The following is a 57,671-nucleotide window of genomic DNA, read 5'->3' on the forward strand; positions in this document are numbered from 1 at the left end:
ACTTCGGGAGAAGGGGTGCTTTCTTAACGGAAAGCCGCAGTGAATAGGCCCAAGCGACTGTTTAGCAAAAACACAGGTCTCTGCGAAGCCGTAAGGCGAAGTATAGGGGCTGACACCTGCCCGGTGCTGGAAGGTTAAGGAGAGGGGTTAGCGTAAGCGAAGCTCTGAACTGAAGCCCCAGTAAACGGCGGCCGTAACTATAACGGTCCTAAGGTAGCGAAATTCCTTGTCGGGTAAGTTCCGACCCGCACGAAAGGTGTAACGATTTGGGCACTGTCTCAACCAGAGACTCGGTGAAATTATAGTACCTGTGAAGATGCAGGTTACCCGCGACAGGACGGAAAGACCCCGTGGAGCTTTACTGTAGCCTGATATTGAATTTTGGTACAGTTTGTACAGGATAGGCGGGAGCCATTGAAACCGGAGCGCTAGCTTCGGTGGAGGCGCTGGTGGGATACCGCCCTGACTGTATTGAAATTCTAACCTACGGGTCTTATCGACCCGGGAGACAGTGTCAGGTGGGCAGTTTGACTGGGGCGGTCGCCTCCTAAAGTGTAACGGAGGCGCCCAAAGGTTCCCTCAGAATGGTTGGAAATCATTCGTAGAGTGCAAAGGCATAAGGGAGCTTGACTGCGAGACCTACAAGTCGAGCAGGGACGAAAGTCGGGCTTAGTGATCCGGTGGTTCCGCATGGAAGGGCCATCGCTCAACGGATAAAAGCTACCCCGGGGATAACAGGCTTATCTCCCCCAAGAGTCCACATCGACGGGGAGGTTTGGCACCTCGATGTCGGCTCATCGCATCCTGGGGCTGTAGTCGGTCCCAAGGGTTGGGCTGTTCGCCCATTAAAGCGGTACGCGAGCTGGGTTCAGAACGTCGTGAGACAGTTCGGTCCCTATCCGTCGTGGGCGTAGGAAATTTGAGAGGAGCTGTCCTTAGTACGAGAGGACCGGGATGGACGCACCGCTGGTGTACCAGTTGTTCTGCCAAGGGCATAGCTGGGTAGCTATGTGCGGAAGGGATAAGTGCTGAAAGCATCTAAGCATGAAGCCCCCCTCAAGATGAGATTTCCCATAGCGTAAGCTAGTAAGATCCCTGAAAGATGATCAGGTTGATAGGTTCGAGGTGGAAGCATGGTGACATGTGGAGCTGACGAATACTAATAGATCGAGGACTTAACCATATAATATGAAGCAATGTTATCTAGTTTTGAAAGAATATAAAAAACTTGTTGACTTTAAAGGTTAAATAAGTTACAATAATTCTTGTCTTAAATGAATAAAGTCTGGTAATGATGGCAGAGAGGTCACACCCGTTCCCATACCGAACACGGAAGTTAAGCTCTCTAGCGCCGATGGTAGTTGGGACCTTGTCCCTGTGAGAGTAGGACGTTGCCAGGCAAATGGAGGATTAGCTCAGCTGGGAGAGCACCTGCCTTACAAGCAGGGGGTCGGCGGTTCGATCCCGTCATCCTCCACCATTTAGCCGACTTAGCTCAATTGGTAGAGCAACTGACTTGTAATCAGTAGGTTGGGGGTTCAAGTCCTCTAGTCGGCACCAGAAAATCATGGCGGTTGTGGCGAAGTGGTTAACGCACCGGATTGTGGCTCCGGCATTCGTGGGTTCGATTCCCATCAGTCGCCCCATTTTTTCTTGAAATAATTAATATGCGGGTGTGGCGGAATTGGCAGACGCACTAGACTTAGGATCTAGCGCCTTTGGCGTGGGGGTTCGACTCCCTTCACCCGCACTTTTAATAAAATAACTCAAACATGTCTTGCGGAAGTAGTTCAGTGGTAGAATACAACCTTGCCAAGGTTGGGGTCGCGGGTTCGAATCCCGTCTTCCGCTCCAATTTTCAATATGACATGCCGGGGTGGCGGAACAGGCAGACGCACAGGACTTAAAATCCTGCGGTGGGTGACCACCGTGCGGGTTCGACCCCCGCCCTCGGCACCATATGCGCCCGTAGCTCAATTGGATAGAGCGTTTGACTACGGATCAAGAGGTTAGGGGTTCGACTCCTCTCGGGCGCGCTTTTATTAACGGGAAGTGGCTCAGCTTGGTAGAGCACCTGGTTTGGGACCAGGGGGTCGCAGGTTCAAATCCTGTCTTCCCGATTTTCCAAAAAACACGGGGCCTTAGCTCAGCTGGGAGAGCGCCTGCCTTGCACGCAGGAGGTCAGCGGTTCGATCCCGCTAGGCTCCACTTTTTTTAATATCATTTATGGCGGTGTAGCTCAGCTGGCTAGAGCGTACGGTTCATACCCGTGAGGTCGGGGGTTCGATCCCCTCCGCCGCTACCATAAAGGACCTTTAGCTCAGCTGGTTAGAGCAGACGGCTCATAACCGTCCGGTCGTAGGTTCGAGTCCTACAAGGTCCACCACTAAAGGTTTATATCTCGGAGGTATACCCAAGTTCGGCTGAAGGGATCGGTCTTGAAAACCGACAGGCGGCGAGAGTCGCGCGGGGGTTCGAATCCCTCTACCTCCTCCATTTTTTCTAAATTAAATATTTTATCATCGCGGGGTGGAGCAGCACGGTAGCTCGTCGGGCTCATAACCCGAAGGTCGCAGGTTCAAATCCTGTCCCCGCAACCAAATGGTCCCGTGGTGTAGTGGTTAACATGCCTGCCTGTCACGCAGGAGATCGCCGGTTCGACCCCGGTCGGGACCGCCATTTTTTACATAAAGGCTCGGTAGCTCAGTCGGTAGAGCAGAGGACTGAAAATCCTCGTGTCGGCGGTTCGATTCCGTCCCGAGCCACCATTTTGAAGTCGCAAGCCGACTTAGCTCAATTGGTAGAGCAACTGACTTGTAATCAGTAGGTTGGGGGTTCAAGTCCTCTAGTCGGCACCACTTTCAAAATGAGCCATTAGCTCAGTTGGTAGAGCATCTGACTTTTAATCAGAGGGTCGAAGGTTCGAATCCTTCATGGCTCACCATTTATAATTTAATGCGGGTGTAGTTTAGTGGTAAAACAAGAGCCTTCCAAGCTCTGGTCGAGAGTTCGATTCTCTTCACCCGCTTTTCAATTATGGGCCTATAGCTCAGCTGGTTAGAGCGCACGCCTGATAAGCGTGAGGTCGATGGTTCGAGTCCATTTAGGCCCACCATAATTGTTCCGCAGTAGCTCAGTGGTAGAGCTATCGGCTGTTAACCGATCGGTCGTAGGTTCGAGTCCTACCTGCGGAGCCATATTTATAGAGAAGTACCCAAGTGGCTCAAGGGGCTCCCCTGCTAAGGGAGTAGATCGCGAACGCGGTGCGAGGGTTCGAATCCCTTCTTCTCTGCCAGAACTGGCCCGTTGGTCAAGTGGTTAAGACACCGCCCTTTCACGGCGGTAACACGGGTTCGAATCCCGTACGGGTCATACTAAAAGAGATAGCATAATCTGCTATCTCTTTTTTGTTGTGTAAAAGCGGACTTTGAATCGTCTGCTTTTTTTTATAGATTTCTTGTATACTTTTTTCTATTCTAATCGTCTAACTAATAGAAAGGAGAGAGCGATGGAGTATGAAAAGATTATTATAAAAACCTCTAAAAGCATTTATAGGTATTTTCTTAAAATAGGGCTAACACCATATGCCCATTAACCTAAGAATTTTATAATGCCCTCAAAATTAGCTTGATGGTGATGGGGTATCGCCATCATTTTGGAAATAAACCACGTTAAGATTATATAAGTTTAATTTCACATGAGCTTTTTTCTTTTTTTGATTACGTTACAGCTCCATCATAAAATATACGAGGTAATTTATTAAAATCATACTGAATTACTTTATCAAAGCTATCCAAATATGCATGTAAAGATTGTGTAATCATAAGATTAACAACTTTTTCTTTAGTATTAAAAATAATAATAGGTTTTTTAAGTGACCAAGTATACCCAACTTCCCACATTGTTCCGGAATCTTGATCATTATATATTGCAAAGGTAATATCACTATGTTGAATTGCATTTACATCAGTAACAAAGTTTTGAAATTGCCATTCATAAGATCCAAAGGGAAATTTACTCATATATTTTCGTGGAGAAAATACATTTAATCCTTTCTTAGATAAAATTATCTCTAATTTTTCTAATAGTGCAATTTGTTCAGGGTTGAAAAATGGCCCGGCTAAATATATTCATTTATTTGCCCCCCTAATGGTTATAAAAATAATTATTTTTTATTCACTTATATGATTTGTATGTATGTAAACAAGTTTTAATAAGAGTTTTTGGTTTTGAGATAATAAAAGGTATAATTACAAAGTAATTATGCTGTGAAAGTTAAAAATTTTATAATGCTTCCAAAACAAAAATATTGTGTCTTTTATAACAACGAGGTCCATTTTTATGGTTCTGGGGATCGTATTAAATTTTAACTTGATGGCGAGGGGCTAACACCAGCAGATGTAGAAGACATTGTTCAAGACACGATACATAAAGCATTATTGTCTGTACCAAATATGAAAATTACTTATATAAAAACATGGTTATTTCAAGTTGCGATTAATAGACACCGTGATTTAGCAAGAAGGCAAAAGCGTAGTGAAGAAATCCCGATTGAATCTGTTCAATTAATTGGATCAAAAGGATTAGATGAACCACTTTTGAGAAAAGAGCTTCAAGTAGAAATACAAAGCATGCTTGGAAAGATGAATCCAATATATAAATATATCCTTTTATTAAAGTATAATTATGAACTTTTATATAAGGAAATAGCAACCATATTAGAGATGAAAGAAGAAAATGTGAGTTGCGCTTGATATATTCAGAAAATCGCTGATATAATTTCAATCACCAAAGAAAACATAAGAAAAATCCTTTCACAATCTAAAGAAAACGCCTCCATTAAAATGGATTCCACACCTATTCCATCAACTTTACACTCTATGTGAAAAAGTTCACAAATAGGTCATAATTTGTGAAGTAATTCACAATAATACGTGCTACAATATGAGTGTAAAGAAGTTAAACAACATTAAATTAGTATTTTAATTAATTACTTAAACAATCATAAAAAATAGATGTGAACAATAGAGAGGGGAAATTAACATGAAAAAAGGTATCAATCGTGTAGTATTAGTAGGAACAGGAGCTGTAGGTTGTAGTTACGCTTACTCAATGATCAACCAAGGTGTAGCTGAAGAATTCGTATTAGTAGATGTTAATGAAGCAAAAGCAGAAGGGGAAGCGATGGACTTAAGCCATGCAGTACCATTCTCTCCATCACCAACAAAAGTTTGGAGCGGTAGCTATGCAGATTGTAAAGATGCAGATTTAGTAGTTATCACTGCTGGATTACCACAAAAGCCAGGTGAAACTCGTTTAGACTTAGTTGAGAAGAACACAAAAATCTTTAAACAAATCGTTCGCGGTATTATGGATAGCGGATTCGATGGAATCTTCTTAATTGCAACTAACCCAGTTGACATTTTAACTTACGTAACTTGGAAAGAATCTGGTCTACCAAAAGAGCGTGTAATCGGTTCTGGTACAACTTTAGACTCTGCTCGTTTCCGTTACATGTTAGGTGACTACTTAGATGTAGATCCACGTAACGTACATGCTTACATCGTTGGTGAACACGGTGACACTGAACTTCCAGTATGGAGCCACGCTACTATCGGTGTACAAAAACTAGAAACAATCTTAGCTAACAACGAACAGTACAAACAAGAAGACTTAGACAAAATCTTCGAAAACGTACGTGATGCAGCTTACCATATCATCGAGCGTAAAGGTGCAACTTACTACGGAATCGGTATGTCACTACTTCGTGTAACTAAAGCAATCTTAAGCAACGAGAACAGCGTATTAACTGTATCTGCATACCTTGAAGGACAATACGGTGAGAAAGATGCTTTCGTAGGTGTTCCAGCTGTTATTAACCGCGAAGGTGTACGTGAAATCGTAGAACTTGAGCTAAATGAAGATGAAAAAGCGAAATTCGCTCATTCTGTAAAAGTATTAAAAGAAACAATGGCACCAGTACTATAATAATTGATAAATCATTCAGAGGCGGGACACTGCTTCCTACCTCTGAATTCATATAATTTAATATAAATTCCTTTTCCGGTTTCCTTGTATATCCCCAATATACCCCTTTTGCTGGATAAGGATCGTTTATAGAAAAGAGCACTCTACTTTACGTAGAGTGCTCTTTATTATTATTTTTTAGGCGTTAATCCCAATTTCTTTAAGATATCTGCCAGTGTACCGCTTTTTGATTTTTCCGCAGGTGTTTGTGATTTAGATGCATCCGGACCCTTTTTCAAGAAGTTCTTTTCAACGAAGCGAATATCTTTTTCGTCGACAATACCATCTTTGTTAAGGTCTCCGTCTTTTACAGATACTCCTTTTTTACCATAGTTGCTAGCGATAATTTCAGCATCTTTTATATCAATTACTTTATCACCGTTTACATCACCGGCAAGGTTTTCATCAAGGCGTGCATAATAATATTGACCAAGCAGCTTACCATCTTTTTCAGTACCTAATTTCGTTGTTAGACGGCTTGTTAAATGTCCTGGAACTTCTACATATAAGTTATAGTCGCGTTTATTAACTGGAAGTCCATTCAGCTTGAAGTATCCATATTTATCTAGTGATCCTTCAAACTTATGACGGTAGGAATCTGTTGCATATACTTTTACGCCAAGCTTTGTATAATCGAATTTTTCATCTAAATATCCACGTTCATTTAAGAATGCACCAGGTTTAATATTTCCTTCTACTAGTGAGTTTAAGGACATAACTGAGAATGTTTGATCTTGAAGTACACGCATTCTGTTTGGTTCTGGTTCACCTTGTTTCCAGTAAGCGAACACTGATAAATCTAATTGAGCATTTGCTTCATAAAACTCATCGTTTTCGACTTTGAACGTTACATCAATGAATGGGAAATCACCATCTAATCCAGCGAAGTTTTTGTCATCGATAGCTCCGCCTACTGTAACAGAACCTGCTTCTAGTTTCGGTTCATTTACTTTTGCTGTTACCCCTTTTTCAGAAAGGAGTTTTTCAAAAGCAGGATTCAATTTCGCATTTGCAAATTTGAAGTTCTTCTCTAGAAATTTTACGTTAAATTCCCCAGCAACGAATTGTTTTACGTGTTTCGCATTTAGGGTTACAGTAAGTTCATCATTTTTGTATACTTCTCTTTTATCATAGCTAGTTTTCGCATATTGAGCTCCTTGCGGGATAAACCAATAGTTATTTACACCGTTTGGATAGTCAGGTCCTGCAGTTGCATAATCGAAAATATATACGCCTGTGTTCATTGGGCCTTCCACCTTAAAGGATTCAGGAGTAATGCCAACTTTAAAGTCACCATTTGCATTAATAGGTAAAAACTTATGCAAGTATGGGGAATAATCATAGTACATAACGCCATTCGCTTCTTGCGTAATGTTTAAGCCTTTTCCTTTTAAGTAGTCAACGTTTGAATCATATACATTACCTTTAATCCATAGTGCCTTTTTGCCATCTTCCACTGTATAATTCTCTTCATTTAATTCATAAATACCAGGTTTTAATCCCGTTAATTTCACTTCCGGTGGTGTATTATCAATTACGACATAATCACCTTTCACACGTGCTTTCCCGGCTTTATCGTAGCCGACAAACTCAATTGTGTAGTCTCCTTCTGGTAAGTTGATTTTCTCATCACCGATTGGTTTTGCAGGATCATTTGTAAAAGGATATACTTTTCCGTTAAAGAATGAATCTAAGTAATAATACACATCCGTTTTTAGTCCACTCGTGTTTAATGTTCCGATGAAGCCGAGCGCTTTATTTGTTTTGGAATCTTTCACGATAAGATCTAACGTTTCAAGTTCGCTATTTAATTGGAATGCCCCGTGAACATAGGATTCACCGTATGGATTAAATTTCGATGTATCAGCTGAAATGGCTTTTCTTGATAGTATCGCGTTTTCAATACCAGGTTCTGATACACGAATAGAGAACGGAATTTGATACGTTTCTTCTTTATTTTTCGTATTTGTAATATGAATATATCCTTCATATCGGCCTTGCTTTGCACCGGCTGGGACATTAATTTTTGCTTCGATTTCATCTGATTTGCCAGCATCAAGAGTAATTGTTTCTGGAACAGAGACTTTTACACTGTTTGCGACAGCATCGTTAATAGTAGAAGAAGCCGGTATATAAGAAATTTCTGTTTTAAATTCTTTCTTCTCTTGTTTATTATGGTTTTCCACTTTTATATTTCGTTTTTGTTCAAGAGCTTCACCGTCTTTTTGATAAAACTTACCGAATGCAATAGATCCAGTTTCTTCGGGTACTTCAATTACTTCATCATTTACAACAGTTTTTGTCGTATCTAATACTTTAAAGCTTGTTTCTGTATGAACAGCGTTGTATGCATCTACTCGCCCAGCTCCAACTTCATATACAGAATATTTTTCTTTTAAATCATCAGCCGTGTTCATAAGAGACGCCTTTACATCGAATGGAGAGTATTCTGGGTGTTCTTGTAAAATAAGAGCAGCAACGCCAGCGATATGAGGGGATGCCATAGATGTTCCTTGCATACGCTCATAGGAAACGTCATAGTTTTCGCCTTCTTGTGGATCGTTAATATATTCAGGCACTGTTGAAAGTACAGCAACACCAGGTGCTGTAATATCAGGTTTAATATCATCATTTGATGTAACAGGGCCTCGTGAGCTAAAGTCTGCAAGATGATCGCCTTCTGTTTGAATATAACTAATTTCGCCAAAAGTAAAGGAGGTGTTACCTTGTTCGATTTGAGCTTTTAGTTTTTCACCGTCTTCTTTCGTTAGGCGGAATGCTGGAATGTATTTTGTGCTTTCGCCAACGTAGAAAGGAATTTCTCCGTCCACATTGTTATAAATAATAACGGCTTTTGCACCAGCTTGTTTCGCATTCGCGATTTTTTCATCAAATGAGAGTGTACCACGTGCAACGAGAGCGATTTTCCCTTTTACATCTTTTTTACTAAATTCGTCAGGCGTACCGATTCCTACAGATTCAATAGGGAGAGATTGTCCTTTGAAATCTTCTATTTTATCAGTGAAGTTTTTGCCAAATAAAATTAAGTTAGGGAATTGTACTTGTCCAGCATGACCTGATAGTTTTGGTAAGGAAATAGAACTATCACTTGCCCCGACCGTAATCGCAAAGGGAGAAGCACCTGGTGATCCGAGTGTCGCTGGATTTGGACCAGAGTTCCCAGCAGCAACGACTGTAACAACACCGGAAAGCATCGCGTTATTGACAGCGATAGACGTTGGATCAAGCGGATTGTTACTATCGTCACCTAACGATAAATTAATAACGTTCATACCGTCAGAAATAGATTTATCGATTGCAGCAATAATACCAGAACTATCTCCGCTTCCGTATGGACCAAGTACACGATAGTTATACAGTTCAATGTCAGGTGCAACACCTTTTACTGCGGAATCTGATGTGTTTTTCTTTTGAGCAGAAACGATACCTGCTACGTGAGTACCATGTGCGGTGTAGAAGGAAGAGCCACGATCATCGAATTCAGGAGCGCCAGATTGTTGCCATTCTGCATACGTAGTCTCCATCGGATCTGCATCGTTATTAATAAAGTCCCAACCTTTTACGGAGTTTGGGTCTATTTTGCTAGAGTCCTCGCCATTTTTTGCACGGTATCCTTTATACACATCTTTTAAGTCAGGGTGATTGTAATCAATACCTGTATCTAATACACCAACTTTAATTCCTTTTCCGGTAATGCCCTCGCTATGTAACTTATCTACCCCAATTTGCGGAATGCTATCTGTTAGTTTTTGAGGTGCTTTCTGCTCTGCTTGTTTTGGTAAATTTAATTTTACTTCGTAATCTTTCCAAATACGTTTTACAACACCGATTCGTAACAATTCTTCAACTGTATTTGCAGGTAATGTCAGGGCAACCCCATTTATAGCATGTTTATAAGAGCGTTTAATTTGTACAGACTGGAAATTTCCAGACTTTACTGATGGACTGAATTGACGGAGGTTTTTAAGACCTTTTTGGAATTCTTCATGCTCTTGATCAATGCGTGCTTTTATATTTCCAGGTGCAGCTTGCAATCCTTTTTCTTTTTGTTTTAATTCATTAATCTTTACTGGCGCAGTTTGAAATTCTACAATGATATTTACTGGTTCGGAACTGCTCGTATTAATATCTGGTGAAATCGTAAAACCAGGATTGGCATCTAACGTTTGTAATGCCTGACGCTGTTCTTTAGAAAGTTTTGATAGTAAAGACTGGGCGTTTGAAGAGTCAATTTGATTAATAGGGTTTTCAGCAAGTACATTGAACGGAAGGGCAGTTGAAAATAGAACGCCAGCCGTTACAATTCCGGTAACAAAACGATTTTTCTTTTTCATGTATAGGCCTCCGATAATTTATATTTTTAAAATTATTTCTCCACGCCTGGTGTTTGCTCTGCATGGAATGTCCAATTTAGCTGTAAGGAATCCCCCTGGAATTTATTTTGATCTTGGTCGTTGTCTTCAAAGGAGAAGAGGACGTGTAAGGAATCTGTTTCACCAGATTTAATACCATCTATTAAGTTATGACGTTCTAGAGATGTAGCTACATCCTCAGGTTTCATAGTTTTCAATTCTGATAGTTTTGTTTCCCACAAAATTTCATGATCATCGTTTGGATTAGATGGCTTTCCATCATTCACTAAAAATTTGACGATGATGTGATCGCCTAAATCTTCACCATCATTATTTTGCTTTGCATCTGTAACTTCATAGGATGTTTCAAGTGCTACCTTTGCAATATCCAATGTTCCTTTGTTTTCAAGCTTGAAATTTCTTTCAATAAAATCACCTGGTTTTAAATCTTTCACATCAACGATTACACTTGGATTAATAGAAAGGTCTAGTGTTCCCGCTTGAAATGAATTATTCGATGTTTCAGAATCACTGAAATAGGCGAATACACCGCCGAATGTAAGGGATAAGCCAAGTGAAGCTGTGACAACTCCCATTCCAACTTTTTGTTTTACTGACATAAGAAAGCCCCCTAATTTTAATTTTTTCAAACGTTCGCCGGGAGTATGGATAGAGTAAACAGAGTGTTTCAGTATGAATTATATTTGCGAAGGTTTGGTGTTCTTTATTGAGAACAAGTATATGCTTATGAATTTTCCATTTCAATAAAATTGTGACAAAAAATGTTGAGAAACATTTTTTTATGACAGATTATTTTGTTGTGATTTTACGTGATAAATAGAGTGGAAAATAGGAGGAATCTAATAGAATAGATATTGAGAAATAAATAAAAGGCAGAAAGATAGAAAGAAAGTGAAGCGTTTTCAATGAATATTCGTCAAAATTCGATATTTTATATGGAAATGTGAAAAAAAATCAATATTTTTAAGAAAAAAACGTATATTTTTTATAAATCAACAAGGATATTTCAGTTTTTTGCAGAATTGTTAAAGTATAAAAAATTCTGTCATCTTAGTGAGGTGAACATATTGAGTGTAATAAATTGTGAAGAAGTGAAACGAGATGAGTTTCATACAGAAAAGTACTATGACAGTTATAACATCTTTGGCGCACATGTTGTGACGGAAGATGAGATGCGAGGAGTACGATTTACAGTATGGGCTCCTCATGCGAAAGCAATGAGTGTTGTTGGAGATTTTAATGAATGGGATTATGAACAACATAAGATGCTACAAGTGACAGAAGAGGGAATTTGGTCCTTGTTTATACCGCATATTGAAGAAAGAGAAATATATAAATATGCGATTGAAACAATGACTGGTGACGTCATTTTAAAGGCAGATCCGTATGCTGTGTATGCAGAAGTAAGACCGAATACGGCATCTGTAGTTTTTGATATAAAGGGATACGAATGGAATGATAAAAACTGGAGCCGTAAGAAAAAGAAAAAATCGGTTTATAAAGAAGCGATGACGGTTTATGAATTACATTTCGGTTCTTGGAAAAAGAAAGAAGACGGAACACTGTATTCTTACAGGGAAATGGCAGAAGAACTCATTCCTTATGTGGTGGAACATCAATTTACACATATTGAAATTATGCCGCTTGTTGAGCATCCATATGATCGTTCTTGGGGATATCAAGGGACGGGATATTATGCAGCAACGAGTAGATTCGGCACGCCACATGATTTGATGCATTTTGTCGATGAATGTCATAAATATGGAATCGGTGTCATTTTAGATTGGGTGCCGGGGCATTTTTGTAAAGATGCTCACGGTTTATATTTGTTTGATGGGACACCGACTTATGAATATAAAGATAAAGATGTCCAAGAAAATCTAGTATGGGGAACTGTCAATTTTGATTTAGGAAAGAGGGAAGTACGTAATTTCTTAATTTCAAATGCGTTATTTTGGATGAGACATTTCCATATTGACGGTTTCAGGGTGGATGCAGTTGCGAATATGTTGTATTGGAATAAAGAAGGGCAGGAGCAAAGTAATGAGCACGCTGTTTCATTTTTACGAGAGTTAAATGAAGCGGTGTTTGCAGAAGATGAAGATTTCCTTATGACAGCAGAAGATTCAACAGCTTGGCCACTTGTAACAGCCCCAACGTATGAAGGTGGGCTTGGGTTCAATTACAAATGGAATATGGGCTGGATGAATGATGTGCTGAAATATATGGAGTGTGCGCCTGAGTATAGGAAGCATATTCATGAGAAAATGACGTTTTCTTTAATGTATGCTTACTCTGAAAACTTTATATTACCGCTTTCTCATGATGAAGTCGTTCATGGGAAAAAGTCGTTATTAAATAAAATGCCAGGAGATTACTGGGATAAGTTTGCTCAACTTCGTTTATTATATGGATATTTTTTTACTCACCCAGGAAAGAAATTACTTTTCATGGGAGGAGAATTTGGGCAGTTTGATGAGTGGAAAGACCTTGAAGATTTAGATTGGAATTTACATGATTTTGAAATGCATCGTTATATGCATGATTACTTTAAAGAGCTCATAGCATTGTATAAGCGCTCCAAACCACTTTGGCAGCTTGATCATTCACCTGAAGGATTTCAGTGGATAGATGCTAATAATCATGAGCAAAGTATTTTCTCGTTTATCCGCCAAGGGGATAAACAAGAAGATGCGTTAGTTGTCGTATGTAATTTTACGAAAGCTACATATGAAAACTATAAAGTAGGTGTACCAGATTTCGAGAATTATAACGAGATTTTAAATAGTGATGCTGAGCAATATGGCGGTTCGGGGCAAGTAAATAAGAAACGTCTTAAGGCGATTCTAGAACCGTATCATAATCAAGCAGCACATGTAGAAATTACAATTCCACCATTTGGCGTATCCATATTACGACCAGTGAAGACGAGAAAGGGGAGCAAAAAACAAGATGGTTCAAAAACAAAAGTGCGTAGCAATGTTACTAGCAGGGGGAAAAGGTAGTCGATTAAGTGCATTAACAAAAAATTTAGCCAAGCCAGCTGTTCCATTTGGTGGTAAATATCGCATTATTGATTTTACGCTAAGCAACTGTGCGAATTCTGGTATTGAAACGGTGGGGATTTTGACGCAGTATCAACCACTTGAACTTCATAATTATATCGGAATCGGCAATGCTTGGGATTTAGACCGAGTAAGCGGTGGAGTCACAGTGTTACCTCCTTATGCGGAATCTTCAGGGGTGAAGTGGTACACAGGTACGGCAAGTGCCATTTATCAAAACTTAAACTATTTAAGTCAGTACGAACCAGAGTATGTTCTTATTTTATCTGGCGACCATATTTATAAAATGGATTACAGTAAAATGCTAGATTACCATATTGAGAAAGAAGCGGATGTTTCGATTTCTGTTATTGAAGTGCCTTGGGATGAAGCGAGTCGCTTTGGCATTATGAATACAAATGAAGAGATGGAGATTGTTGAATTTGAAGAGAAACCGCAATTTCCAAGAAGTAATCTTGCCTCAATGGGAATCTATATTTTTAACTGGGCAATTTTGAAAGAGTATTTAGAGATGGATGCAAGAAATCCTGAATCTAGTAATGATTTCGGAAAAGATGTACTTCCGCTTTTATTAGATGAAGGGAAAAAGCTTATGGCGTATCCGTTTGAAGGATATTGGAAAGATGTTGGAACGGTGAAAAGCTTATGGGAAGCGAATATGGATTTACTTCGCGATGAAACGTCGCTGAATTTAAACGATCGTAATTGGCGTATTTATTCTGTGAATCCAAACGAACCGCCTCAATATATTGCCGAACAGGCAAAAGTAGAAGAATCACTTATTAACGAAGGATGCGTCATTGAAGGGGACGTGAAGCATTCTGTATTATTCCAAGGGGTGACGGTGGAAGAGGGTAGTATGGTTATTGATTCTGTCGTTATGCCAGGAGCGAAGATTGGTAAAAATGTTGTGATTGAAAGAGCGATCGTTGGATCGGAAATGGTTATTGAAGATGGAACAATTATTCGTCCAGAAAAGAATGTTGACGATGTAGTACTAATTGCTGAAGGGAAATAGAAAAGGGGGATGAAATGAATGGGAGAAAAAATGTTAGGAATTATTAATGCAACGGGAAGTTTTCCTTCCTTAAAGAAAGTAACAGGGCATCGTTCACTAGCGGCGTTACCGTTTGGGGGCCGTTATCGACTCATTGATTTCATGCTTTCAAATATGGTGAATTCTAATATTCATAGTGTGGCAGTTTTTACAAGCCATAAAAACCGTTCACTAATGGACCACGTTGGTTCAGGCAAACAGTGGGATTTAGATAGAAAAAGAGACGGACTGTTTTTATTCCCGCCAAACTGCCAATGTGACCAAGATGAATTTGGATCCTTTGCACATTTTAGAAGACATATTGATTATTTTCTAAGAGCCAGAGAAGAATACGTTGTTATTACGAATAGCCATCTCGTAACAGCATTAAATTTTCAAGGGGTGTTAGAGCGACATATACATACGGCAGCTGACATTACGGAAGTTTGTCATGAAGGGGTTTCGCTTCAAACATACGTGTTAAAGAAGCAATTATTATTAGATTTATTTGAAGCATATAAAGATGTGGAGCAATACAGTTTATTTGATGTAGTGAGAGAAAAGCGCGGAAAATCACTGCATATTGCTACGTATGAGCATACAGGATATGTAGCTATTATTGATTCGATTGAAAGTTACTATAAGCATAGTTTAGAAATTTTGCAGCCTGCTATTTGGAAGCAAGTATTTAAGAAAGAAGCACCGATCTTTACGAAAGTAAAAGATGAACCACCAACGCGTTACTTAAAGGGTGCAGCCGTGAAAAATACAATGATTGCAAACGGTAGTATTATCGAAGGCGAAGTAGAAAATAGTGTTGTCTCCCGTTCTGTTAAAATTGGAAAAGGTTCAATTGTTCGTAATAGCATTATTATGCAAAAGAGCCAAATTGGAGATAACTGTATAATAGACGGTGTTATTATTGATAAAGACGTGAAAATTGGTGATGGTGTCGTACTAAAAGGAAACGCCGATGAACCATACGTTGTCGAAAAAGGAAGCGTTCAAAACAGCACAATTAATAGTTATTCTTAAGAAATCAGTGGGGGTTTTTCCTCCACTGATTAAAGTTATAATTTAAATGAAAACTCGAAGGGAGGAAGCTGCAAGGGAAGTAGTATAAGCTTTTCGTGCAGTGGGACAACAAGTGAATATTTTATTTGCAGTATCAGAATGTGTACCATTTGTTAAATCGGGAGGATTAGCTGATGTAGCAGGTGCGCTCCCAAAAGAGCTGAAAAAATTAGGTGTGGAAGTTCGCATTATACTCCCAAATTATAGTCTTATTCCAAAAAAATTAAGAGATGGATGTACGCTACATAAAGTAATTAACGTCCCGCTTGGGTGGAGAAATCAATATTGTGGAATTTTAAAAGGTGAGCAGGATGGGATTACGTATTACTTAATAGATAATGAATATTATTTTAAGAGGGATTCTCTATATGGTCATTATGATGATGGAGAGCGTTTTTCTTATTTTTCGAAAGCAGTTTTAGAGTGTATTCCGCATCTTGATTTCGAAGTGGATGTTCTTCATAGCCACGATTGGCATACCGCTATGGTTAACTTCTTACTGCGTGAAAAGTATCAAGATAACCCATTATATGAGCATATTAAAACGGTGTATACGATTCATAACTTGCAGTTCCAAGGTGTATTTCCTCCTGAAGTGATGTACGACTTGTTAGAACTTGGTGATGAATATTTTCATAGTGAGCAGTTAGAGTTTTATGGAAATGTGAACTTTATGAAGGGTGGCATTATCGCTTCTGATCAAATTACAGCGGTTAGCCCGACATACAAAGAAGAAATTCAATATGAGTTTTTCGGTGAGAAGTTAGATGGGTTGTTACGAAAATATAACGGTAAGCTTAGCGGCATTGTAAATGGAATTGATACGAGCGTATATAATCCAGAAACGGATTCATATATTACTGCTCAGTACGATGCAGATTCATTATATGAAAAAAATGAAAATAAACGCGCATTGCAGCGTTATTTTGGTTTGCCAGAAAAAGAAGATACACCGATTATTTCAATGGTAACGAGATTAACGAAGCAAAAAGGTCTTGATTTAGTACGTACTGTATTCCGCGAAATAATGGAGGAAAATGTACAATGTATTATTTTAGGATCAGGTGACTCTGAATATGAACAATTCTTTGAGTGGATGGCATATGAGTATCCTGAGAAGGTAAAAGTGTATATCGGATTTAATGAAGAATTAGCTCATCAAGTGTATGCGGGAAGTGATTTATTCTTAATGCCATCACTATTTGAACCATGTGGACTTGGACAACTTATCGCATTAGCGTACGGTACAATTCCGATTGTAAGAGAGACAGGTGGATTAAATGATACTGTACAATCTTATGACGAAGAAACTGGAGAAGGAAATGGTTTCAGTTTCACGAACTTTAATGCACATGACATGTTGCACACGGTTCGTCGTGCAATTGAATTTTATCATGATAAACCGGTATGGGAGCAGCTTGTAAAACAAGCGATGACTGAAGATTACAGCTGGGAGAAATCAGCTCTTGCCTATAAGAAATTGTATAAAAGTCTCATGGAATAACATGTAGGTGGTGAAGAAATGTTTACTCATGTTGAAAGTTTTAAATCAGCTTTTCTAGAAAAGTTAGAGACGATGTATGGTAAAAGTTTTAAAGACTCTACAACTCGTGATCAATACAATACGCTTGGGTACATGGTACGTGAGTATATGAATAGTCAATGGATTGCAACGAACGAAAGTTATCGGTCTGGAGAGCAAAAGCAAATGTATTACTTATCCATTGAGTTTTTACTTGGGCGTTTGCTTGGAAGTAACATATTAAATTTAGGCATCAGGGATGTCTGTGAGCAAGGACTTTCTGAGCTTGGTATTTCGTTGCAAGAATTAGAAGAAGTGGAAGCAGATGCAGGTCTTGGAAATGGTGGACTTGGACGATTAGCAGCTTGTTTCCTTGATTCACTTGCCTCTTTAAACTTACCAGGTCATGGCTGTGGAATTCGTTACAAACACGGCTTATTTGATCAAAAAATTGTGGATGGTTATCAAGTTGAATTTCCAGAACAGTGGCTCCTTCATGAAAACGTATGGGAAGTAAGAAGGCATGATCAAGCTGTAGAAGTAAGTTATTTCGGCAATGTTGAACCGCTATACATTGATGGACGTTTAGAGTTTAGGCATACGAACGCAGAAGTAATTATGGCAGTACCATATGACGTTCCAGTAGTAGGGTATGAGACGAGTACTGTAAATACACTTAGACTTTGGAATGCTGAACCAGTTCCTTTCCCGCAAAATTGCAAAGATATTTTGAAATATAAGCGTGAAACAGAGGCGGTATCGGAGTTTTTGTATCCAGATGATACGCATGATGAGGGGAAAATACTTCGTTTGAAACAACAGTATTTCCTCGTATCAGCAAGTCTGCAAAATATCGTTCGTATGCATAGAGAAAGATATGGTGACCTTCGTCAATTACATGAGAAAATTGCGATTCATATTAATGATACACATCCAGTTTTGGCGATTCCAGAACTGATGCGTATTTTATTAGATGAAGAAAAACTAGCATGGGAAGAAGCTTGGCACATAACGACGCAAACGATTTCTTACACGAATCATACGACGTTATCAGAAGCGCTTGAAAAGTGGCCAATTCACATTTTTAAACCGTTATTACCGAGAATTTATATGATTATTGAAGAGATTAATGAACGTTTCTGTCATGAGCTTTGGGAACGTTATCCGTATGAATGGCATCGCATTGAAGAGATGGCGATTATTGCGCATGATCTTGTGAAAATGGCTCATTTAGCAATTGTCGGTAGCCATAGCGTAAACGGTGTAGCAAAAATTCATACGGAAATCTTAAAGCAGCGTGAAATGCGATTGTTCTATGAATTTTATCCAGATAAGTTTAATAATAAAACGAATGGAATCGCTCATAGACGCTGGTTAATGAAGGCAAATCCGCAGCTGACGAACCTGATTTCAGAGGCAATTGGAACAGAGTGGAAGAAAGAACCGATTAAGCTTCAAGCGCTGCAAACAGTCCAATATGATGCGAGTTTCCATGAGAAATTTGCAGAGGTAAAACAAGAGCGTAAAGAGATTTTAGCAGAGCGTATTCATAATAAAATGGGGATTACAATTGATCCAAATTCTATTTTTGATGTGCAAGTAAAAAGACTGCATGCTTACAAACGACAATTATTGAATGTTCTTCATATTTTATATTTGTATAATCGTCTGAAAGAGGATGCTAGTTTTACATTTTATCCGCGTACTTTTATCTTTGGAGCGAAAGCATCACCTGGCTATTACTATGCGAAAAAAATTATTAAATTAATAAATGAGCTTGCAAGGAAAGTGAATAATGATCCGTATGTGAGTCAATATATGAAAGTTATCTTTCTAGAAAACTACCGAGTTTCTTTAGCGGAAGATATATTCCCAGCAGCGGATGTTAGTGAGCAAATTTCAACTGCGAGTAAAGAAGCATCGGGAACGGGTAACATGAAATTTATGATGAATGGTGCGATTACAATCGGAACGTTAGACGGTGCTAACGTTGAAATAAAAGACCGGGTCGGTGATGATAACTGTTTCATTTTTGGCTTAACAGCGGAAGAGGTTCTTCATTACTATCAAAATGGTGGATATCGTGCAAGTGATTATTATCACCACAATATGCATATTAAGAAAGTAGTAGATCAACTGACGAATGGTTTCTTTGCACAGTCGGGAGCTGAATTTGAAGCAATTTATGATTCTCTCGTTATTCAAAATGATGAATATTTCGTTCTGCGAGATTTTGGTCCATATGCGGAAAGGCAAGAAGCTGTTGGTAGAGCTTATGAAAACCGAACGAAGTGGCTAGAAATGTCGATTTTAAATATTGCACAATCTGGTCATTTTGCGAGCGATCGGACGATTTTGCAGTATAGTAATGAGATTTGGGGTATTGGTAATGCGGTTACACAGTATTAAGTAAAAGTCCCTTTTGAAGGGGCTTTTCTTTATTAAGTTGAAGTGGGGTGTATAGGAAGGTACATTGAGACAAAGTGTAAAAATGAATAATACATATAGGGATGCTAAAGTGTATTCACTTTTAAAAGAGGAATATAATCGCTTAAAAAACCGAGCTTAATTTCATTAAGCTCGGTTTTCTTTTTTTGCTTAAGAAAGAAATGGGATGGCGGTGTATATGATACCTGTGCCACCATATTCTCCTGTCGCAAAGTATGAAAATGTAAAGAAACCTGTAAACGAAAAAATTACAATGAGAAAAAGTGCAAAGATAAATTTTAGCATGTAAGGTCCCCTCATCCAAAAGTAAATTCATATATCATTATAGTATGCGAAAATTTAATTTCCAATTGTTTACTGGTTAAAAATGAGAAGTCAGACATGTTTTGTATGTTGTCATGGCATGATTATTTGTAATGGATTTTGTGTTTTTTGTAAAAGTCATATTGTGATGAACGTGTGCATATTCCCAGTCTTGTTCATTAAAATGGACATTGCGCGGAGGGAGAAGAGGAACGACATCAAATAAATTAACGAAGCGAAAGCTACTAGCTACTTGCAGTTTATAATAATTACGAAATGCAATATCCCCCACTTTCGGAGAGGCAAATGTATAAAGACCGTACTGTGCGAAGGCGGTGTTGATACGCGCATCTAGTATATGTAGTGTAGCGAGCGCGCCGCCTAAGCTATGACCTGTTGCAAGAAGTTTTTTATGGGCTGGTAATGATACGAGCATATCCATAATAGAATCTCGGCAAGATTCATAAATAGAAAGAAAGCCGTTATGGACATTTCCGCTATTTAAAGCATATGGATATGGTTTTTGATTGACGAGTGAATCGATAATCCATTCGGTATCTGTTTGTGTCCCGCGAAAAGCTACGATAATAGTATCCTCAGATTCTAGTATGAATCCAAACCAATCTGTCGTTTGAATGGTTTTTCCTTGAAAGCCTTGTACATATTGAAAACTATCTGGTATTTCGAAAATCCCATTTTGTTTATATTGTTCATACGTTAACTCACAACAAGAAGCTAACAATATGGCAGTATCTTTATCAAAGGATAGAGGAGTACGCATTAAGGAAGCCCTCCTTAAGAAAAGGTATAGTTTAATATATGCAGTGAGGGACTTGATTCATTCGTTTGGATGGGGGAAATAGTTTGTATCGCTTAACTAAAGCAGTGGATGAAATGATATCGACTTATCGACGAATAATAACAAAATAAAACAGCGCCCCATAAGGGCACTGTTTACTCTTTTCCATCTAATAAACGGCCAAGGCCACCTAAAACGCTGCCTTCACCAGTACCCTGAGCTGCTGGGCTTGTCAGGCGTGCTGCTAAGCGGCTAAGTGTTAAGGATTGGATCCAAACTGTTCCAGGTCCTTCTAACGTTGCGAAGAATAAACCTTCTCCGCCAAATAGAGCTGTTTTTACTTTTCCAACGAACTCGACATCGTAGTTAACGTCTTTTGTCATTGCAACGAGACAACCTGTATCGATGCGAAGCTTTTCGCCAGGTTTTAATTCACGCTTATATACAGTTCCGCCTGCATGCATGAAAGCAAGTCCATCACCTTCGAGTTTCTGCATGATGAAACCTTCACCACCAAAGAAACCAGTTCCGATTTTTTTTGTAAACTCGATTCCGATAGAAACACCTTTTGCTGCACAAAGAAACGCATCTTTTTGGCAAACTACTTTCCCTTGATATTCTGTTAAATCTACAGGAACAATTTTACCAGGATAAGGAGCAGCAAATGATACGTGGCGCTTGCCGTGACCTGTATTCGTAAATACAGTCATAAACATGCTTTCACCTGTAACGAGACGTTTACCAGCGCCCATTAATTTTCCGAATAAACCTCCAGATGGTCCAGAACCATCACCGAAGATTGTTTCCATTTCGATGTAATCTTCCATCATCATCATTGCGCCCGCTTCTGCAATCACGCTTTCTTCTGGATCTAATTCAATTTCAACGAACTGCATATCGTCGCCGTATAACTTATATTCGATTTCATGTGCCTTCATTCTTATCACCTCGTATGTAATAGATACTTATATTGTACAGAATTTAATAGGATTAGAATACTTTAGTTTTGTTAATTTTCAAATTAAGTAGAACTTTAATCAGTGGGGGCCATCCCGCACTGATTATCTGCCCTCACCAATTGGGCTTTTACTGTCCGCAAATAGCGAGATAAAATATGAATATGGAAATTCAACATTATATTAAAATTATAAAAATATGATGAGGTGAAAGTGTTCTCATTTGACGTTTTCAATATAGCATGATATAGTGAAAGCACTATTGAGCTACATAATGTGGTACGGAAATAAAGCACGTTGTATTAAAGGCTGTAAGCTTGTTATACATTCATGTCCTTTATATCCACCTTTTCATGTGGATTCATAGTTTCATTTTTATTTAGGAGGTACATGACATGCAAACAGGTAAAGTTAAATGGTTTAACGGCGAAAAAGGTTTTGGCTTCATCGAAGTTGAAGGCGGAGAAGACGTATTCGTACATTTCTCAGCTATCCAAGGCGACGGCTTCAAAACTTTAGAAGAAGGTCAAGAAGTTTCTTTCGAAATCGTTGAAGGAAACCGCGGACCACAAGCAGCTAACGTTACAAAAAACTAATTAGCTAGCGATAAAAAGCATTCCGATTTTCGGAATGCTTTTTTTTATTCTTTGGAACTAGATTCATTTGAAGATAATTCGCCCTTAAAGGTACGCTCTTCAAAGTCATCAAGCATTTGTTCATATTCTTCATGCTCTTCCGTAGCGAAAACTTGCGGATTTTTTCCATACATATCTGTACCGATAAAGTTTTCGAAGTCCTCTACGTAGCCTACATTTTCCTCGCTATTTACGTACATGCCATTATAGTTTTTGGAATCTTGTCTTTCTAAATCAGACGGTGTTTCAGATGTTCCGTAATTTGCGACATCTTGCCAAGCATCTTCTGCATCGTACTCAACAGAATGGTCTTCATCGTGTTTGTGGAAAGAAGGAGACAACACTTCTTCTTCGACTGGGCGTGTATTCATATTTAATTTACTTGTCGTGTGCTGTATGCATGTTGTAGCAGTCGGCATTGCTTCCAATCTTTCAAATGGAATTTCTTCACCAGACACTTCGCAAATGCCGTACGTACCCGCTTCTATTTTTTGTAGGGCGTGTTTCGTATCCTCTAGCTGTTTATGCCAAAGTTCAATAAGTCCGAAGTCTTTTTCACGTTCATATAGCTCTGTTGCCATATCAGCTGGATGGTTATCGTAGCTAGATAATTCTCCAACGGAATCACGTTCAGATGCACGATCTTCATTTTCATGTGTTTGTAACGTTTGCTCTAGTTCTTGTTTTTGTTTTTCTAAAACGGATTTAAATTGATTTATTTGTTGTGGAGTTAACATAGTCGTCCACCTTCCTACAATTCAGTTTCTTTACATAGTATGAGCGTCGAGAGTAGGAATTATGAGTTGAAATTGGTATATGAAAAAAGAGCTGCATAAGCAGCTCCTTTCTATAGGAAATATCCAAGTAATAATCCGATTCCCATGAGGAGACCGAAGATTGTATTTGTTTTTGCTGTTGCAATCATCGCAGGTACCATTTCCATTGGAATACTTTTGCCGATAAAGCCTTTCGTCGCTTTAAATGCTTTCGGTGCGCTCAAAAATACGATAAGCATCCATGGTGATGCGATGTTAACGATAATTAAAGCGATTGTCCAAATGTAGGAAACGATAAACATAGAAGCAAGTACACCAACTGCTCTTTCACGTCCAACGAGAATTGCTAACGTTTTACGACCGTTTTCTTTATCGCCATCTAAGTCACGAATATTATTGGCTAGTAAAATGGCACCAATTAAAATGGAGCTTGGAATAGATAGTAAAATGACTTCTGATGTTACAGTTCCAGTTTGAATAAAGAATGAAATTCCGATAATAATGACACCCATAAATAATCCGGCTGTTAACTCTCCGAATGGTGTATATGCAATTGGAAGTGGGCCGCCTGTATAAAGGTAAGCAACGGCCATACAAACAAGACCGATTGCAGCAAGCCACCAGCTAGAATTCATACAAATATAAACACCTAATAGTATTGCGATGCCGAAAAATCCAAATGCTAAGTTAAGCACTGTTTTTGGCTGAATGCCATCGCGAACGATAGCGCCGCCGATACCAACTGAACCTTCGTGATCGAGTCCTCTTTTATAATCAAAGTATTCATTAAACATGTTTGTTGCTGCTTGAATGAGAAGACAAGCAAGAAGCATTATAAGGAAAAGAGGGAGATGTATTTGATTTATACCTCCGACCTGCATCGCATAGGCTGTTCCGATGAAAACAGGAACGAAAGCTGCTGTTAATGTATGGGGACGTAGTAAACTCCACCAAATGCGCCAGCCTGTTTGTTTACTTGGCTTTGGCGCCGTAGGAGAGGAATTCGTTTCGACGTTCATTTCCATGTTGATTCCTCCTTTGGTCACATATTGTACACAACTAAGTGTAGAAAAAGCATCATTTAGTGTCAACGTTTATTTTCTAGGAAGAGAAGGTGAATTTCTCAGAAATGCTAAACGTTGACAGGCCTTTCGTTTGAGGTGTATCTTAAAATCAAGCGTAATTATGACTATTTTTCGCCCATAGGGGGGAGACAATTGTGATTCAAACGAAACAAATAGGCTTGCAAGAAGTTTTGAGTGCGGCCATTAAGCGTGCAACTGATGAAAAAATATTAGTGAGCTTTGTTAAACAAATAGACTGGATGGATCCGCTTCTGTTTTATGCAGCAGGAAAAAGGATCTCATTCGAAAATAGATGTTATTTTGCAGACCCAGCTCAGCATGTAATATTTGCTGGAATTGGCTCTGTTTTCACTATAGCAACTTCTTCTCACAAACGCTTTCAAACTGCTCGTGACGAGTGGGATAAAGTAAAAGAGAAGGCATTTGTACAAAGAGAAAGATACGAATTTGGAACAGGTCCTCTTTTATTTGGTGGCTTTTCATTTGACCAAGAAAAAGAGAAAACGGACTTATGGAAAGAATTTGATGATACGACATTTTCACTACCGGCATTTTTATTAACTGTAAAAAATGAAAAAGCATGGTTAACAATGAATACATTCGTTTCAGCAACAGATTGTGCAGAAACTCTTTATAACGAAATTGTTTCTTTAGAAGAGAAAATTTTTGAGGAGAGTAAATGTGCACTAGAAGGATCGAAATTAACAGTTACTTCTAAAGTAGAAGTGGATCCGAAAGGCTGGATGAAGGCCATTGAGAAAGTGCAAGATGAGATGAAGCAGGGGAACGTACAGAAGGTTGTATTAGCGAGGGAGCTAAAAGTAGAGATGAATCATCCTATTGATTCTGCTCTTGTTTTAGAAGCGCTTCGCATTGGACAACCGGATTGTTACGTATTTTCTTTTGATTATAAAGGAGCATGCTTCTTAGGAGCGACGCCAGAGAGATTAATTCGCAAAGAAGATGAGAAGTTTACTTCGATGTGTCTTGCTGGTTCAACTGGTCATGGTCAATCTATAGAAGAAAGTAAACAAAATAGTAATGCGCTTCTTCATGATGAAAAGAATTTAGCTGAACACGGTTATGTTGTGAACATGATCAGGTCGGTATTAAATGAGCACTGCGAATCCGTTAATATTCCGGAAAGTCCGGGCTTATTAACAACGAAAAACTTAATTCATTTATATACGCCTGTAGAGGCAAAAGGCGATGCGAGTCTTTTAACAATGGTAGAAGAATTACATCCAACACCAGCTCTTGGCGGGACACCTCGTTTGGAAGCGATGAAACTGATTCGTGATGTTGAATTGTTAGACAGAGGATTATATGGTGCACCGATTGGCTGGATAGATGATGAAGGAAATGGTGAATTCGCGGTTGCACTTCGCTGCGGATTATTAAATGGCGAGAAAGCATCCTTATTTGCCGGTTGCGGGATTGTAATTGATTCAGTACCGCAACTTGAATATGAAGAAACAAGTTTGAAGTTTAGACCGATGCTTGGTGCTTTGGAGGAATTAATGAAATGAACAATCATATAGAAGCATTATCATATTATTTAGGCGCGTTCGTGGATGAACTGACGCGTCTAAATGTATGTGATGTTGTCATTAGTCCAGGCTCACGGTCAACGCCGATAGCTCTACTAATGGAACAACATGAAGGAATGAACACATATTTACATGTAGATGAAAGATCAGCAGGATTTTTTGCACTCGGTATCGCAAAAGCGAAAAAACGTCCTGTTGCATTATTATGTACGTCAGGAACGGCAGCAGCGAATTATTATCCAGCTGTATGTGAAGCTTTTCATTCACGAGTACCGCTTATCGTCTTAACGGCAGATAGACCGCATGAATTAAGAGATGTCGGTGCACCACAAGCGATGAATCAATTCAATTTATACGGTACGTTTGTGAAGCAATTTACAGAGATGGCACTCCCAGAAGCGAGTGAAGCGATGTATCATTACGCTCGCATGACGACGCAGCGCATGATAGCAGGTGCTTGTTTAGCACCACAAGGACCTGTGCATCTTAATTTTCCAGTTCGCGAACCGCTTATCCCGGACTTCTCATTAGAAAGTTTATGGGATAAAGGACGCGGGGAATATACAGGAGTAGTTCAGCAAGGGAACGTGATGATGCCGAGTGAATATGTAGATTCTCTTGTAGGGCGCCTTTCACATATGGAAAAGGGGCTTATTATTTGTGGAGATGATAGCCATTCGGAAATCGCAGCGTTTGCGGCAGAATTAGCTGACAAAACGGGATATCCAATATTAGCGGACCCACTTTCTAATATTCGTAGTGGACACCACGATAAAACGATGGTAATCGACTGTTACGATACATTTTTACGAAATGAGCTGTTAAAGGAAACGTGGAAGCCAGAAGTTATGATTCGCTTTGGCGGTATGCCTGTTTCGAAAGCATTAACGCAGTTCATCAAAAAACAAACGAAAGCCGTTCATATCGTTGTTGATGAATCTGGGCAATGGAGAGACCCAGCTCTTGTTGCGACAGAAGTTGTCCAAGCAAGTGATATTGCATTTTGCAGTGCACTAATAGAAAAAATGCCAGTTATGAAAAAGAATGATTGGTTCGGAATGTGGAAACATATAAACGAAAAAACGAAGGAAACGCTTCGTGAGATGGAAACATATGAAACGGCATTTGAAGGGAAAGTTATTACGGATATTGTCCGCGTATTACCAGAAGGGGCAACGTTATTTGCAAGTAATAGTATGCCAATTCGTGATACAGATTCATTCTTCTTCACATCGGATAAAAATATTCAAGTGATGGCAAACCGTGGTGTAAATGGGATTGACGGAATCATTTCGACAGCTTTAGGAGCGAGCATTATTTGTGAACCGCTCGTATTAGTAATCGGTGATTTATCATTTTATCACGATTTAAACGGATTATTAGCCGCAAAATTACATGAATTAAATATAACAATTGTCGTTGTAAATAATGACGGTGGCGGTATTTTCTCATTCTTACCACAGTATGAGAAAAAGGAACATTTCGAATCGTTATTTGGAACACCGATTGGTCTTGATTATGAGCATGTTGTTAAAATGTACGGTGGTTCATTTAGCCGTGTAAATGGTTGGGAGCAATTCCGAGAAGAGGTACAAAAAGGAACAAGGGCGGAAGGTTTACATGTTGTAGAAATTTGTACGAACCGTGATGAAAACTTAACATTGCACCGTAAATTATGGGCAAAAACGCAGGACGTAATTACTATATCTTTGCAAGGTGAATCAAAATGAACGTAACGCTGCAAGGTGTATCGTATGAATATGAAGTAGTCGGAAGCGGGGAACCACTTCTACTTCTTCATGGTTTTACGGGGAGTATGGAAACGTGGCGTTCCTTCGTTCTTTCTTGGAGCGAGCAGTTTCAAGTCATTTTAGTAGACATTGTTGGGCACGGAAAAACGGAAAGTCCTGAAGATGTGACGCATTATGATATTCGAAATGTGTCATTGCAAATGAAAGAACTGCTAGATTACCTTCATATTGAAAAAGCGCACATACTCGGCTATTCAATGGGCGGTAGATTGGCGATTACGATGGCATGCCTATATCCAGAATATGTGCATTCTCTTTTATTAGAAAATTGTACAGCTGGGCTCAAAAGTGAAGATGAGCGGGAAGAACGTCGTGAAAAAGATGAGCGACTTGCTCATAAAATTGAGCGAGAAGGCATCAAAAGTTTTGTATCTATGTGGGAAAATATTCCGCTGTTTGAAACGCAAAAAAATTTAGCACCAAACCTACAAGAAGCGGTGCGAAAAGAGCGACTTGCTAACAATCCAAAAGGGCTTGCAAATAGCTTGCGCGGCATGGGAACAGGGGCTCAGCCTTCATGGTGGAACGAGCTGCAAAACTTAAAAATGCCTGTTCTTCTAATGAATGGAGAGCATGATGAAAAGTTCTTTCGTATATTAAAAAACATTGAAAAATGCGTCTCTGACGCGAAATTTGTCAAAATTGATGGTGCTGGCCATGCAATTCATGTGGAACAACCGGAAAAGTTTGATACAATAGTAAAGGGATTTCTAAAAACTATGCAGTGATGCTTTTTTCATCTAAGAAGGAAGTTACACTTATAGAGGAGATCAGAAATATATAAGGAGGTAATAGTAATGGCTATTGAATGGGTAACAGAAGGCAATTACGAAGATATTATTTATTCAACATACAATGGTATCGCAAAGATTTCGATTAACCGCCCTGAAGTACATAACGCATTCCGTCCAAAAACGGTAATGGAGTTAATCAATGCATTTGCACACGCTCGTGATGATGCAAATGTTGGCGTTATCATTTTAACAGGTGAAGGTGGACGTGCATTCTGTTCTGGCGGCGACCAAAAAGTTCGCGGTCATGGTGGATATGTAGGTGAGGACCAAATCCCACGTCTTAACGTGTTAGACTTACAACGTCTAATTCGCGCGATTCCTAAACCAGTTATCGCAATGGTAGCAGGTTATGCAATTGGTGGAGGACACGTACTTCATATCGTATGTGACTTAACAATCGCTGCAGACAACGCTGTATTCGGACAAACAGGTCCTAAAGTAGGAAGCTTTGACGGTGGATACGGAGCTGGTTACCTAGCTCGTATGGTAGGTCATAAGAAAGCTCGCGAAATTTGGTACCTATGTCGTCAATATAATGCACAAGAAGCGCTTGATATGGGCTTAGTAAACACAGTAGTACCATTAGAAGAGCTTGAAGCAGAAACAGTACAATGGGCACAAGAAATCTTAGCAAACAGCCCAATGGCACTTCGTTTCCTAAAAGCTGCATTCAACGCAGACACAGACGGTCTAGCTGGTATTCAACAACTAGCTGGAGATGCAACGTTATTGTACTACACAACTGACGAAGCAAAAGAAGGTCGCGACGCGTTCAAAGAAAAACGCAGTCCGGACTTCGGTCAATTCCCTCGTTTCCCGTGATCAAACCAAAAGCGAAGCCGACTGCTTAGCCCCGTTGGCTAAGGTTCTTTCGCACAGAAAGTGTTTTTTACTTTCTCGTGCGGAAGGTTCTTAGACGGAAGGGGCTAGGAGGCGTAGCTAGATGAGATCAACTGGAAACAAAACAACTAAGAGACTTGATGTCATATCAAGTCTCTTTCTTTCATGAAAGGAGAATGGATGATGGAGACGATGCCAAATTGGTTAATGCAACGTGCATTTTTAACACCAGATCGCACTGCAATTGAAATAGAGGAAGAGAAAGTTACTTTTATGGAGCTGCATGGAAAAGTAGTATCTGTTTGTGAGCACCTTTCACATGTTGGAGTGAAGCGTGGGCAAAAGGTGGCTGTTCTGATGAAAAATGGTATGGAGATGATTACAGTTATTCATGCCCTATCTTACGTAGGGGCAGTAGCTGTACTTTTAAATACGCGTCTTTCAAGAGAAGAGCTACTTTGGCAAATGGATGATGCTGAAGTTATTTGTTTAGTGACGGATCAAGATTTTGATGCTAATGCTGTTCCTATCTATTCATTCGCTGAAGTGATGAATGGACCGAAGGCGGAAGCATCTATACAAGAAGAATTCTCTTTAGAAGAAGCGATGACAATTATTTATACGTCAGGGACGACAGGGAAGCCGAAAGGCGTTATTTTAACATACGGGAATCACTGGGCAAGCGCGGTTGGTTCTTCGCTTAATTTAGGACTTCGTGATGATGATTGCTGGTTAGCTTGTATGCCGATGTTCCACGTTGGCGGTCTTTCTCTTTTAATGAAAAACATTATGTACGGAATGCGCATTTTACTCGTTCCAAAATATGATGCGGACTTTATTCATAAAGCACTTCAAACGAGAGGCGTTACGATTATTTCTGTCGTATCAAAAATGTTAACTGATTTATTAGAGAGACTTGGAGAAGGAACATATCCCTCTTCTTTACGATGCATGTTACTTGGCGGAGGGCCAGCGCCGAAACCGTTATTAGAAACGTGTGTAGATAAAGGAATTCCTGTGTATCAAACGTACGGTATGACAGAAACATCATCCCAAGTTTGTACGTTATCTGCAGATTACATGTTAACGAAAGTAGGATCAGCTGGAAAACCATTATTTCAGTGCCAACTTCGTATTGAAAAAGATGGCGTCGTAGTTCCGCCGCATACGGAAGGCGAAATCGTAGTAAAAGGACCGAACGTAACAGGTGGCTACTTTAACCGTGAAGATGCGATGCGTGAGGCGATCAGAAATGGTTGGCTTCATACTGGTGACCTCGGTTATTTAGATGAGGAAGGATTTTTATACGTATTAGATCGCCGCAGTGATTTAATTATTTCTGGTGGGGAAAATATATATCCAGCTCAAATTGAAGAAGTATTGCTCTCTCATCCAGCGGTAGTGGAAGCGGGTGTTGTCGGTATGAAGGACGAAAGTTGGGGCCAAGTACCAGCTGCTTTTGTTGTAAAAAGCGGGGCGGTAACAGAAGAAGAAATTCTTCGTTTTTGCGAAGAGAAATTAGCGAAATATAAAGTGCCGAAGAAAGCGTGTTTCTTAGAGGAATTACCACGAAATGCTTCGAAGAAATTGTTAAGACGAGAGTTAAGACAATTAGTGGAGGAGATGTAGGTGGAGATAAAAAAAGCGACACTTCATATAACGGAAATGCCACTTGTAATCCCGTTTGCTGCAAGCTACGGAACGTATGAAAAGCGTGAGAGTATCGTCATTGAATTAGAAGATATAGACGGATACATTGGATTTGGCGAAGTCGTTGCATTTTCTGAACCGTGGTATACGGAAGAAACAGTGAAGACGGCACTGCATGTACTTCAGGATTTTTTATTACCTGATTTATTAAAGGCTGAAATTTCTCATCCGAATGAAATGCCGAGTTTGTTTCAGCATATAAAAAGAAACCGAATGGCAAAGGCCGGAATTGAAGGGGCTGTTTGGGATTTATATGCGAAGCGTGAAAAGAGCTCATTTGCGACATTGCTCGGCGGAACTAGGTCTGAAATTGAAGTCGGCGTTGTGATAGGGATTAATACAATTCCGGTTATGCTAAAACAAATCGAGCAGTACGCGGAAGAAGGATACGAGCGTTTTAAAGTGAAAATAAAGCCAGAGCATGATTACGGATTATTGAAAGAAATTCGTAAAGAGTTTCCAAGCATCCCGTTAATGGCTGATGCAAATTCAGCGTATACATTAGCTGATGTAGAGAAGTTGAAACGATTAGATGAATTTCAATTAATGATGATCGAGCAACCGCTAGCGGATTATGATTTTCTTGATCATGCACAGTTGCAAAAGAAAATGGAAACGCCAATTTGCTTAGACGAAAGCATCCATAGTTTAGAAGATGCACGCGTTGCGATTACACTTGGCAGTTGCCAAATCGTCAATATTAAGCCGGGGCGAGTGGGCGGATTAACAGAATCTATTCAAATTCATAATTACTGCATGGAACATAATATCCCTGTTTGGTGCGGGGGTATGGTGGAGATGGGGATTTCACGAGCACAAAATGTTGCGCTTGCTTCATTGCCGAATTTTACGATTCCAGGCGATATATCTGCTTCTAGTCGACATTGGGAGAAGGATATTATTTCACCAGAAGTGACGCTTGAGGGCGGGAAAGTGATTGTACCGCAAAGTGTTGATGCTGAGTATGAGGTAGATCGCGGGAGACTAGCAGAAATTACGAAGCAGCGTATTGTTTTTGCGCGATAAATGGAAGTTTCATTGGGCTGCCCGCAAATAACGGGAGGATTTTTTCGGTAAGTCGATATATTTGGAAAATAGCTGATATAATTCTATTTACTAAGGTTGCTCTAACGAGTAGCCTTTTTGTATTGTACAAATTGGCAAGACTAGTTTACAATCGAGCGTATAAAAATGGAATGAAAAAAAGGGGGAGTAAAATGAAGCGCATTTCAATTTTAATAGCGGATGATGAGGCAGAAATTGCTGATTTAATTGAGATACATTTAGAAAAAGAAGGTTACCACGTCGTGAAAGCAGCGGACGGGGAAGAGGCAATTCATATTATTGAAACGCAGCCAATCGACCTAGTTGTTTTAGATATTATGATGCCCAAAATGGATGGCTATGAAGTGACGCGTCAAATTCGTGCGAAGCACCATATGCCAATCATTTTCTTAAGTGCGAAAACGTCTGATTTTGATAAGGTGACAGGTTTAGTATTGGGTGCAGATGATTATATGACGAAACCTTTTACACCGATTGAATTAGTTGCACGTGTAAATGCACAATTACGTAGGTTTCTTACGTTAAATCAACCGAAAGTAGCGGAGAGCAAATCTGCTTTAGCCATAGGCGGAGTTGTGATTGATCCTGAGCGCCGAACGGTAGATGTGTACGATGAGAAAATTGAATTAACGCCAAAAGAGTTTGATATTTTATATTTATTAGCGAGCCATCCGAAGAAAGTGTACAATGTGGAAAATATTTTTCAGCAAGTGTGGGCGGATGATTATTTTGAAGGCGGAAATACAGTTATGGTACATATTCGTACGTTGCGGAAAAAGCTTGGGGAAGATAAAAGAAAGGATAAGTTAATAAAAACAGTGTGGGGAGTAGGGTATACTTTCAATGGCTAAAAAGATGAGAAGTTTTCGCTCGAAGATGGTTATGCTATTTGCGTTAAGTATGATATTAGCTGCTGGCATAACGTATTTCATTTATGAAGGATTACGGATTTATTATAAATTAGTCGTTCGTTATGAGGATCCGTTAGCTCAATTTCGTTCCATGGTAAGACAAATTGGGGATGTTAATTTCTTTTTAATTATTTTCATCCCTCTGTCCATTATGTTTTTCTTCTTCCTTACTAGGCCGTATTTAAAATATTTTGATGAGATTTCAAACGGAATTCATCATTTGGCGAACGGAGATTTTACAAATAAAGTGCGCGTTTCATCAAATGATGAGTTTGGATATATCGCAAGCGAAATGAATGTAGCAAGTGAGAAATTAAAGGAAGCAGTGGAACGAGGAGACTTTGCGGAAAGTAGTAAGGACCAGCTTATTGTTAACTTAGCTCACGATTTAAGAACGCCGTTAACATCTGTTTTAGGTTATTTAGACCTAATTCTTAAAGATGAGAATTTGACGAAGGAACAAATTAAACACTTTTCCACGATTGCTTTTACGAAATCGCAAAGGCTTGAAAGCTTAATTGATGAATTATTTGAAATTACACGTATGAACTATGGCATGTTACAACTAAATAAAAAGCCAATTGATATAAGTGAGCTGCTTATACAGTTAGATGAGGAATTATATCCGTTATTAGAGAAACATCATTTAGAAGCAAGGTTGAATGTTGATCCGCATTTACCGATTAACGGTGATGGAAAATTGTTAGCCAGAGTATTTGAAAACTTGTTAACAAATGCCGTTCGATACGGATATGATGGGCAATTTGTTGATATGAATGGGTATATCGATAATGAAGAAGTTGTCGTACAAGTTATGAATTACGGAGATAGCATTCCAGAAGAAGATTTACCGTATCTATTTGATATGTTTTATACAGGTGATAAGGCAAGATCAGAGCAGCAAGGTGGTACAGGCCTTGGGCTATTTATTGCGAAAAATATTGTTGAACAGCATGATGGGAAGATTTCGGCTGAAAGTAATGTAGTTAGAACAATATTTGAAGTACGATTGCCAAAAGACGAGAATGTAACAATTTAATAAAAATTTAAACTTTATCCCACTTTTTATTTTAATAGTTTTTTCTATTCTATACGTAAGTTACGTTAAGGAGGAACTAGAAATGAAAAAGTGGGTATTTATTTCTCTTTTTATAGCATGCACAATCTGTGTGGGCGTTTATATATCACCGTTATTTCAAAAGGAAATTGATGTGAAAATTGGCGGGGAAAATAGTGCAGGAAAGACTGCAAATATGGAAAAGATAGAGATTACAAAAGAACAAATTTATAAAGGGGATCTATTATTAGTTAATAAAGATTACCCAGTAAAAAAAGATAGTATTAGGTCTGACATTATAAATGTAAATCACAACAGTGAATTAGTAAGAGGTTACGTAATATTTGATAGAAATCTGCGTTTATCAAAGGATATTGTAAAAAAGTTTTTGAACGTTGTCGATGCGGCTGGAAAAGATGGCGTACAACATTTCTTAATGAATAGCGGGTATCGAGATTTTCAAGAGCAAAGTAAATTATATAAAGACATGGGATCTGATTATGCACTCCCAGCAGGATACAGTGAGCATAATTTAGGGTTATCACTCGACGTTGGTTCTACGCAAAAGAAAATGGAGAAAGCGCCTGAAGGAAAATGGATTGAAGAAAACGTATGGAAGCACGGCTTTGTATTACGTTATCCGAAAAATAAAAGCAATATTACAGGCATTCAATATGAGCCATGGCATATCCGTTATGTCGGCTTACCCCATAGTGCGATTATGCAAAAAAAGAATTTCACACTAGAAGAATATTTAGATTTCTTAAAAGAGAAAAAAGAAATTACAACCGATGTGGAAGGTAAGAAATATACGGTTTCTTATTATAAAGTTTCTGGGAATAGGAAAGTGAATGTTCCGGTGAATAAGCAGTATGAAATTTCGGGGAATAATATGGATGGGGTTATTGTGACGGTTCAGGAATAGGAAAAGGGGTTGTTCTGTTTTGGAGCAGCCTTTTCGTATATAAGAAAGGGATTGGCGTTTTTTGTCGGTAAATCGATATTCCTTGTCGAATCGTTGATATATTTTGAGTTATGATAGATATAATTGCAAAATCGTTGATATATTGTAAGTTATGATAGATATATTCGAAAAATCGTTGATATAATTTCCTATATTATCAGCATTTTGAGGAGTATCTTTTATTTCACTTTTAAACATTATAACGTTATATTTACTTCTCCCTTTTTTTGTGTTACGCTAAACGTGTGAAAGACATATAAAATGAAACTTTAATGTAAGCGTATTCTTATGGCTTCTTATAGAAAAGGGTGGAAGTACAATGACAGAACGATTCGTACTACGTAATGTGAAACGTGTGAACGGGGAAGAGATTGACATTGTAATTGAAAATAATAAAATCGCACAGGTGACGAAAGCTGGTGCTGGTGAGGCTGGAAAGGTTCTTGATTACTCAGGTACGTACGTATCGAGTGGCTGGATTGATTTACACGTTCATGCTTTTCCAGAGTTTGATCCGTATGGCGATGAGGTGGATGAAATTGGCGTTAAGCAAGGGGTAACGACAATTGTTGATGCAGGTAGCTGCGGAGCTGATCGCATTGCAGATTTAGTAAAAAGTAGAGAACAGGCGAAAACGAATTTATTTGCCTTTTTAAATATTTCTCGCATCGGTTTGAAACGAATTGATGAATTATCCAATATGGAATGGATAGATAAAGAGAAAGTAATAGAAGCAGTAGAAAAGTATAAAGATGTAATCGTTGGGTTAAAAGCGAGAATGAGTAAGAGTGTCGTTTGTGATAGTGGAATTGAACCACTTCATGTTGCACGCTCTTTATCCCGTGAAACATCATTACCGATTATGGTACATATCGGTTCAGCGCCTCCTCGCATTGAGGAAGTTGTACCTCTTTTAGAAAAAGATGATGTCATTACACATTATTTAAACGGGAAAGAAAATAATTTATTTGATGAAGAAGGCAAACCGCTACCTGTGTTACTAGATGCAGTGAATCGCGGTGTTCATTTAGATGTTGGTCACGGCAATGCTAGTTTTTCTTTTAAAGTAGCAGAAGCGGCAAAGCGTCACGATATTGCCTTTCATACAATTAGTACAGATATTTACCGGAAGAATCGTATACACGGTCCAGTGTATAGTATGGCTCACGTTCTTTCGAAATTCCTTTACTTAGGTTATCCGCTAGAAGAAGTGATTGATGCGGTTACGAAAAATGCGGCAGAGTGGCTAAAAAAACCAGAGCTTGGCCGCATTCAAGAAGGAGATATTGCAAACTTAACTTTATTTACGGTGAAAGATGAGAAGGTTACGTTAATTGATTCAGAAGGGGATCAGCGCATTGCTGAAAGAAGAATTGATACGAAAGGGGTTGTAATCAATGGGTCATTCATTGAATGCTAAGTACGGATTAAAAAGAGTGATTAACGCGAGCGGTAGAATGAGTATTTTAGGTGTATCCGCTCCGACAGATACAGTTATGGATGCGATGAAACATGGTGGACAAAATTATGTGGAAATTGCAGATTTAGTAGATAAAGCAGGAGACCATATTGCGAGAATTCTAGATTCAGAAGCAGCGGTCGTTGTGAACTCAGCATCAAGCGGAATTGCGCTTTCTATCGCTGGTATCGTTACAGAAGGAAATCGCCGTAAAAGTGAAAGACTTCATCAAGAGGTCATCGCGAAAAACGAAGTGATTATGTTAAAAGGTCATAACGTTCAGTATGGTGCTCCTGTTGAAACGATGATTTATTTAGGTGGCGGTAAACTTGTAGAAGTTGGCTACGCAAATGAAGGGAAAGCAGAGCATATTGAAGACGCAATTGGTGAAAATACAGCAGCGATTCTTTATGTGAAGTCTCATCATGCCGTGCAAAAAAATATGATTTCTGTTGAAGAAGCTTGGGAAGTTGCGCAGCGAAATAACATCCCGCTTATCGTCGATGCGGCAGCTGAAGAAGATATTCAAAAATATGTGAAGTATGCAGACCTTGCCATTTATAGCGGTTCAAAGGCAATTGAAGGACCAACTTCTGGTATTGTTGGCGGTAAACGAAAATATATTGAGTGGCTGAAAGTGCAGTTACATTGCATCGGAAGAAGTATGAAGGTTGGGAAAGAAACAACATTTGGTTTACTTCAAGCTCTTGATGAGTACGGAGTAAAAGAAGATAAGAGCCAGCAAGAAAAAGAGTTGTTACAAGTACTTATGCCGCTAAAAGAATTAAACGGCGTACATGTAACGATCGTTCAAGATGAAGCGGGAAGAGCGATCTTTAGAGCTCGTATTCATATTAATGAGAAAGAGTTAAATAAATCAGCAAAAGACGTTGTAACAGCATTACGCGAAGGGGAAATCGCAATTTATACACGTGATTACGGAGTAAGACAAGGATTCTTTGATATTGATCCACGTCCACTTCAAGGTGATGACATACATGTGATTGAAGAAAAAATGAGAGAAATTGTAGGGGGAAACTAAAATGACAAACATTCAAAAACGTTTTTATAAAGGCCGCGTAGCATTAAATGTATTAGCGAACAATATCCAAAACGCGAAAGATATTTTCGAAGCAGCAGAAGGTTACGTAGTAGTCGGTGTTTTATCAAAAGATTACCCAACAGTAGAAGAAGCAGTTACAGCGATGAAAGCATACGGAAAAGAAATTGATGACGCTGTATCAATTGGGCTAGGAGCAGGAGATAATCGTCAAGCGGCAGTTGTAGCTGAAATTGCGAAGCATTATCCTGGTAGTCATATTAACCAAGTGTTCCCTTCAGTTGGAGCAACGCGTGCAAATCTTGATGGAAAAAATAGCTGGATTAATAGTTTAGTATCGCCAACAGGAAAAGTAGGGTACGTAAATATTTCTACTGGTCCCATTAGTGCGGCCGGAGAAGAAAAAGCAATTGTTCCAATTAAAACAGCAATCGCACTTGTACGTGATATGGGCGGAAATTCATTGAAGTACTTCCCAATGAAAGGGTTAGCTCATGAAGAAGAATATCGCGCAGTTGCGAAAGCGTGTGCGGAAGAAGGATTTGCATTAGAGCCAACGGGCGGAATTGATAAAGAAAACTTTGAAACAATTGTACGTATCGCGCTTGAAGCGAACGTAGAGCAAGTTATCCCGCACGTGTACTCTTCTATTATTGATAAAGAAACTGGTAATACGAAAACAGAAGATGTTCGTGAATTATTAGCAGTAGTGAAGAAGCTAGTTGATCAATATGCGTAAGAAAATTGCAGCATTTGGCGAAGTAATGATGCGCCTGCAAGTACCAGGATATGAGTTGTTGTCGCAAGCTAACACATTACATTACTCATTTTCTGGTACAGGTGTGAACGTTGTAGCCGCGCTTTCTCATCTCGGGCATGAAGGATTTCTTATTTCAACTTTACCGGAAAATTCGGTTGGAGATGCTGCGGTATCACACATTCAGAAATTAGGTATTCGTCCTTCGTTTATTTCAAGAGGTGGCAAATATGTCGGTATGTACTTTTTGGAAAATGGATTTGGCGCACGTGCAAGCCGCGTTACATATTCGAATCGATTAGAAAGTAGCTTCAATACGGCACCTGAAGAGATGTATCAATTTGAAGAAATCGCAAAGGAAATTGATATCGTTCATTTTTGCGGGATTACACTTGCGATGAATGATACTGTGCGCCAACATATGAAATCTTTAGCGAAAGCAGTTAAAGAAAACGGAGGCACTGTTGTTTTTGATTGCAATTATCGTCCGTCACTTTGGGGAGAAGACGGATATGAACAGGCGAAATCGCATTATGAAGAAATGCTTGCTCTTGCTGATATCGTTATGATGAACGAAAAAGATGCGATGTTTGTTCTAGGAATGAAAACAGAAGAGACGGAACGAGAGGCTCAACTTGTTGATCTTATTCCAAAAGTAGCTGAAACATATCATATTGCTACAATTGCCGGTACACATCGCTCTATTAATAGTGATAATACACACTCGCTTCGCGGGTTTATATGTAAAGATGGTGCGTTCACTTTTGCAAAAACACTTACGTTTTCTGTATATGATAGAATAGGTGCTGGAGATGCTTATACGAGCGGGATTATTCATGGCGAGATAAAAGAGTTTGCACCAGAGAAAGCTGTTTCATTTGCGTCAGCAGCTGGAATGCTTGCACATACAATCGTCGGTGATACGCCAATTTCATCAGAGAAGGATATACTTCGGGCAATGACGGCATCAGTAGGTGATGTAGAAAGGTAGTGGGTGTAACGGTGAACGTAACGAGGAAAAAAGGACCATTATATTTACAAATAAAAAACATTATTCGTGATCGAATATTGCATGGTGTATATGCGATTCATACGAATATTCCTTCCGAACCGCAGTTAGAAGAAGAGTTCAAAGTGAGCAAAATTACAGTACGAAATGCGATTAAAGAACTCGCTCAAGAAGGGTATTTGGAAAAGAAAAGCGGTAAAGGAACGAAAGTCATCCGTAATACTTCTGCGACAAAACTGTCAAAGGGTAAGAAATTTACAGAAGTGTTAGTGGAAGAAGGATATAAAGTACAGAAGAAATTGCTAAAAGCAGAAATCGTTCAGAATGAAGAAGGAACAGTGCCATTTCGATTATTCGGTAAAGAGAGTTTTCGTATTGAACGTTTATATACGTTAAATGATGCACCGTACATTCATTATACGCACTATTTCTCAGCTAAAATGGCAAGTACAGATTTATCGGACTTTGATCTACAATCGCTTTACGATTTAGTTGAAGACCGAGGTATACATTTAGAAAACTTCAGAGATGAGTTCGCTGTTGGACTTGCGCCTAGTTTCGTTGCAGAAGCGTTAGGCGAAAAAGAGGGGACAGCGCTATTAAAACGTATGCGCTATTCTTACGATGAAGTTGGCGAAGTAATTGAATATAGCGAAGGCTACTACAATACAGAAATGCAGCATTATGTAGTGAATTATGACGTATAAAAAGAGGGGATTTTCCCTCTTTTTTTATAAAGTAAGGGGTAACTAACTGTTACAATTTATTTAACCAATTATAACGAAAGTTAATTAAATATATCAGTAAGCCCTGCTAGTCAAGTGATTGGCTAGTAGTGAGGGTTAACTGCGGGCAATCCCTAAAGCTGATTGAACTACAACGTGGCTAGAAATGGTGAGCGTGAATGTCGCGAAAGCAGAAAAAATCAATCAGATCGTGCAAGGTTAAATCCTAAACACTAGAACAATGGGTCTTCCGCCTCGAATCATCTAAGTCAAAAGTGATAAGATGAACGTTCAACGACTATCTCGTATAACTGACGAGAGTACACCACAAGCCTATGGTGGTGGAAAAATCCTCTATCTCTAAGTAGATAAACATATAGTCTGCGCTCATGTGAAAACATGAGAAGTTCATAAGAGAACTGGCTAAGGAATTGCGTCCTTAGTTGAACGAGATAAATTTTATTAAATCTATCAAACTTCATTGAAAATATCGAACGTACGTGCTATGTCGGGTTCAATGAGGTGAGAATAATAATGAAATTTTCACGAGTTAGTCAAGTGTCAGAATTAACAGGTTTGCATCCGAATAGTCTCAGGAGAATGCTGGTGGAACACGCTACGATTCAGAAGAACAAATCTTTCATTAAAGGAGTTACATTCTGATGATATTGGCGAAGAAAGTTAGACTAATTCCAACGCCTGAACAAGAACAAGTGCTTAGAAACCATGCTGGCGCTGCAAGATTCGCTTATAACTATTGTAAAAGAATGAGTGATAGATACTATAAGCTATTTGGGAAATCTGTTTCACAGTTAGCTTTACAGAAACGATTTACAAAGATCAAGAAGCGAAAGAGATATGAGTGGTTAAAAGACATTAATGCACAAGTTCCTAAACAGGCTTCAAAAGATTTTGATACGGCGAGGAAACATTCGTTCAAAAAGTACAAAAATGGTTATCACACTTCTTATAAATCCAAAAAAGATTTAATCCAAGGATTTTATGCCAATTATGAAAGACTGATTATAGGCAAGAAAGTAGTTCATATTCAGTCCATTGGAGAAGTGAAAACAAGCCAACAACTACCAAGAAACAAAAAGCCATCAAATCCAAGAGTTACCTTTGATGGTCGTCACTGGTGGATGAGTGTAGGATTCCAAGAAGACTTTGAATCAAAGGAACTAACGAATGAGTCGATTGGTGTGGATGTTGGTTTAAAAGAGCTGTTTGTAGCTTCTAATGGTACGAAAGAACGAAATATAAACAAAGATGCCAAGATTAAAAAACTTTTGAAAAGGAAAAAGTCAGCGCAAAGAGATATGTCTAGGAGATTTAAAAAAGGTGTAAAAATTCAATCTGCCGGATATGAAAAAGCGAAAACTGAGCACCTGCGGTTATCTAGGAAAATTACGAATATCCGAAATAACCATATCCATCAAGCAACAGCTAAATTGGTGAAAACCAAACCAATGAGGATTGTTGTGGAAGACTTATCTATCTCAAACCTGTTAAAAAACAAAAAACTATCGAAAGCATTTTCCTTTCAAAAATTACACTTCTTCTTTCAATGTTTGTCATACAAGTGCGAGAAGTATGGCATTGCGTATGTAAAAGCTGATAAATGGTTCGCCTCAAGCAAGATTTGTTCATGTTGCGGAGTAAAATACGACCATTCAGTTCAACCAGAAGGACAGTGGAGTTTAAAAATACGTGAGTGGCGTTGTGTTCCATGCAATAGCCATCACGATAGGGATGTAAATGCGTCGATAAATTTATCAAGATGGGTAAAATAAATGCTTGATAATAGGAGGTAACGATACTGCCTCGTGTGGAGTGTTATACCCCTCGTCCCTTCGGGGTTGCGAGAACACGCTGAAGCACTAACTTGTGTAAATTTGATTGAATTGTATAGATTTAGTTAAGTTTATCGTATCGGAATGAGAGATGGATATATACTTATTAATCGTCACGTTACTTGCAATCGCCATTGTTATTTTAGGGGTATCATGGTGGAAATGGCATGCATTTATTAGTTTAACAGTTGCGAGTTTATTTTTAGCCATCATGTCTGGACTGAATTTAACGAAGATAGTGACTGCCTATGAAACTGGTGTTGGTAGTGTACTAGGGCATTTAGTTGGTATTTTAGCTCTCGGAACAATTTTAGGTAAAATGATGTCCGATTCAGGGGCCGGCATGCAAGTGGCAGATTTCTTTATTCGATTTTTCGGTGTGAAGAAACTACCTTGGGCTATGTTATTTGCAGGATTTGTTATAGGGATTCCTGTGTTTTTTGAAGTGGGTATTGTCATTTTATTACCACTCGTTATTTCCATTCGAAAAACGACGAAGCAAAATATATTATTAATCGCATTACCTGTTATTGCGGGATTATCTATTGTTCACGGGCTCGTGCCACCACATCCAGGGGCGATGACAGCAATCGGTATTTATAACGCGAACTTAGGAAAAGTACTTTTATATTCATTAATTATCGCGTTACCAACAGCTATTATTGCAGGACCAGTATTTGCAAAGTGGGTACATAAGAGGGTTATACCTGAAAATGAACCAGAGCTTGTTCGAGTTACGACTGTATCAACAGACTTACCGAGTCGTAAAGTTTCATTCTTTATTATTTTATTACCAGTTGTATTGATGATTTTATCAGTAGTTGCACCGTATATTTCATTACCGAAAAAGATAACTGAATTTTTTGTATTTATAGGGAGTCCAGTAATTGCTTTACTTATTTCATGTTTCGCAGCATTTTATTTACTTGGAATAAGACAAGGAATTAATAAAAAGATGATTAAAAAATTAACGGATGACAGTTTATTACCGGTCGGTTCCATTATTTTAATTATCGGTGCAGGAGGTGGATTTAAACAAATCTTAATTGAAAGCGGCGTTGGAACGGCGATTGCGCAAATGGCAGAACATATATCGTTATCACCAATTGTATTAGCTTTCATGGTAGCTGGATTAATTCGAATTGCAACAGGTTCAGCGACAGTAGCGTTAACGACAGCAGCAGGAATTGTTTCACCAGTTATTCAGCACATGTCTGGTGTGAATTTGGAGTTGCTTGTTATTGCAACCGGCGCAGGATCATTAATGTTTTCTCACGTAAATGATGCAGGGTTCTGGCTCGTAAAAGAGTATTTAGGTTTGACGGTGAAGGAAACGTTTAAAACGTGGACCGTGCTGGAGACGTTATTATCATTTATTGCATTTGGTTTTGCACTTTTATTGAATATGTTTATTTAGAAGATACCTTAATTGGTATCTTTTTTTGATGAAGCCCAATTTCTAAAACAAGCCCGTTTTTATGTAAGCCAAGCTTCCGATTTGCCCTGAAAACATAATATAAATGGAATCCCCTCATTTAGAACAAGAGGAACTTGTTATGAATGATACTAAAGGAGGAATAGGGTAATGAGCGAAAAGTGTGAACACAGACATGATGATTGTAACCGCAGACATGGGTGCGGAGGCGGTTTTGCGCTTCTAATCGTATTGTTTATTTTATTAATTATCATCGGTGCTAGCTGCTTCGGCGGAGGCGGTTCTTGTGGATACGGTGGTTACGGCGGTTACGCAGGCGGCTATGGTGGATATTGCTGCTAATTAAAAACTATTGAAAATGGCCTTGTGCAATATGCACAAGGCCATTTTATTCATATCTTGATATGCTGTGATAATTTATTAATGTACAGAGAACGGATTAAGAAGAAGAAAATAATCTCGATAATCCCGAACAACGTAAGTATAATGATTAATTCTTTTAATAAAGGAAAAGCAAACATGCTTTGTAGAAACTTAATCGCAAATATTGTATGAATACCAGCAACGATATAAGGAATGAAAAATAAAATTCCTAATTGAATCGTTGCTGAACGAAACATTTCCGATTCTGTTAAGCCGAGTTTTGTAATTGTAATGTACTTTTGTTTTTCGGTCGTTAAGTCATTATACATACGGAAGTATAAAACACTAGCTGCCCCGATAAAGAAAATAAAGCCAAGAAACGCCCAAATAAAGAAAGTAGCAATTGAATTGCCTTTACTGTAGTGTAGATCATCCGCGGCTGTAGAAAGGGAAAATGGGACTTGAGCATCTTCTTCTTTATGTTTTTCATAAAAATCACGCACATCTTCACTTATAGTATGCGAAATATTTTTTGTCGGAGTAATTGAATTTTCCCAGTTCTCCACAAAAAAATTATATAGCGTTATTGTTTCAATATGAGGAATCAAATTATCAATTACAGTATCTTGAATAACAATTAAATGGGGTAATAAGAAAGACGGCTCTATCCCTTTATTAATAAATCCTTTAATAGAGAACTCCTTTTTATTTGATCCGAGTGTAATTGTATTTTGTTTTGCAAATGGATTTGATACAAGATTTAAGAGTTCTGGCGAGTAACGAGAAATAATATAAACTTGTGTAGAATCAAGAGTTATTGCTGGTCTCTTTAATTGTTTGGCGAGTATGTTATAGTCACTCATTTTCATAAGAACAACGTCTTCTTTTAAAGCTGTATCTTTTAATACTGTAGATTTGTATTTATTGTATTGAAAATTAGCATTTGTAAGCTCCTTTTCAATTGTAGCAATGTGTTTTTGCTCTAATGCATCTTCACCTTTGGTTACGTATGTGAAGGGGAAAGGATATCGTTCTAATATCGAAGCTTTTGTATTGTTATTAGCGGCAAATAATCCGATGATAATTGTAAATGCAAGTGCTGATAACATAGAGACGATAAAGAGAACATTAATATTACTACGAGTACGGCTAGTTAAATCTGAAATCCATAACATATTTATTTGCTTCATATAAAACTTTCTTCGTCTTTTTAAAATGAAGATAAAGAGAAGAAATGTTTGCGAAAAGAATAGATATGTCCCGACTACTACGAGAGGCAAAATAGATAATATAATAAAGACTACAGAGCCATTCTGTACATTTTTTTCTGTTACGTAGCCTTGTGGATAACCGGCGATATAATAACATAATGTTAAGCAAATTAAAGCAAATATCGAAATAAGTATAGATGGTTTCTTTTCTTTGTCTCCTTTTTTTGTCCCCTTAATGAGCTGTGTTGTTTTACGAGTACGAATGAACATCGGTGTAAACGTAGAAACGATGAAAAATAAAATGATAAACGTTACTGTTGTAACGATGATTGCTTCTGTTGGCCAATATAAATAGAGACCTTTTGCATTTGTTAATTTAGAAGTAACGAGTAAGAAAAAGTTAGAAAAAACAAGACCGCCTTGAATACCAGCAAAGATAGCTAGTATTCCAATAATCATATTCTCAGTAAACAAAAGGCGTTTTAATTGTTTGTGTGAAATACCGAGAACAGTTAAAACGCCAAATTGTTGTTTCCGGACATTTAAAAATGTCCCGATAGAATATAAGAGAAAGAAGAACGAGAACAAAACGATAACAAACTGTGCCATGCCAGCTAAGTTCATGAGCGGATCTTGTTCCTGCAATTTATTCATAATTTGTAAGCGCGGATGATACGCGTATACAGTAAATGAAAAGAAAACCATGATAGAAAACGCACTACTTACAAAATAAGCGAAATATGCTTTCGAATTGCGCGAGACATTTTTAAATGCGAATTGCCAAAATGTCATCCACGTCTTCCTCCTAATAATGCTAAAACATCTAATATTTCTTGATAAAACTTCTCGCGATATAATCCGCGGTGTAGTTCGTTGTAAAGCTCGCCATCTTTAATGAAAATGACGCGGTTACAATAACTTGCTGCAAACGGATCGTGCGTAACCATTAAAATCGTTGCATCTTCTTCTTTGTTTAATTTCGTAAATAGCTCCATTACATCAATTGCTGCTTTTGAATCTAAGTTTCCTGTCGGTTCATCGGCAAGTAGAAGGGAAGGATGATGAATAACAGCACGTGCTACTGCGGTACGCTGTGCTTGTCCTCCTGACACTTCAAAGATACGCTTGTCTAAAATATGATCAATTCCAAGCTTTTTTGAAATGTTATCAAGCTTTTCATCCATTTCTTTTAATGGAACATTATCTAATGTTAAAGGTAGTACGATATTTTCACCGATTGTTAGTGTATCTAGTAGGTTAAAGTTTTGGAAAACAAACCCTAACTCTTGGCGGCGGAAAATAGCTAACTTTTCCCTACGAAATGTGTGCGGTTTTTTTCCGTTAATCACGACATCACCAGAAGTAGGGGAATCAATTGTAGAGATAACGTTTAAAAATGTAGATTTACCGCTACCAGATGGCCCCATGATAGCAACAAATTCACCTTTATCCACGTGTAAATTTATATTTTTTAAAGCAGTATGAGGGACTTTTCCTTCATACACTTTTGAAACGTTTTTTATGTGTAAAACTTCTTCCATAGTAATCACCTTTCTGCTTTTTAAAACTTAATGTGTTGTGATAATTTTTGCATATAGAAGGAACGAATTAAAAGGAAAAATAAAATTTCAACTGTTCCAAAAATCATAAGTACGACTGTAATTTCAGCGAAGAACGAGAGATGTAATATGTCTTGTAGCATCTTTGTCGCAAACATCGTATGGATCGATGCCATAATGTAAGGGACAAAAAAAAGAATCGCAAGCTGAATTGTCGCTGAACGTTTCATCTCAGCTGCAGTTAAACCAATTTTCGTAATCGTTACATATTTTTCTTGCTCATTTGTTAAATCTGTATACATCCGGAAGTAAAGAACACTACCAGCACCGATAAAGAAAATAACACCTAAGAAAGTACCAATTAAGAAGAAGGAAGCGACATTTAGTTTCGTTTTGTATAGAGAATCGCTTGCTTCACTTGCATGAAAAGGTGGGTGCTCTGCTTGAATTGCGGCATTGTCATTATCAATTTTTGTTATAAATGCCGAACCGATGTTATGTGCTTTTTCCCAATCGTAAACTTTAAAGCTATATACACTCATTTGTTTTGAAACGGTGGATAATGCTTCTACATTTTCATCAGATAGTATGAGCAATTGGTATATTAAGCGATTTGGGAATGGGTTATAACCTTTATATTCTTTCACTTGTAGTTGTAAATTGTTTTGAGTAAGTGTAAGAGTATTTTTCTTTTCTTGATTATGAAGTGTTCCAATAACCTGATCATCTAAGTCTTTCATAAGAATATAAGATTCATTCTTATTCACCGTGAGCGTTTCCCAATTTAAAGCCTTAGCAAGTACATTATAGTCACTTTGTTTAATGGCATAATAGAGCTGCGTGTTATCTTCAGCTGAAGATACTTCATATATATCCGTTTTAAATTTTGTATAAGTAAAGTGCTCTTCATTAAATTTTTGCTCTAACCAGTTTAAATGTTCATCAGCTAACGTATTTTCAGTATGAGATAAATACGTAAACGGGAAAGGGTTTTTCCTAATTTCATCAAACTTTGTAAACTTCCCGAATCCATATAAGAATGTAATCATTGTAAAAGCGAGCGTCGATAGCATCGCTACTATAAAGAGCATATTAATATTCGTACGAATGCGCGATGCTAGATCAGAGATCCAGAGCATATTAATTCGTTTCATGTAAAACTTTCTTCGAGTTTTTAAAATACGAATAAGTAAAAAACTAATTTGTGAAAAGAAAAAGTATGTTCCAGCTGCAATAAGCGACGGAATGACAAATATACTAGAGATGGCATATAAAAGCCCAATGATGTCACCTAGCGACATAAAATACAGCGGATTTGCGGCTAACGCATATCCAGATATTAAACACGTCGCACCAAATAGAGAGATGAGCACGGATGCTTTTCTTTCCTTTTGTTTTGTTCCTTCTTTTAGAAGTCGTACAGCTTTTCTCGTACGAATGAGCATCGGTGTAAAAGATGATACGAGAATGAAGAGCCCAAGAAAGATGATAATCGTTAAAACGATAGCACTTGTAGGCCAATATAAGTATAAACCAGGTACATGCGTAATTTTGGCCGTAACTAATAAAAAGAACTGTGAAAAGACAAGTCCAAGTTGAATACCAAAAAATATGGATAGGACACCAATTAGCATGTTTTCTAGAAATACGAGCCTCTTTAATTGCTTTTGAGATATGCCAAGTACTGTTAAAATCCCAAATTGTCTTTTTCGTACTTTTAAGAAAGTACCAATCGAATATAGTAAAAAGAAAAATGAAAAGAACACAATGACAACTTCTGAAATTGTCATTAATATGCTTAGAGCATAATTCACGTCTGTCGTGTGCAATTTAGGATGAAATAAATAAACTGCAAATGAGAAAAAAATTGCGATGGAGAACGCACTGCTTACAAAATAGGCGAAATAAGCTCTGGCGTTCCGTGTGACGTTTTTAAATGCAAACTGCCAAAATGTCATTCACCTAGACCTCCTGTAGAGTGAAGAGGAAAAGGATATAAGAGATACCCTTTTCCCCTACTAAATACATTCATAAAATTTAACCATTCGTATACTCTGATAACTTTTGCATGTAAAAGGAACGAATGAATAAGAAAAAGACGATTTCAACTACGCCAAAAATAATAAGAACAGCTGAAATTTCTTTGAATAGTGATAAATCAATTACATCTTGAAGCATTTTTGTTGCAAACATTGTATGAATGGATGCCATAACATATGGAACGAAAAATAAAATGCTAAGTTGGATGGATGCAGATCGTTTCATCTCTGCATCTGTTACACCAATTTTTGAAATGGCTACATATTTTTCCTGCTCGCTCGTTAAATCAGAATACATTCTGAAGTAAAGAACGCTGCCAGCTCCAATAAAGAAAATGACTCCTAGAAATGTCCCGATTAGGAAGTATGCGGCACTTCCTGATGTGATTCTATATAATGAGCCTGCTGATTCATAGGAGTGTATAATGGCCCCTTCGTATTGGAATTCCTGTCGATCTCTTTGTATTTTTTTTATAAAATCATCAGCAATTTTATACGTCTTTTCCCAGTTTTCTACTTTATAATTGTACGCTGCTACATGCTTTGTTGTATTTGGTAAGTTGTTTACAACAGTGTCAGGTAAAATTAAAGTTTGATATGAAAAGTTAGATGGAATGGCCCCTGCTTGTTCATAGCCCTTTACTTGTAATTGCGTATTTGTGCTAGAAAGTGTAATAGACTTTCTATTGTAACTTGGCTCAAACTCGCTGAATAAAGTTACATAAGCGCTACCTGTTAAGACATATGCTTCATTATCGTTCATGAATAGTTGTTTCATTCGTAAGGAAGCTGCAAGTTTGTTATAGTCACTTTGTTTCATTGCATATATGTCATTATAAGCAGTTATACCCTCATCTTCTTTCAGTGGTGTTTCATATAAATCAGCCTTTATTTTTTTATAAGAGAAATTCTCTTTTTTTAATTGTTGTTCAAGCCAATTTAAATGATCGTCCACAAAAGGATTTGCGTCATAAGAAAAATAAGAGAATGGAAAAGGTGAACTTCGCGTAACCTCTAGCTTTGTAAACTTTCCGACTCCATATAGGAACGTAATCATTGTGAAAGCAATTGTAGATAGCATCGCTACAATAAACAGCATATTAATATTCGTTCGGATGCGGCTTGCTAAATCCGAAATCCAAAGCATATTAATCTGTTTCATATAAAACTTTCTTCTTTTCTTTAAAATATAAATAAGTAAGAAACTAATTTGCGAAAAGAAGAAATATGTCCCAATTGTAACAAGCGTTGGGATCACAAAAATACTTGAAACCATATATATAACGCCTACTTGTGGATTTATTGAGAAGAAATATTTAGGGTTTGCCGCTAAAATATAACCCCCTAATAAACAGATAGCACCAAATAGAGAGACGAATATGGATGGTTTTCTTTCTTTTTGTTTTCCACTATTAGCTTTTAAAAGATGTACCGTTTTTTTCGTCCGAATTAGCATTGGTGTAAATGAAGATACAGCGATAAAGAGACTAAGAAATACAATTGTTGTTAAAATGAAAGCATTCGTCGGCAAATATAAATATAGTCCTGGTAGATGTGTAATTTTCGCTGTTACTAATAAGAAAAATTGCGAAAAGACAAATCCAAACTGCATGCCGAAAAAGATAGATAAGATACCAATTAACATATTTTCAGTGAAAATGAGTCGATGTAATTGCTTTTTTGATATACCTAAAACGGTTAAAACACCAAATTGCATTTTACGAACTTTTAAAAAAGATCCGATTGAATAAAGTAGAAAGAAGAACGAGAACAAAACAATGATAACTTCTGAAAATATCATTAATCCTGAAATTTCAGAGACCATGCCAAAGTTTTGTAATTTCGGATGAAATAAGTAAACAGCAAACGAAAAGAAAACAGCAATGGAAAAGGAACTACTTACGAAATAAGCAAAATAAGCTCTGGAATTACGTGTTACATTTTTAAAGGCAAACTGCCAAAATGTCATAATACGTACCTCCCGCTAGAAGGCAAATATGTAGTTTTATTGCAAAAAATGTATGAGAGTAAGTTCTCATACATTTTGCTAGCATATGTCACGATCATGCTTCGGTCACCTTCTCCGTATGTTCTGCTTGATTACTTGCAGCGTTGTGGAAGATGATCTTAATCGTCGTTCCTTTACCAACTTCAGAATCTAGTTTGACAGAGTGACCTAAATAATCACAAATTTTACTTACAATATAAAGTCCCATACCAGTAGATTCTCCAAATGTACGACCGTTTTTCCCAGTGTAAAACGGTTCAAATACTCTTCGAATATCTTCTTGCGGAATACCAACACCTTCATCACGAACTTCTAAAATAATATCTTTTCCGTTTCGGTAAGCAGATAAGAACACTTTCTTTCCGCGCTCACCAGAGTAACGAACAGCATTCGTCATTAACTGATAGATGATAAATTTTAGCCATTTCGCATCAGAAGCAACTTTTAAATCAGAATGAACTTCTAAAACAGGGAAGACTCCGTTACGAATGAATAGTTCTTTTAGGCCGTTAATATTTTTTGTTACCGTATCTTTTAATGAAATTGTTTCGACATGGAAATCTTCATGGAAGTTATTTAATCTTGCCATATATAAAGCCATATCAAGCCCTTGATTCAGACGATCTAATTCCTGTTTAAACTTTGGAATTAAATGTTCGTCTTCCATTTCTAGCACCATAAGCTGCATAACGGACACAGGTGTCTTCATTTGATGCACCCAGTGGTTAATGAATAATTGATGTTCTTGTTGTTTTACTTCATACGATTGTAGTTCTTTTTGGAATAGACGATACTGCGTACGCACGAGTTCATTTACACCATGAGGCATCGGAGCGGTTGCTCTTTCAATAAAAGCATCTTCCATTTTTTCTGGTTGCTCACTTAATCTATGGTACATTCTACGATTGCGAACATAACGATAAGCGAGGAAACAAATGAATAAATACAAACTTAAAACGACGAAGTAAAATTTATTATTTTGAAATCCATCTACTGCATCATAAAGAACGAAGATGATACCGAAGTTTAATACGTACAGTAGAAAAAATGCAAAATGATCACGTAAAAATAGCTTCATGCTTATTCACTCCAAGTTGCGTTAAAACGATACCCAAGTCCACGTACTGTTTCAATAGCATTTTCAATACCAAGCTCATTGAACTTTTTACGAAGACGCGTAATGTTTACGTTTAATGTGTTTTCTTCAACGAAGCTCTCGTCATCCCAAAGGGCAGCTAATAAATCTTCACGGCTCGCTGTACGAGGGAATTTAGATAATAACATTTCTGCTAAAATAGCTTCTTTCTTCGTTAAAAGAACTTGCTCAGATCCAAAATGAATTTCTGGACGTTCAGGGAATAGTTTTAAACCTTCTACTTCAACGATACGTTCAGAAATATTTGGCGCATAATCACCGTAAATACGGCGTAATTGACCTTTAATTTTCGCCATTACAACGTCGTAGTGGAACGGTTTTGTAATATAATCATCCGCACCGCTTTCAATCGCCATAATTTGCTCCATCTCACCAGCACGAGCGGAAATGAAAATAATTGGACAAGTAGATTCATGGCGAATTTGACGGCACCAGTAGAATCCATCGAATTTTGGTAAGTTTACATCAAGTAAAACAAGGTGTGGTTTCACTGCGTTAAACGATTCCATAATATCATCAAAGTTTTCAGTAACAACAGCGTCGTAACCGTACTTTTGAATGTGAGATTGCAGTAATGATGAAATATTTGGATCATCTTCAACGATTAAGATTTTGTACATATGTATACTCCTCCTCAAAAAAACACTTGTAGCTATAGTGTACCATGTGTTTCATGTCTTTTCATTATGTTGAAATATAAGCTAGTAAACAGTATAAGTCAAAAGTGTGAAAAGTAAAAAAGGGCGCTGGATATAATTGACAAATAACGGTAATCAGTTTAATATTTAGATAAATATCTAAATGTCTAATTAGTGAGAGGAAGAAAGACATTGAATCAAGCATTCAAAGCATTAGCAGATCCAACAAGGCGAAAAATTTTAGATTTATTAAAAGAAGGCGATCTAACCGCCGGGGAAATTGCAGAACAGTTCAATATGACGAAGCCAAGTATTTCACACCACTTAAATGCACTTAAAAATGCTGAACTTATTCAAGATGAAAAGAAAGGCCAATTTGTTGTGTACTCTTTGAATACAACTGTATTTCAAGATTTGTTGACTTGGGTGTTTACATTTACGAATAAGGGGGAAGAGGGGAAATGAAAAAACATCTTTTTGCAATCTTATTAATTATTATAACTTGTTTAGCTTGGGCATTTGCCTGGCCGAATTTGCCTGACACAATGGCAGTTCATTGGGGGACTGAAGGTGTGAATGGTTTTGCTTCCAAATTTAATGCAATGCTGTTGCTACTTGGAATTATGATTTTCACTTATGTTTTATTGACAGTTACCCCTAAAATGGATCCTAAGAAAAAGAATTACGATAAGTTTTCTAGAAGTTATATGATAATGAATTATAGCGTATTAGTGGTATTATTTTTAGTAAACATGCTTGTGATTGGAATAGGATTAGGTTATGACATTCCAATGAATAGTACACCATATATTCTTGTTGGTCTTTTATTTATAGTCATCGGAAACTATTTACCACAATGTAAACCAAATTACTTTGTAGGTATAAAAACACCGTGGACGTTAAGTAACGAAGAAGTGTGGAGAAAGACGCACCGTTTTAGTGGAAAGGTGTTTGTTGTATTAGGCGTTATTATGATTTTAAGTATTTTTGCACCGGCAGCATGGAAAGCCTTCTTAATGATAGGAATTATTATTGGGGCGGTAGGATTAACGATGGGCTATTCATATGTTGCTTATAAAAAAGAACTAAAAATGTAAATAAAAGCTGCTTTTCCTTTTAAGGAAGAGCAGCTTTATTTTTTATTTCTTTAAAACTGGTATCCAAATTTCACTTTTGAAGTTTGGAGAGGTTACGTCTTTCTGTTCATTCCACAATATCTCTGGTCCTTCTGCTAGTTCATAGTTCGAAGAAGGAAACCATTCAGAATAAATACGCCCCCATACATTTTGTAATGCATCAGGAAATGGACCGACAGCTTCAAATATAGCCCACGTTGAAGCTGCGACTTCAAGTTGTGCGAATTGCTCTGGGCAATCTTTCGTTGTGGCTACTCCAATGTAGTGATCAAGTTCGCCTTTTTCTTCCATTCTTCCTTCAGAAAAGTTAGTAGAGGCGCTAATGATTCCATTTGGTTCCACATTTGAAAGCATCTTTAATGTTTGAATGGACTGTGGAGTTAGACTTTTCCACATAGAAGCGATTTCTTCATTTACACCGTTAAATACAATCGGTACTCGTTTTGTAATACCTATAATTCGAAATGAGTCTTTTTCTTCAATTCGATAGTTCATTTCAGTTCCTCCTTGAATCGATAACTGGAAGGTCATTGGTGAATAGGCTTTTAAAGAATGACTACTATTTCGGGCCTCTGAAGGTGTTATACCGTGCAAATTTTGAAAGGCACGAGAGAATGAATCTGGTGAGTTGTAGCCATATTTTATAGCGACATCAATGACTTTTGTATCGCTATTTTTTAGTTCAAAAGCAGCGAGAGTAAGACGTCTACAACGAATATATTCTGATAGTGATATGCCAGCTAGGAAAGAAAACATTCTTTTGAAATGATATTCCGAGCAGTAAGCTAGCCTCGCAACTTCTTTAAAATTCATTTCATTTGTTAGGTTGTTTTCAATATAGCGCATTGCAGCATTCATGTTTTTAAGTGAATCCATATTATGACCTCCTCTGTACATAGAATAGCAGGAACGAAATAGCTCCATCCGACATTTCGTGCACAACTTTGTAGGTGCATTTTTTACCTTACAAAATTGTAATGTTCCTGTAAGGAGAATGAATGGATGGCATGATATCCCAATGTTATAGTAACAAAGTACTTTGATTCATTACGTTAACTTTTTGATGTCTTTACTTATGTGCCTTACATAACTGTCATGTTTGTGTAAGAAACATCGATAGTGGCAAGAGTAGAGAGTGTATATAGTTGAAAATAGAGAATAGAAGAAATGAGGGATGTCGAGATGAAAACAGTGTTAGAAGCAAAAAATATTGAAAAAGTGTATGACACGGGTGGTAATAAATTTGCAGCGTTAAAAGGTATTAACTTACAAGTAAAAGAAGGTGAGTTCGTTGGAATTATGGGGCCTTCTGGTTCTGGTAAGACGACTTTACTAAACGTTCTTTCTACAATTGATAATGCGACGAACGGTGAAATTTTAATTGATGGAAAAGATATCGTGAAAATGAATGATGATAAGTTAGCGTTATTCCGCCGCGATCATTTAGGTTTCATTTTCCAAGATTATAACTTATTAGATACGTTAACGGTAAAAGAGAACATTGCGTTACCTCTTGCGTTATCGAAAGTAAAGGCAAATGAAATTGATCGTCGTGTTCTTGAAATTGCGAAAAAGTTCGGCATTGATCATATTTTAAGTCAGTTCCCGTATCAAGTATCTGGCGGACAGAAACAGCGCTGCGCGGCATCACGTGCAATCGTTACGAATCCAAGTATGATTTTCGGGGACGAGCCAACTGGAGCGCTTGATTCTAAATCAGCAACAGATTTACTTGAAAGTATGAAGTCGTTAAATGAATATGATAACTCTACAATTTTAATGGTAACGCACGATGCGTTTGCGGCAAGTTATTGTAAACGAGTTATTTTCATTAAAGATGGTGAGTTATATAAAGAATTGCACCGCGGTGAATCAACGCGTAAACAGTTCTTCCAACAAGTCGTTGACGTAATGTCTTCTATTTCTGGAGGTATGGCTGATGACCTTATCTAGCATTGCCCTCCGCAACATACAGCGGAACTTTAAAGACTACTTTGTATATTTTGCATCTATGATTTTTAGTATCGTTATTTATTTTACATTTAAAGCATTGCAGTACAATTCGCAAATGGAAAAAGCAGCGGAAGCTTCTAAAAAGATTAGTGGAGCGTTCCAAGTTTCCAGTGTGATGCTTATTATTTTCGTAGCAGTGTTCATTATATATTCAAACGGTTTCTTTACAAGGAAACGTAAAAAAGAAGTTGGATTATATTCCTTATTAGGTATTCGTAAAAGACAGATTGGTAAAATGCTGTTTTATGAAAATATGTTAATGGGATTAATGTCATTAGTAATCGGGATTGCGATTGGTAGTGTCCTTTCAAAATTATTCCTTGAGTTACTAGTAAGTATGATGGGATTAAACTTAAATGTTCGTTTTGAAGTACCGATGGCTGCCATTATCGATACAGCACTTATTTTCTTTGTGATTATATTGTATACATCACTTCAAGGATATCGTTTAATTTATCGCTTCAAGTTAATTGAACTTTTCCGCGCAGAACGTGAAGGAGAAGCAATGCCAAAAGGATCTGTCATTATGGCATTAATTTCAGTTTTCTTAATCGGTTCAGGTTATTTCTTAGCGTTAATGTTTATGAAGGCAGTTAAATATGCAGACTTTATGGCAGTTGCACTTTATATTTTACTTGCGACAGTATTAGGTACGTACTTACTATTTATGTTCTTTACAGTATTCGTATTAAAACGTGCAAGAAATAATAAATCATCGTTTTATAACGGTATGAATATGGTAACGACGTCACAGTTATTATATCGTATTAAAGGAAATGCAAAGTCACTTGCGACAATTTCTATTTTAAGTGCAGTGACATTAACGGCGGTTGGTACGTCAGTTACGATGTATTACAACACATTTACGCAATCAAAAGCATTTACACCATACAGCTATTCTTATGAGAAAAAAGATGCAGAACTAGATAAGAAAGTAAATACGATTCTTGCGGAAGAGAAGCAGAATCACCCTGTTAAAGATCAATTTGAAATTGAGACAGTTCCTGTAAAAGGGAAGTTTGAAGGAGACAAAGTTGATTTCATTCTTAATATGAATTACACGATTTCAGAGAAATATCAGTTTATGTCTCAGTCTGAATTTAATAAACTTGCTAAAAAAATCGACGCAGAAACAGTGAATGTAGCTGCTGGTGAAGCATTTATATATGATAGTTCATATATTGAAGGGCATGAGTTTAGTCCACAATATAAAGGAAACAAAGCAGTATTCCAAATTGGAAATGAAACGAAGCAATTAAAAATCCAAGGTGCAAATGACGTTGCGATTACAAATTTAGGTGAATTAGTTGTTGTCGTTTCAGATGAAATGTATGAGCAAGCGAAGCAAGCATTTGGAACACGCGTTGTAAAAAATATTGATGTAAAAGATGAAAAAGATAGTAAAGTGTTAACAGAAAAATTAACAAAAGTGATGCCAGCTGGTGAATCAGAAATGGTACCACCATTTAGAGATTTCTACACTGGTTTCCATATGGGGCTTGAAGGAACGGGACTAATGATGTTTATCGGAATGTTCTTAGGACTTGTATTCTTACTAGCAACGGGTTCTATCATTTACTTTAAGCAATTAACAGAAGCAAATGCTGATCGTGAGCGCTATATTGTACTTCACAAAGTAGGGGTCACAAAACAAGAAATGAAAAAAGCTATCGCAAAACAAGTAAGCTTTATCTTTGCGATTCCGTTAGTAATCGGAATCCTGCACAGCTTGTTTGCATTAAAAGGTTTAGGGAACATACTACCATTTGAAATTATGATTCCGCTTCTAATTAGTATTGGAGTATACGGTGTCATTTATATCGGATATTACTTCATAACAGTTCGTTCTTATTATAAGATTGTGAGTGCGAAATAATAAAGGAGCAGCTATCGCTATAAGCGGTAGCTGTTTTTTGATTTCTTCATAAAATCTTAAGAAATCTCCTCAATTTTTATTAAGAAACGATAGTTATACTTAGAAACAAGTTAAAACTATTGAACGAATGGGGAGAGGGTTACATGCAGCTCATAACATTCTTACACGAATTTATTAAACATCCGAAACATACTGGTGCAATTGCGCCAAGTTCAAAAATATTAGCAAAGAAAATGGTAGATGTAATTGATTTTAATAGAGCGAAATGCATTGTAGAGCTAGGGCCTGGTACAGGGGCTTTCACGAAAGAAATTATGAAGAGAAAGAAGAAGGAGACAATATTTCTTCTTATTGAAATTAATGAAGTGTTTTTCAAAGAGTTAAAGAGAAAGTTTAAAAATGAACAGAATGTTATTGTTGTACACGGTTCAGCTGAAAATATAAAGAAGTATATGGAAGCGTTCAATATAGAATGCATTGATTACGTCTTATCAGGATTGCCTTTTACTTCTTTGCCAGAAGAAGTTTCAAAACGCATTTTAAACAATACGA

At 37.8% G+C, this 57,671-nt stretch carries 44 protein-coding genes, 22 tRNA genes, 2 rRNA genes and 2 pseudogenes (2 of these 70 only partly in view); 55 read left to right on the forward strand and 15 right to left on the reverse strand.

The genetic code is table 11. The features are described 5' to 3' along the window. From ACUN28_RS04490 to ACUN28_RS04605, 24 genes are all read left to right on the forward strand, one after another. A 23S ribosomal RNA gene (locus tag ACUN28_RS04490) occupies window positions 1-1,183 on the forward strand (it extends 1,739 nt beyond the left edge of the window). Between the two features lie 101 nt (window positions 1,184-1,284). Next, window positions 1,285-1,400, forward strand: a 5S ribosomal RNA gene (gene rrf, locus ACUN28_RS04495). Window positions 1,401-1,404: 4 nt separating this feature from the next. Next, a tRNA-Val gene (locus tag ACUN28_RS04500) sits at window positions 1,405-1,480 on the forward strand. Window positions 1,481-1,484: 4 nt separating this feature from the next. Then, window positions 1,485-1,560: transfer RNA gene (locus tag ACUN28_RS04505), tRNA-Thr, on the forward strand. Window positions 1,561-1,570: 10 nt separating this feature from the next. Continuing rightward, window positions 1,571-1,646 (forward strand) — tRNA-His (locus tag ACUN28_RS04510). Between the two features lie 23 nt (window positions 1,647-1,669). Continuing rightward, a tRNA-Leu gene (locus ACUN28_RS04515) sits at window positions 1,670-1,750 on the forward strand. Window positions 1,751-1,779: 29 nt separating this feature from the next. After that, window positions 1,780-1,854, forward strand: a tRNA-Gly gene (locus ACUN28_RS04520). 16 nt (window positions 1,855-1,870) lie between these two features. Further along, a tRNA-Leu gene (locus tag ACUN28_RS04525) sits at window positions 1,871-1,959 on the forward strand. Between the two features lie 3 nt (window positions 1,960-1,962). After that, window positions 1,963-2,036: transfer RNA gene (locus ACUN28_RS04530), tRNA-Arg, on the forward strand. Between the two features lie 10 nt (window positions 2,037-2,046). Next, window positions 2,047-2,120: transfer RNA gene (locus tag ACUN28_RS04535), tRNA-Pro, on the forward strand. Between the two features lie 15 nt (window positions 2,121-2,135). Then, window positions 2,136-2,208 (forward strand) — tRNA-Ala (locus tag ACUN28_RS04540). Window positions 2,209-2,228: 20 nt separating this feature from the next. Beyond that, window positions 2,229-2,305, forward strand: a tRNA-Met gene (locus tag ACUN28_RS04545). Window positions 2,306-2,309: 4 nt separating this feature from the next. Further along, window positions 2,310-2,386 (forward strand) — tRNA-Ile (locus ACUN28_RS04550). A gap of 17 nt (window positions 2,387-2,403) precedes the next feature. After that, a tRNA-Ser gene (locus tag ACUN28_RS04555) sits at window positions 2,404-2,496 on the forward strand. A 27-nt stretch (window positions 2,497-2,523) separates the two neighbouring features. Continuing rightward, a tRNA-Met gene (locus tag ACUN28_RS04560) sits at window positions 2,524-2,600 on the forward strand. Between the two features lie 3 nt (window positions 2,601-2,603). After that, window positions 2,604-2,679 (forward strand) — tRNA-Asp (locus tag ACUN28_RS04565). A gap of 13 nt (window positions 2,680-2,692) precedes the next feature. Continuing rightward, window positions 2,693-2,768, forward strand: a tRNA-Phe gene (locus ACUN28_RS04570). Between the two features lie 14 nt (window positions 2,769-2,782). Continuing rightward, window positions 2,783-2,858: transfer RNA gene (locus tag ACUN28_RS04575), tRNA-Thr, on the forward strand. A 10-nt stretch (window positions 2,859-2,868) separates the two neighbouring features. After that, a tRNA-Lys gene (locus tag ACUN28_RS04580) sits at window positions 2,869-2,944 on the forward strand. Between the two features lie 13 nt (window positions 2,945-2,957). After that, a tRNA-Gly gene (locus ACUN28_RS04585) sits at window positions 2,958-3,028 on the forward strand. 10 nt (window positions 3,029-3,038) lie between these two features. Further along, window positions 3,039-3,115 (forward strand) — tRNA-Ile (locus ACUN28_RS04590). 7 nt (window positions 3,116-3,122) lie between these two features. Further along, window positions 3,123-3,197: transfer RNA gene (locus ACUN28_RS04595), tRNA-Asn, on the forward strand. A 7-nt stretch (window positions 3,198-3,204) separates the two neighbouring features. Beyond that, a tRNA-Ser gene (locus ACUN28_RS04600) sits at window positions 3,205-3,295 on the forward strand. 5 nt (window positions 3,296-3,300) lie between these two features. Further along, window positions 3,301-3,372: transfer RNA gene (locus ACUN28_RS04605), tRNA-Glu, on the forward strand. A 347-nt stretch (window positions 3,373-3,719) separates the two neighbouring features. Here the strand turns inward: ACUN28_RS04605 and ACUN28_RS04610 are convergent. Beyond that, window positions 3,720-4,130, reverse strand: coding sequence for a nucleoside 2-deoxyribosyltransferase (locus ACUN28_RS04610; protein WP_048894612.1), 411 nt, complete (start codon window positions 4,128-4,130; stop codon window positions 3,720-3,722). Window positions 4,131-4,403: 273 nt separating this feature from the next. Here ACUN28_RS04610 and ACUN28_RS04615 point away from each other — a divergent pair. Beyond that, window positions 4,404-4,754 (forward strand): annotated as a pseudogene (locus ACUN28_RS04615) (RNA polymerase sigma factor); the annotation flags it as partial. A 289-nt stretch (window positions 4,755-5,043) separates the two neighbouring features. After that, the gene (locus ACUN28_RS04620) at window positions 5,044-5,988 is read left to right on the forward strand and encodes an L-lactate dehydrogenase (protein WP_000715344.1); all 945 of its coding nucleotides are present in this window, start codon (window positions 5,044-5,046) and stop codon (window positions 5,986-5,988) included. Between the two features lie 170 nt (window positions 5,989-6,158). On the opposite strand, the gene ACUN28_RS04625 is transcribed toward ACUN28_RS04620, so the two are convergent. Both ACUN28_RS04625 and ACUN28_RS04630 read right to left on the reverse strand, forming a co-directional pair. Then, window positions 6,159-10,382 carry a S8 family serine peptidase gene (locus ACUN28_RS04625; RefSeq protein WP_016085762.1) on the reverse strand — a complete coding sequence of 1,408 codons (4,224 nt, stop codon included), beginning with the start codon at window positions 10,380-10,382 and terminating at the stop codon, window positions 6,159-6,161. 32 nt (window positions 10,383-10,414) lie between these two features. After that, window positions 10,415-11,020 carry a CalY family protein gene (locus ACUN28_RS04630; protein WP_016085763.1) on the reverse strand — a complete coding sequence of 202 codons (606 nt, stop codon included), beginning with the start codon at window positions 11,018-11,020 and terminating at the stop codon, window positions 10,415-10,417. Window positions 11,021-11,488: 468 nt separating this feature from the next. On the opposite strand from ACUN28_RS04630, the gene glgB reads away from it, so the two are divergent. The 6 genes and pseudogenes from glgB to ACUN28_RS04660 all read left to right on the forward strand — a co-directional run. Then, the gene (gene glgB, locus ACUN28_RS04635; RefSeq protein WP_016085764.1) at window positions 11,489-13,426 is read left to right on the forward strand and encodes a 1,4-alpha-glucan branching protein GlgB; all 1,938 of its coding nucleotides are present in this window, start codon (window positions 11,489-11,491) and stop codon (window positions 13,424-13,426) included. Further along, a complete protein-coding gene (gene glgC, locus ACUN28_RS04640; RefSeq protein ID WP_445423353.1) occupies window positions 13,374-14,504 on the forward strand; it encodes a glucose-1-phosphate adenylyltransferase in 1,131 nt (376 codons plus the stop codon). Before glgB ends, glgC begins: the two co-directional genes overlap by 53 nt. An 18-nt stretch (window positions 14,505-14,522) precedes the next feature. After that, complete coding sequence (glgD, locus tag ACUN28_RS04645; RefSeq protein WP_016085765.1) at window positions 14,523-15,557, forward strand: glucose-1-phosphate adenylyltransferase subunit GlgD; 1,035 nt, start codon at window positions 14,523-14,525, stop codon at window positions 15,555-15,557. A gap of 112 nt (window positions 15,558-15,669) precedes the next feature. Further along, a complete protein-coding gene (gene glgA, locus ACUN28_RS04650; protein WP_016085766.1) occupies window positions 15,670-17,100 on the forward strand; it encodes a glycogen synthase GlgA in 1,431 nt (476 codons plus the stop codon). An 18-nt stretch (window positions 17,101-17,118) separates the two neighbouring features. Then, the gene (gene glgP, locus ACUN28_RS04655) at window positions 17,119-19,527 is read left to right on the forward strand and encodes a glycogen phosphorylase (RefSeq protein ID WP_016085767.1); all 2,409 of its coding nucleotides are present in this window, start codon (window positions 17,119-17,121) and stop codon (window positions 19,525-19,527) included. A gap of 55 nt (window positions 19,528-19,582) precedes the next feature. Continuing rightward, window positions 19,583-19,687: pseudogene (locus ACUN28_RS04660) on the forward strand (GNAT family N-acetyltransferase); the annotation flags it as partial. 29 nt (window positions 19,688-19,716) lie between these two features. Here ACUN28_RS04660 and ACUN28_RS04665 read toward each other — a convergent pair. The 3 genes from ACUN28_RS04665 to ACUN28_RS04675 all read right to left on the reverse strand — a co-directional run bounded on the left by ACUN28_RS04665 (window position 19,717) and on the right by ACUN28_RS04675 (window position 21,606). Further along, entirely contained in the window at window positions 19,717-19,851 is a 135-nt protein-coding gene (locus ACUN28_RS04665) for a hypothetical protein (protein WP_080117823.1), read from the reverse strand. 76 nt (window positions 19,852-19,927) lie between these two features. Beyond that, window positions 19,928-20,650, reverse strand: a complete 723-nt coding sequence (locus ACUN28_RS04670; protein ID WP_445423354.1) for a lipase family protein — start codon at window positions 20,648-20,650, stop codon at window positions 19,928-19,930. Between the two features lie 173 nt (window positions 20,651-20,823). After that, window positions 20,824-21,606: a TIGR00266 family protein gene (locus tag ACUN28_RS04675; protein ID WP_016085770.1), complete on the reverse strand. Its 783-nt coding sequence runs from the start codon at window positions 21,604-21,606 to the stop codon at window positions 20,824-20,826. A gap of 413 nt (window positions 21,607-22,019) precedes the next feature. On the opposite strand from ACUN28_RS04675, the gene cspD reads away from it, so the two are divergent. After that, window positions 22,020-22,220 carry a cold-shock protein CspD gene (cspD, locus tag ACUN28_RS04680; RefSeq protein ID WP_001193052.1) on the forward strand — a complete coding sequence of 67 codons (201 nt, stop codon included), beginning with the start codon at window positions 22,020-22,022 and terminating at the stop codon, window positions 22,218-22,220. A gap of 44 nt (window positions 22,221-22,264) precedes the next feature. On the opposite strand, the gene ACUN28_RS04685 is transcribed toward cspD, so the two are convergent. Both ACUN28_RS04685 and ACUN28_RS04690 read right to left on the reverse strand, forming a co-directional pair. Continuing rightward, window positions 22,265-22,996, reverse strand: a complete 732-nt coding sequence (locus tag ACUN28_RS04685; protein WP_016085771.1) for a yteA family sporulation protein — start codon at window positions 22,994-22,996, stop codon at window positions 22,265-22,267. A 110-nt stretch (window positions 22,997-23,106) separates the two neighbouring features. Continuing rightward, entirely contained in the window at window positions 23,107-24,060 is a 954-nt protein-coding gene (locus ACUN28_RS04690) for a 1,4-dihydroxy-2-naphthoate polyprenyltransferase (RefSeq protein WP_016085772.1), read from the reverse strand. Between the two features lie 194 nt (window positions 24,061-24,254). Here ACUN28_RS04690 and ACUN28_RS04695 point away from each other — a divergent pair, with 194 nt between their 5' ends. The 17 genes from ACUN28_RS04695 to ACUN28_RS04775 all read left to right on the forward strand — a co-directional run bounded on the left by ACUN28_RS04695 (window position 24,255) and on the right by ACUN28_RS04775 (window position 43,462). Then, a complete protein-coding gene (locus ACUN28_RS04695) occupies window positions 24,255-25,649 on the forward strand; it encodes an isochorismate synthase (protein ID WP_016085773.1) in 1,395 nt (464 codons plus the stop codon). Then, window positions 25,646-27,400: a 2-succinyl-5-enolpyruvyl-6-hydroxy-3-cyclohexene-1-carboxylic-acid synthase gene (menD, locus tag ACUN28_RS04700; RefSeq protein WP_016085774.1), complete on the forward strand. Its 1,755-nt coding sequence runs from the start codon at window positions 25,646-25,648 to the stop codon at window positions 27,398-27,400. The genes ACUN28_RS04695 and menD overlap by 4 nt, the downstream gene beginning before the upstream one ends. Further along, window positions 27,397-28,209 carry a 2-succinyl-6-hydroxy-2,4-cyclohexadiene-1-carboxylate synthase gene (menH, locus tag ACUN28_RS04705; RefSeq protein ID WP_016085775.1) on the forward strand — a complete coding sequence of 271 codons (813 nt, stop codon included), beginning with the start codon at window positions 27,397-27,399 and terminating at the stop codon, window positions 28,207-28,209. The genes menD and menH overlap by 4 nt, the downstream gene beginning before the upstream one ends. Window positions 28,210-28,278: 69 nt before the next feature. Beyond that, a complete protein-coding gene (gene menB, locus ACUN28_RS04710) occupies window positions 28,279-29,097 on the forward strand; it encodes a 1,4-dihydroxy-2-naphthoyl-CoA synthase (RefSeq protein ID WP_016085776.1) in 819 nt (272 codons plus the stop codon). A 201-nt stretch (window positions 29,098-29,298) separates the two neighbouring features. After that, window positions 29,299-30,744: an o-succinylbenzoate--CoA ligase gene (locus ACUN28_RS04715; RefSeq protein WP_016085777.1), complete on the forward strand. Its 1,446-nt coding sequence runs from the start codon at window positions 29,299-29,301 to the stop codon at window positions 30,742-30,744. After that, the gene (gene menC / locus ACUN28_RS04720; RefSeq protein ID WP_016085778.1) at window positions 30,745-31,851 is read left to right on the forward strand and encodes an o-succinylbenzoate synthase; all 1,107 of its coding nucleotides are present in this window, start codon (window positions 30,745-30,747) and stop codon (window positions 31,849-31,851) included. 191 nt (window positions 31,852-32,042) lie between these two features. Further along, entirely contained in the window at window positions 32,043-32,741 is a 699-nt protein-coding gene (locus ACUN28_RS04725) for a response regulator transcription factor (RefSeq protein WP_016085779.1), read from the forward strand. Continuing rightward, a complete protein-coding gene (locus tag ACUN28_RS04730) occupies window positions 32,734-33,840 on the forward strand; it encodes a sensor histidine kinase (RefSeq protein ID WP_016085780.1) in 1,107 nt (368 codons plus the stop codon). The genes ACUN28_RS04725 and ACUN28_RS04730 overlap by 8 nt, the downstream gene beginning before the upstream one ends. Window positions 33,841-33,922: 82 nt before the next feature. Further along, on the forward strand, window positions 33,923-34,783 hold the full coding sequence (locus tag ACUN28_RS04735; protein WP_016085781.1) for a D-Ala-D-Ala carboxypeptidase VanY: 861 nt from the start codon (window positions 33,923-33,925) through the stop codon (window positions 34,781-34,783). Between the two features lie 358 nt (window positions 34,784-35,141). Further along, entirely contained in the window at window positions 35,142-36,242 is a 1,101-nt protein-coding gene (locus ACUN28_RS04740) for an amidohydrolase/deacetylase family metallohydrolase (RefSeq protein ID WP_016085782.1), read from the forward strand. Then, window positions 36,220-37,323, forward strand: a complete 1,104-nt coding sequence (locus ACUN28_RS04745; RefSeq protein ID WP_016085783.1) for a DgaE family pyridoxal phosphate-dependent ammonia lyase — start codon at window positions 36,220-36,222, stop codon at window positions 37,321-37,323. The genes ACUN28_RS04740 and ACUN28_RS04745 overlap by 23 nt, the downstream gene beginning before the upstream one ends. Window position 37,324: 1 nt before the next feature. Then, window positions 37,325-38,080 carry a 2-dehydro-3-deoxy-phosphogluconate aldolase gene (gene dagF / locus ACUN28_RS04750; RefSeq protein WP_016085784.1) on the forward strand — a complete coding sequence of 252 codons (756 nt, stop codon included), beginning with the start codon at window positions 37,325-37,327 and terminating at the stop codon, window positions 38,078-38,080. Beyond that, the gene (locus tag ACUN28_RS04755; RefSeq protein WP_016085785.1) at window positions 38,073-39,089 is read left to right on the forward strand and encodes a sugar kinase; all 1,017 of its coding nucleotides are present in this window, start codon (window positions 38,073-38,075) and stop codon (window positions 39,087-39,089) included. Before dagF ends, ACUN28_RS04755 begins: the two co-directional genes overlap by 8 nt. Next, a complete protein-coding gene (locus ACUN28_RS04760) occupies window positions 39,089-39,814 on the forward strand; it encodes a GntR family transcriptional regulator (RefSeq protein WP_000539282.1) in 726 nt (241 codons plus the stop codon). The genes ACUN28_RS04755 and ACUN28_RS04760 overlap by 1 nt, the downstream gene beginning before the upstream one ends. A gap of 680 nt (window positions 39,815-40,494) precedes the next feature. Beyond that, window positions 40,495-41,625, forward strand: coding sequence for an RNA-guided endonuclease InsQ/TnpB family protein (locus tag ACUN28_RS04765; protein WP_016085786.1), 1,131 nt, complete (start codon window positions 40,495-40,497; stop codon window positions 41,623-41,625). A 151-nt stretch (window positions 41,626-41,776) separates the two neighbouring features. Beyond that, entirely contained in the window at window positions 41,777-43,102 is a 1,326-nt protein-coding gene (gene gntP / locus ACUN28_RS04770) for a gluconate permease GntP (RefSeq protein WP_016085787.1), read from the forward strand. A 168-nt stretch (window positions 43,103-43,270) separates the two neighbouring features. Further along, the gene (locus tag ACUN28_RS04775) at window positions 43,271-43,462 is read left to right on the forward strand and encodes a YjcZ family sporulation protein (RefSeq protein WP_001290399.1); all 192 of its coding nucleotides are present in this window, start codon (window positions 43,271-43,273) and stop codon (window positions 43,460-43,462) included. 50 nt (window positions 43,463-43,512) lie between these two features. Here ACUN28_RS04775 and ACUN28_RS04780 read toward each other — a convergent pair whose 3' ends face one another. From ACUN28_RS04780 to ACUN28_RS04805, 6 genes are all read right to left on the reverse strand, one after another. Beyond that, window positions 43,513-45,486 (reverse strand): FtsX-like permease family protein, encoded by a 1,974-nt coding sequence (locus tag ACUN28_RS04780; RefSeq protein ID WP_016136893.1) that lies wholly within the window; start codon window positions 45,484-45,486, stop codon window positions 43,513-43,515. Beyond that, window positions 45,483-46,235, reverse strand: coding sequence for an ABC transporter ATP-binding protein (locus tag ACUN28_RS04785; protein WP_000393250.1), 753 nt, complete (start codon window positions 46,233-46,235; stop codon window positions 45,483-45,485). The genes ACUN28_RS04780 and ACUN28_RS04785 overlap by 4 nt, the downstream gene beginning before the upstream one ends. A gap of 20 nt (window positions 46,236-46,255) precedes the next feature. Further along, entirely contained in the window at window positions 46,256-48,211 is a 1,956-nt protein-coding gene (locus ACUN28_RS04790; protein ID WP_016085789.1) for an ABC transporter permease, read from the reverse strand. A 79-nt stretch (window positions 48,212-48,290) separates the two neighbouring features. Next, window positions 48,291-50,261, reverse strand: coding sequence for an FtsX-like permease family protein (locus tag ACUN28_RS04795; RefSeq protein ID WP_016085790.1), 1,971 nt, complete (start codon window positions 50,259-50,261; stop codon window positions 48,291-48,293). A gap of 94 nt (window positions 50,262-50,355) precedes the next feature. Next, window positions 50,356-51,378 carry a sensor histidine kinase gene (locus ACUN28_RS04800; RefSeq protein ID WP_000765354.1) on the reverse strand — a complete coding sequence of 341 codons (1,023 nt, stop codon included), beginning with the start codon at window positions 51,376-51,378 and terminating at the stop codon, window positions 50,356-50,358. Between the two features lie 2 nt (window positions 51,379-51,380). Further along, window positions 51,381-52,076 carry a response regulator transcription factor gene (locus ACUN28_RS04805; protein WP_000276732.1) on the reverse strand — a complete coding sequence of 232 codons (696 nt, stop codon included), beginning with the start codon at window positions 52,074-52,076 and terminating at the stop codon, window positions 51,381-51,383. 210 nt (window positions 52,077-52,286) lie between these two features. On the opposite strand from ACUN28_RS04805, the gene ACUN28_RS04810 reads away from it, so the two are divergent. Continuing rightward, window positions 52,287-52,559, forward strand: a complete 273-nt coding sequence (locus ACUN28_RS04810; protein ID WP_001070536.1) for an autorepressor SdpR family transcription factor — start codon at window positions 52,287-52,289, stop codon at window positions 52,557-52,559. Then, window positions 52,556-53,191, forward strand: coding sequence for an SdpI family protein (locus ACUN28_RS04815; protein WP_016085791.1), 636 nt, complete (start codon window positions 52,556-52,558; stop codon window positions 53,189-53,191). The genes ACUN28_RS04810 and ACUN28_RS04815 overlap by 4 nt, the downstream gene beginning before the upstream one ends. Before the next feature lie 42 nt (window positions 53,192-53,233). On the opposite strand, the gene ACUN28_RS04820 is transcribed toward ACUN28_RS04815, so the two are convergent. Continuing rightward, the gene (locus ACUN28_RS04820; protein WP_016136892.1) at window positions 53,234-54,106 is read right to left on the reverse strand and encodes an AraC family transcriptional regulator; all 873 of its coding nucleotides are present in this window, start codon (window positions 54,104-54,106) and stop codon (window positions 53,234-53,236) included. A 306-nt stretch (window positions 54,107-54,412) separates the two neighbouring features. Between ACUN28_RS04820 and ACUN28_RS04825 the strand changes: the two genes are divergently transcribed. The 3 genes from ACUN28_RS04825 to ACUN28_RS04835 form a co-directional block, all read left to right on the forward strand. Continuing rightward, window positions 54,413-55,183, forward strand: coding sequence for an ABC transporter ATP-binding protein (locus tag ACUN28_RS04825; RefSeq protein ID WP_016085793.1), 771 nt, complete (start codon window positions 54,413-54,415; stop codon window positions 55,181-55,183). Beyond that, a complete protein-coding gene (locus ACUN28_RS04830) occupies window positions 55,170-57,119 on the forward strand; it encodes an ABC transporter permease (protein ID WP_445423355.1) in 1,950 nt (649 codons plus the stop codon). Before ACUN28_RS04825 ends, ACUN28_RS04830 begins: the two co-directional genes overlap by 14 nt. Before the next feature lie 143 nt (window positions 57,120-57,262). Beyond that, window positions 57,263-57,671, forward strand: partial view of a class I SAM-dependent methyltransferase gene (locus ACUN28_RS04835; protein WP_016136891.1) — the 5' portion only. Its footprint extends 170 nt past the window's final position; 409 of the gene's 579 nt are visible here — the first part of the coding sequence; its start codon is at window positions 57,263-57,265; its stop codon lies off the right edge, out of view.

Source organism: Bacillus sp. WC2507 (assembly GCF_052656125.1).

Excerpts from the sequence above, each read along its gene's own strand:
- ACUN28_RS04620 (WP_000715344.1), top strand. The coding sequence starts at position 5,044 with ATGAAAAAAGGTATCAATCGTGTAGTATTAGTAGGAACAGGAGCTGTA.
- ACUN28_RS04625 (WP_016085762.1), bottom strand. The coding sequence starts at position 10,382 with ATGAAAAAGAAAAATCGTTTTGTTACCGGAATTGTAACGGCTGGCGTT.
- ACUN28_RS04630 (WP_016085763.1), bottom strand. The coding sequence starts at position 11,020 with ATGTCAGTAAAACAAAAAGTTGGAATGGGAGTTGTCACAGCTTCACTT.
- glgC (WP_445423353.1), top strand. The coding sequence starts at position 13,374 with ATGGTTCAAAAACAAAAGTGCGTAGCAATGTTACTAGCAGGGGGAAAA.
- glgD (WP_016085765.1), top strand. The coding sequence starts at position 14,523 with ATGGGAGAAAAAATGTTAGGAATTATTAATGCAACGGGAAGTTTTCCT.
- glgP (WP_016085767.1), top strand. The coding sequence starts at position 17,119 with ATGTTTACTCATGTTGAAAGTTTTAAATCAGCTTTTCTAGAAAAGTTA.
- ACUN28_RS04665 (WP_080117823.1), bottom strand. The coding sequence starts at position 19,851 with ATGCTAAAATTTATCTTTGCACTTTTTCTCATTGTAATTTTTTCGTTT.
- ACUN28_RS04670 (WP_445423354.1), bottom strand. The coding sequence starts at position 20,650 with ATGCGTACTCCTCTATCCTTTGATAAAGATACTGCCATATTGTTAGCT.
- ACUN28_RS04675 (WP_016085770.1), bottom strand. The coding sequence starts at position 21,606 with ATGAAGGCACATGAAATCGAATATAAGTTATACGGCGACGATATGCAG.
- cspD (WP_001193052.1), top strand. The coding sequence starts at position 22,020 with ATGCAAACAGGTAAAGTTAAATGGTTTAACGGCGAAAAAGGTTTTGGC.
- ACUN28_RS04685 (WP_016085771.1), bottom strand. The coding sequence starts at position 22,996 with ATGTTAACTCCACAACAAATAAATCAATTTAAATCCGTTTTAGAAAAA.
- ACUN28_RS04690 (WP_016085772.1), bottom strand. The coding sequence starts at position 24,060 with ATGGAAATGAACGTCGAAACGAATTCCTCTCCTACGGCGCCAAAGCCA.
- menD (WP_016085774.1), top strand. The coding sequence starts at position 25,646 with ATGAACAATCATATAGAAGCATTATCATATTATTTAGGCGCGTTCGTG.
- menH (WP_016085775.1), top strand. The coding sequence starts at position 27,397 with ATGAACGTAACGCTGCAAGGTGTATCGTATGAATATGAAGTAGTCGGA.
- menB (WP_016085776.1), top strand. The coding sequence starts at position 28,279 with ATGGCTATTGAATGGGTAACAGAAGGCAATTACGAAGATATTATTTAT.
- ACUN28_RS04715 (WP_016085777.1), top strand. The coding sequence starts at position 29,299 with ATGGAGACGATGCCAAATTGGTTAATGCAACGTGCATTTTTAACACCA.
- ACUN28_RS04725 (WP_016085779.1), top strand. The coding sequence starts at position 32,043 with ATGAAGCGCATTTCAATTTTAATAGCGGATGATGAGGCAGAAATTGCT.
- ACUN28_RS04730 (WP_016085780.1), top strand. The coding sequence starts at position 32,734 with ATGGCTAAAAAGATGAGAAGTTTTCGCTCGAAGATGGTTATGCTATTT.
- ACUN28_RS04735 (WP_016085781.1), top strand. The coding sequence starts at position 33,923 with ATGAAAAAGTGGGTATTTATTTCTCTTTTTATAGCATGCACAATCTGT.
- ACUN28_RS04740 (WP_016085782.1), top strand. The coding sequence starts at position 35,142 with ATGACAGAACGATTCGTACTACGTAATGTGAAACGTGTGAACGGGGAA.
- ACUN28_RS04745 (WP_016085783.1), top strand. The coding sequence starts at position 36,220 with ATGGGTCATTCATTGAATGCTAAGTACGGATTAAAAAGAGTGATTAAC.
- dagF (WP_016085784.1), top strand. The coding sequence starts at position 37,325 with ATGACAAACATTCAAAAACGTTTTTATAAAGGCCGCGTAGCATTAAAT.
- ACUN28_RS04755 (WP_016085785.1), top strand. The coding sequence starts at position 38,073 with ATGCGTAAGAAAATTGCAGCATTTGGCGAAGTAATGATGCGCCTGCAA.
- ACUN28_RS04765 (WP_016085786.1), top strand. The coding sequence starts at position 40,495 with ATGATATTGGCGAAGAAAGTTAGACTAATTCCAACGCCTGAACAAGAA.
- gntP (WP_016085787.1), top strand. The coding sequence starts at position 41,777 with ATGGATATATACTTATTAATCGTCACGTTACTTGCAATCGCCATTGTT.
- ACUN28_RS04775 (WP_001290399.1), top strand. The coding sequence starts at position 43,271 with ATGAGCGAAAAGTGTGAACACAGACATGATGATTGTAACCGCAGACAT.
- ACUN28_RS04780 (WP_016136893.1), bottom strand. The coding sequence starts at position 45,486 with ATGACATTTTGGCAATTCGCATTTAAAAATGTCTCGCGCAATTCGAAA.
- ACUN28_RS04785 (WP_000393250.1), bottom strand. The coding sequence starts at position 46,235 with ATGGAAGAAGTTTTACACATAAAAAACGTTTCAAAAGTGTATGAAGGA.
- ACUN28_RS04790 (WP_016085789.1), bottom strand. The coding sequence starts at position 48,211 with ATGACATTTTGGCAGTTTGCATTTAAAAACGTCACACGGAACGCCAGA.
- ACUN28_RS04795 (WP_016085790.1), bottom strand. The coding sequence starts at position 50,261 with ATGACATTTTGGCAGTTTGCCTTTAAAAATGTAACACGTAATTCCAGA.
- ACUN28_RS04800 (WP_000765354.1), bottom strand. The coding sequence starts at position 51,378 with ATGAAGCTATTTTTACGTGATCATTTTGCATTTTTTCTACTGTACGTA.
- ACUN28_RS04805 (WP_000276732.1), bottom strand. The coding sequence starts at position 52,076 with ATGTACAAAATCTTAATCGTTGAAGATGATCCAAATATTTCATCATTA.
- ACUN28_RS04815 (WP_016085791.1), top strand. The coding sequence starts at position 52,556 with ATGAAAAAACATCTTTTTGCAATCTTATTAATTATTATAACTTGTTTA.
- ACUN28_RS04820 (WP_016136892.1), bottom strand. The coding sequence starts at position 54,106 with ATGGATTCACTTAAAAACATGAATGCTGCAATGCGCTATATTGAAAAC.
- ACUN28_RS04825 (WP_016085793.1), top strand. The coding sequence starts at position 54,413 with ATGAAAACAGTGTTAGAAGCAAAAAATATTGAAAAAGTGTATGACACG.
- ACUN28_RS04830 (WP_445423355.1), top strand. The coding sequence starts at position 55,170 with ATGACCTTATCTAGCATTGCCCTCCGCAACATACAGCGGAACTTTAAA.